This is a genomic window from Frondihabitans sucicola (assembly GCF_030296615.1).
GTDB lineage: Bacteria > Actinomycetota > Actinomycetes > Actinomycetales > Microbacteriaceae > Frondihabitans > Frondihabitans sucicola.
Window position 1 is genome coordinate 4077775 of record NZ_AP027732.1, and the last position, 56101, is coordinate 4133875.

General features: G+C 69.5%; 53 protein-coding genes and 9 pseudogenes (2 of these 62 running past the window's edge). 34 read left to right on the forward strand and 28 right to left on the reverse strand.

All coding sequences use genetic code 11. The features are described 5' to 3' along the window. The 5 genes from mftD to QUE79_RS21015 all read left to right on the forward strand — a co-directional run. On the forward strand, nucleotides 1-934 hold the 3' portion of the coding sequence (mftD, locus tag QUE79_RS20995) for a pre-mycofactocin synthase MftD (RefSeq protein WP_286344766.1). 320 nt of this gene lie to the left of the window's left edge; the window shows 934 of its 1254 coding nt (coding positions 321-1254); its start codon lies beyond the left edge, outside the window; the stop codon is at nucleotides 932-934. Nucleotides 935-944: 10 nt separating this feature from the next. Next, nucleotides 945-1661: a mycofactocin biosynthesis peptidyl-dipeptidase MftE gene (gene mftE, locus QUE79_RS21000; RefSeq protein WP_286344767.1), complete on the forward strand. Its 717-nt coding sequence runs from the start codon at nucleotides 945-947 to the stop codon at nucleotides 1659-1661. Nucleotides 1662-1670: 9 nt separating this feature from the next. Continuing rightward, nucleotides 1671-2456 (forward strand): mycofactocin-coupled SDR family oxidoreductase, encoded by a 786-nt coding sequence (locus QUE79_RS21005; RefSeq protein WP_286344768.1) that lies wholly within the window; start codon nucleotides 1671-1673, stop codon nucleotides 2454-2456. A 92-nt stretch (nucleotides 2457-2548) separates the two neighbouring features. After that, complete coding sequence (locus QUE79_RS21010; RefSeq protein WP_286344769.1) at nucleotides 2549-3382, forward strand: glycosyltransferase family 2 protein; 834 nt, start codon at nucleotides 2549-2551, stop codon at nucleotides 3380-3382. After that, nucleotides 3355-3918 (forward strand): hypothetical protein, encoded by a 564-nt coding sequence (locus QUE79_RS21015; RefSeq protein WP_286344770.1) that lies wholly within the window; start codon nucleotides 3355-3357, stop codon nucleotides 3916-3918. Before QUE79_RS21010 ends, QUE79_RS21015 begins: the two co-directional genes overlap by 28 nt. 40 nt (nucleotides 3919-3958) lie before the next feature. Here the strand turns inward: QUE79_RS21015 and QUE79_RS21020 are convergent, their stop codons facing one another. Continuing rightward, nucleotides 3959-4813: a mycofactocin-coupled SDR family oxidoreductase gene (locus QUE79_RS21020; protein ID WP_286344771.1), complete on the reverse strand. Its 855-nt coding sequence runs from the start codon at nucleotides 4811-4813 to the stop codon at nucleotides 3959-3961. A 94-nt stretch (nucleotides 4814-4907) separates the two neighbouring features. Continuing rightward, complete coding sequence (locus QUE79_RS21025; protein WP_286344772.1) at nucleotides 4908-6410, reverse strand: PucR family transcriptional regulator; 1503 nt, start codon at nucleotides 6408-6410, stop codon at nucleotides 4908-4910. Nucleotides 6411-6562: 152 nt separating this feature from the next. Here QUE79_RS21025 and gabT point away from each other — a divergent pair, with 152 nt between their 5' ends. From gabT to QUE79_RS21045, 4 genes and pseudogenes are all read left to right on the forward strand, one after another. Then, entirely contained in the window at nucleotides 6563-7939 is a 1377-nt protein-coding gene (gabT, locus tag QUE79_RS21030; RefSeq protein WP_286344773.1) for a 4-aminobutyrate--2-oxoglutarate transaminase, read from the forward strand. Further along, the gene (locus QUE79_RS21035) at nucleotides 7936-9408 is read left to right on the forward strand and encodes an NAD-dependent succinate-semialdehyde dehydrogenase (RefSeq protein WP_286344774.1); all 1473 of its coding nucleotides are present in this window, start codon (nucleotides 7936-7938) and stop codon (nucleotides 9406-9408) included. Before gabT ends, QUE79_RS21035 begins: the two co-directional genes overlap by 4 nt. A 12-nt stretch (nucleotides 9409-9420) precedes the next feature. Further along, the gene (locus QUE79_RS21040; protein ID WP_286344775.1) at nucleotides 9421-10842 is read left to right on the forward strand and encodes an aminobutyraldehyde dehydrogenase; all 1422 of its coding nucleotides are present in this window, start codon (nucleotides 9421-9423) and stop codon (nucleotides 10840-10842) included. Nucleotides 10843-10953: 111 nt separating this feature from the next. Continuing rightward, nucleotides 10954-12224: pseudogene (locus QUE79_RS21045) on the forward strand (flavin monoamine oxidase family protein); the annotation flags it as partial. A 182-nt stretch (nucleotides 12225-12406) separates the two neighbouring features. Here QUE79_RS21045 and QUE79_RS21050 read toward each other — a convergent pair. Together QUE79_RS21050 and QUE79_RS21055 are read right to left on the reverse strand one after the other, a co-directional pair. Further along, nucleotides 12407-13446 (reverse strand): annotated as a pseudogene (locus QUE79_RS21050) (agmatine deiminase family protein). Between the two features lie 11 nt (nucleotides 13447-13457). Then, a complete protein-coding gene (locus QUE79_RS21055; RefSeq protein ID WP_286344776.1) occupies nucleotides 13458-14489 on the reverse strand; it encodes a nitrilase-related carbon-nitrogen hydrolase in 1032 nt (343 codons plus the stop codon). 110 nt (nucleotides 14490-14599) lie between these two features. On the opposite strand from QUE79_RS21055, the gene QUE79_RS21060 reads away from it, so the two are divergent. Both QUE79_RS21060 and QUE79_RS21065 read left to right on the forward strand, forming a co-directional pair. Further along, a complete protein-coding gene (locus tag QUE79_RS21060; RefSeq protein WP_286344777.1) occupies nucleotides 14600-15229 on the forward strand; it encodes a TetR family transcriptional regulator C-terminal domain-containing protein in 630 nt (209 codons plus the stop codon). Between the two features lie 164 nt (nucleotides 15230-15393). Further along, nucleotides 15394-17154, forward strand: coding sequence for a GH25 family lysozyme (locus tag QUE79_RS21065; RefSeq protein WP_286344778.1), 1761 nt, complete (start codon nucleotides 15394-15396; stop codon nucleotides 17152-17154). Nucleotides 17155-17240: 86 nt separating this feature from the next. On the opposite strand, the gene QUE79_RS21070 is transcribed toward QUE79_RS21065, so the two are convergent. Together QUE79_RS21070 and QUE79_RS21075 are read right to left on the reverse strand one after the other, a co-directional pair. Further along, complete coding sequence (locus QUE79_RS21070; protein WP_286344779.1) at nucleotides 17241-17804, reverse strand: TetR/AcrR family transcriptional regulator; 564 nt, start codon at nucleotides 17802-17804, stop codon at nucleotides 17241-17243. A 31-nt stretch (nucleotides 17805-17835) separates the two neighbouring features. After that, nucleotides 17836-18708 (reverse strand): VOC family protein, encoded by an 873-nt coding sequence (locus tag QUE79_RS21075; protein WP_286344780.1) that lies wholly within the window; start codon nucleotides 18706-18708, stop codon nucleotides 17836-17838. 201 nt (nucleotides 18709-18909) lie between these two features. Here QUE79_RS21075 and QUE79_RS21080 point away from each other — a divergent pair, with 201 nt between their 5' ends. Further along, entirely contained in the window at nucleotides 18910-19959 is a 1050-nt protein-coding gene (locus QUE79_RS21080) for an NAD(P)-dependent alcohol dehydrogenase (RefSeq protein ID WP_286344781.1), read from the forward strand. Nucleotides 19960-19985: 26 nt separating this feature from the next. On the opposite strand, the gene QUE79_RS21085 is transcribed toward QUE79_RS21080, so the two are convergent. Then, nucleotides 19986-20771, reverse strand: a complete 786-nt coding sequence (locus QUE79_RS21085; RefSeq protein WP_286344782.1) for a hypothetical protein — start codon at nucleotides 20769-20771, stop codon at nucleotides 19986-19988. 48 nt (nucleotides 20772-20819) lie between these two features. After that, nucleotides 20820-21686 (reverse strand): aldo/keto reductase, encoded by an 867-nt coding sequence (locus tag QUE79_RS21090; protein ID WP_286344783.1) that lies wholly within the window; start codon nucleotides 21684-21686, stop codon nucleotides 20820-20822. A 147-nt stretch (nucleotides 21687-21833) separates the two neighbouring features. On the opposite strand from QUE79_RS21090, the gene QUE79_RS21095 reads away from it, so the two are divergent. The 10 genes and pseudogenes from QUE79_RS21095 to QUE79_RS21140 all read left to right on the forward strand — a co-directional run bounded on the left by QUE79_RS21095 (nucleotide 21834) and on the right by QUE79_RS21140 (nucleotide 32845). After that, a complete protein-coding gene (locus QUE79_RS21095) occupies nucleotides 21834-22727 on the forward strand; it encodes an ABC transporter ATP-binding protein (protein ID WP_286344784.1) in 894 nt (297 codons plus the stop codon). Beyond that, nucleotides 22724-23110 carry an ABC transporter permease family protein gene (locus tag QUE79_RS21100; protein WP_286344785.1) on the forward strand — a complete coding sequence of 129 codons (387 nt, stop codon included), beginning with the start codon at nucleotides 22724-22726 and terminating at the stop codon, nucleotides 23108-23110. Before QUE79_RS21095 ends, QUE79_RS21100 begins: the two co-directional genes overlap by 4 nt. Nucleotides 23111-23163: 53 nt before the next feature. Then, a complete protein-coding gene (locus QUE79_RS21105) occupies nucleotides 23164-23946 on the forward strand; it encodes an ABC transporter permease (protein WP_286344786.1) in 783 nt (260 codons plus the stop codon). A 630-nt stretch (nucleotides 23947-24576) separates the two neighbouring features. Further along, nucleotides 24577-25569: a helix-turn-helix transcriptional regulator gene (locus QUE79_RS21110; protein WP_286344787.1), complete on the forward strand. Its 993-nt coding sequence runs from the start codon at nucleotides 24577-24579 to the stop codon at nucleotides 25567-25569. 158 nt (nucleotides 25570-25727) lie between these two features. Beyond that, nucleotides 25728-26357: pseudogene (locus QUE79_RS21115) on the forward strand (HAD family hydrolase); the annotation flags it as partial. Between the two features lie 202 nt (nucleotides 26358-26559). After that, nucleotides 26560-29065 (forward strand): annotated as a pseudogene (locus tag QUE79_RS21120) (glycoside hydrolase family 65 protein). Between the two features lie 101 nt (nucleotides 29066-29166). Further along, on the forward strand, nucleotides 29167-30825 hold the full coding sequence (locus QUE79_RS21125; RefSeq protein WP_286344788.1) for an esterase-like activity of phytase family protein: 1659 nt from the start codon (nucleotides 29167-29169) through the stop codon (nucleotides 30823-30825). Between the two features lie 114 nt (nucleotides 30826-30939). Continuing rightward, entirely contained in the window at nucleotides 30940-31368 is a 429-nt protein-coding gene (locus tag QUE79_RS21130; protein WP_286344789.1) for a GntR family transcriptional regulator, read from the forward strand. 5 nt (nucleotides 31369-31373) lie between these two features. Continuing rightward, a complete protein-coding gene (locus tag QUE79_RS21135; RefSeq protein WP_286344790.1) occupies nucleotides 31374-31610 on the forward strand; it encodes an FCD domain-containing protein in 237 nt (78 codons plus the stop codon). After that, on the forward strand, nucleotides 31607-32845 hold the full coding sequence (locus QUE79_RS21140) for an alpha-hydroxy acid oxidase (protein WP_286344791.1): 1239 nt from the start codon (nucleotides 31607-31609) through the stop codon (nucleotides 32843-32845). The genes QUE79_RS21135 and QUE79_RS21140 overlap by 4 nt, the downstream gene beginning before the upstream one ends. A gap of 198 nt (nucleotides 32846-33043) precedes the next feature. Here the strand turns inward: QUE79_RS21140 and QUE79_RS25935 are convergent, their stop codons facing one another. From QUE79_RS25935 to rhaI, 4 genes and pseudogenes are all read right to left on the reverse strand, one after another. Next, nucleotides 33044-33400 (reverse strand): FGGY-family carbohydrate kinase, encoded by a 357-nt coding sequence (locus QUE79_RS25935; RefSeq protein ID WP_350271600.1) that lies wholly within the window; start codon nucleotides 33398-33400, stop codon nucleotides 33044-33046. 56 nt (nucleotides 33401-33456) lie between these two features. Beyond that, nucleotides 33457-34491: pseudogene (locus QUE79_RS21145) on the reverse strand (rhamnulokinase); the annotation flags it as partial. Nucleotides 34492-34496: 5 nt separating this feature from the next. Next, nucleotides 34497-36544 (reverse strand): annotated as a pseudogene (locus QUE79_RS21150) (bifunctional aldolase/short-chain dehydrogenase). 3 nt (nucleotides 36545-36547) lie between these two features. Beyond that, entirely contained in the window at nucleotides 36548-37714 is a 1167-nt protein-coding gene (gene rhaI, locus QUE79_RS21155; RefSeq protein WP_286344792.1) for an L-rhamnose isomerase, read from the reverse strand. 204 nt (nucleotides 37715-37918) lie between these two features. Between rhaI and QUE79_RS21160 the strand changes: the two genes are divergently transcribed. Continuing rightward, complete coding sequence (locus tag QUE79_RS21160) at nucleotides 37919-38929, forward strand: LacI family DNA-binding transcriptional regulator (RefSeq protein WP_286344793.1); 1011 nt, start codon at nucleotides 37919-37921, stop codon at nucleotides 38927-38929. A 110-nt stretch (nucleotides 38930-39039) separates the two neighbouring features. Here QUE79_RS21160 and QUE79_RS21165 read toward each other — a convergent pair whose 3' ends face one another. The 6 genes and pseudogenes from QUE79_RS21165 to QUE79_RS25940 form a co-directional block, all read right to left on the reverse strand. Next, the gene (locus tag QUE79_RS21165) at nucleotides 39040-39381 is read right to left on the reverse strand and encodes a YciI family protein (protein WP_286344794.1); all 342 of its coding nucleotides are present in this window, start codon (nucleotides 39379-39381) and stop codon (nucleotides 39040-39042) included. 37 nt (nucleotides 39382-39418) lie between these two features. Beyond that, on the reverse strand, nucleotides 39419-39763 hold the full coding sequence (locus QUE79_RS21170) for a YciI family protein (protein WP_286344795.1): 345 nt from the start codon (nucleotides 39761-39763) through the stop codon (nucleotides 39419-39421). Next, nucleotides 39760-40686, reverse strand: a complete 927-nt coding sequence (locus tag QUE79_RS21175; RefSeq protein WP_286344796.1) for an RNA polymerase sigma factor — start codon at nucleotides 40684-40686, stop codon at nucleotides 39760-39762. Before QUE79_RS21175 ends, QUE79_RS21170 begins: the two co-directional genes overlap by 4 nt. Next, entirely contained in the window at nucleotides 40635-41051 is a 417-nt protein-coding gene (locus tag QUE79_RS21180) for a sigma factor (RefSeq protein ID WP_286344797.1), read from the reverse strand. Before QUE79_RS21180 ends, QUE79_RS21175 begins: the two co-directional genes overlap by 52 nt. Before the next feature lie 168 nt (nucleotides 41052-41219). Beyond that, nucleotides 41220-42149 (reverse strand): alpha/beta hydrolase, encoded by a 930-nt coding sequence (locus QUE79_RS21185; RefSeq protein WP_350271730.1) that lies wholly within the window; start codon nucleotides 42147-42149, stop codon nucleotides 41220-41222. Between the two features lie 33 nt (nucleotides 42150-42182). Then, a pseudogene (locus QUE79_RS25940) lies at nucleotides 42183-43162 on the reverse strand (MFS transporter); the annotation flags it as partial. A 69-nt stretch (nucleotides 43163-43231) separates the two neighbouring features. Here QUE79_RS25940 and QUE79_RS21195 point away from each other — a divergent pair. Then, on the forward strand, nucleotides 43232-43531 hold the full coding sequence (locus QUE79_RS21195) for an ArsR/SmtB family transcription factor (RefSeq protein ID WP_286344799.1): 300 nt from the start codon (nucleotides 43232-43234) through the stop codon (nucleotides 43529-43531). A 74-nt stretch (nucleotides 43532-43605) separates the two neighbouring features. On the opposite strand, the gene QUE79_RS21200 is transcribed toward QUE79_RS21195, so the two are convergent. Continuing rightward, nucleotides 43606-43848 carry a putative quinol monooxygenase gene (locus tag QUE79_RS21200; protein WP_286344800.1) on the reverse strand — a complete coding sequence of 81 codons (243 nt, stop codon included), beginning with the start codon at nucleotides 43846-43848 and terminating at the stop codon, nucleotides 43606-43608. Next, nucleotides 43848-44810: an acetylxylan esterase gene (locus QUE79_RS21205; protein WP_286344801.1), complete on the reverse strand. Its 963-nt coding sequence runs from the start codon at nucleotides 44808-44810 to the stop codon at nucleotides 43848-43850. Before QUE79_RS21205 ends, QUE79_RS21200 begins: the two co-directional genes overlap by 1 nt. Before the next feature lie 90 nt (nucleotides 44811-44900). On the opposite strand from QUE79_RS21205, the gene QUE79_RS21210 reads away from it, so the two are divergent. The 6 genes from QUE79_RS21210 (at nucleotide 44901) to QUE79_RS21235 (ending at nucleotide 48101) form a co-directional block, all read left to right on the forward strand. Continuing rightward, nucleotides 44901-45335: a MarR family winged helix-turn-helix transcriptional regulator gene (locus tag QUE79_RS21210; RefSeq protein ID WP_286344802.1), complete on the forward strand. Its 435-nt coding sequence runs from the start codon at nucleotides 44901-44903 to the stop codon at nucleotides 45333-45335. 80 nt (nucleotides 45336-45415) lie between these two features. Beyond that, nucleotides 45416-45982, forward strand: a complete 567-nt coding sequence (locus QUE79_RS21215) for an isochorismatase family protein (protein ID WP_286344803.1) — start codon at nucleotides 45416-45418, stop codon at nucleotides 45980-45982. Further along, nucleotides 45979-46803 (forward strand): MFS transporter, encoded by an 825-nt coding sequence (locus QUE79_RS21220; protein WP_286344804.1) that lies wholly within the window; start codon nucleotides 45979-45981, stop codon nucleotides 46801-46803. The genes QUE79_RS21215 and QUE79_RS21220 overlap by 4 nt, the downstream gene beginning before the upstream one ends. Nucleotides 46804-46814: 11 nt before the next feature. Then, nucleotides 46815-47399, forward strand: coding sequence for an MFS transporter (locus tag QUE79_RS21225; RefSeq protein WP_286344805.1), 585 nt, complete (start codon nucleotides 46815-46817; stop codon nucleotides 47397-47399). A gap of 49 nt (nucleotides 47400-47448) precedes the next feature. Further along, nucleotides 47449-47718 (forward strand): hypothetical protein, encoded by a 270-nt coding sequence (locus tag QUE79_RS21230; protein ID WP_286344806.1) that lies wholly within the window; start codon nucleotides 47449-47451, stop codon nucleotides 47716-47718. Next, on the forward strand, nucleotides 47715-48101 hold the full coding sequence (locus tag QUE79_RS21235) for a type II toxin-antitoxin system VapC family toxin (protein ID WP_286344807.1): 387 nt from the start codon (nucleotides 47715-47717) through the stop codon (nucleotides 48099-48101). Before QUE79_RS21230 ends, QUE79_RS21235 begins: the two co-directional genes overlap by 4 nt. A 3-nt stretch (nucleotides 48102-48104) precedes the next feature. Here the strand turns inward: QUE79_RS21235 and QUE79_RS21240 are convergent, their stop codons facing one another. After that, a complete protein-coding gene (locus tag QUE79_RS21240; protein ID WP_286344808.1) occupies nucleotides 48105-48785 on the reverse strand; it encodes a hypothetical protein in 681 nt (226 codons plus the stop codon). A gap of 143 nt (nucleotides 48786-48928) precedes the next feature. On the opposite strand from QUE79_RS21240, the gene QUE79_RS21245 reads away from it, so the two are divergent. Continuing rightward, nucleotides 48929-49156 (forward strand): hypothetical protein, encoded by a 228-nt coding sequence (locus QUE79_RS21245; RefSeq protein WP_286344809.1) that lies wholly within the window; start codon nucleotides 48929-48931, stop codon nucleotides 49154-49156. A 262-nt stretch (nucleotides 49157-49418) separates the two neighbouring features. Here the strand turns inward: QUE79_RS21245 and QUE79_RS21250 are convergent, their stop codons facing one another. Further along, entirely contained in the window at nucleotides 49419-50063 is a 645-nt protein-coding gene (locus tag QUE79_RS21250; RefSeq protein WP_286344810.1) for a LysM peptidoglycan-binding domain-containing protein, read from the reverse strand. On the opposite strand from QUE79_RS21250, the gene QUE79_RS21255 reads away from it, so the two are divergent. After that, nucleotides 49975-50985 (forward strand): NADPH-dependent F420 reductase, encoded by a 1011-nt coding sequence (locus QUE79_RS21255; RefSeq protein WP_286344811.1) that lies wholly within the window; start codon nucleotides 49975-49977, stop codon nucleotides 50983-50985. The genes QUE79_RS21250 and QUE79_RS21255 overlap by 89 nt on opposite strands. A gap of 82 nt (nucleotides 50986-51067) precedes the next feature. On the opposite strand, the gene QUE79_RS21260 is transcribed toward QUE79_RS21255, so the two are convergent. From QUE79_RS21260 to QUE79_RS25945, 4 genes and pseudogenes are all read right to left on the reverse strand, one after another. Beyond that, nucleotides 51068-51208, reverse strand: coding sequence for a hypothetical protein (locus QUE79_RS21260; protein ID WP_286344812.1), 141 nt, complete (start codon nucleotides 51206-51208; stop codon nucleotides 51068-51070). A 72-nt stretch (nucleotides 51209-51280) separates the two neighbouring features. Continuing rightward, a complete protein-coding gene (locus tag QUE79_RS21265) occupies nucleotides 51281-51637 on the reverse strand; it encodes a hypothetical protein (protein ID WP_286344813.1) in 357 nt (118 codons plus the stop codon). 182 nt (nucleotides 51638-51819) lie between these two features. Then, entirely contained in the window at nucleotides 51820-52179 is a 360-nt protein-coding gene (locus QUE79_RS21270) for a hypothetical protein (RefSeq protein WP_286344814.1), read from the reverse strand. A gap of 86 nt (nucleotides 52180-52265) precedes the next feature. After that, a pseudogene (locus tag QUE79_RS25945) lies at nucleotides 52266-52418 on the reverse strand (TetR family transcriptional regulator); the annotation flags it as partial. A 291-nt stretch (nucleotides 52419-52709) separates the two neighbouring features. Here QUE79_RS25945 and QUE79_RS21275 point away from each other — a divergent pair. Together QUE79_RS21275 and QUE79_RS21280 are read left to right on the forward strand one after the other, a co-directional pair. Beyond that, nucleotides 52710-53363: a tyrosine-protein phosphatase gene (locus QUE79_RS21275; RefSeq protein WP_286344815.1), complete on the forward strand. Its 654-nt coding sequence runs from the start codon at nucleotides 52710-52712 to the stop codon at nucleotides 53361-53363. Between the two features lie 55 nt (nucleotides 53364-53418). Next, nucleotides 53419-54657 carry an MFS transporter gene (locus QUE79_RS21280; protein ID WP_286344816.1) on the forward strand — a complete coding sequence of 413 codons (1239 nt, stop codon included), beginning with the start codon at nucleotides 53419-53421 and terminating at the stop codon, nucleotides 54655-54657. A 32-nt stretch (nucleotides 54658-54689) separates the two neighbouring features. Here the strand turns inward: QUE79_RS21280 and QUE79_RS26255 are convergent. Further along, nucleotides 54690-55435, reverse strand: a pseudogene (locus QUE79_RS26255) (IclR family transcriptional regulator). A 10-nt stretch (nucleotides 55436-55445) separates the two neighbouring features. Further along, nucleotides 55446-56101 carry the 3' portion of a sugar kinase gene (locus QUE79_RS21295; RefSeq protein ID WP_286344819.1) on the reverse strand. The gene runs 298 nt beyond the window's last position, so only the last 656 of its 954 coding nucleotides appear in the window; the start codon falls outside the window, past its right edge — the gene reads right to left on this strand; it ends in the stop codon at nucleotides 55446-55448.

Here is a 56101-nt window from a genome sequence, read left to right on the forward strand (position 1 = left end):
CCTCAGCTCGTTCGCGAGCAAACCGATCGAAGAGGTCGCCAAGGCGAACCCCAACACCTTCTTCCAGATGTACTGGACGGGCACGCGAGACCAGATGATCCAGCGAATGGATCGCGCACGGGCCGCCGGTGCGAAGGCGCTCATCTCGACCCTCGACTGGTCGTTCTCGAACGGTCGCGACTGGGGCAGCCCGGCCATCCCCGACAAGCTCGACCTGAAGACGATGGTGAAGTTCGCGCCGAACGTCCTGCCTCACCCGTCGTGGCTGCTGCGCTACGCGAAGGAGCGCACCCTTCCCGACCTGACGACGCCCAACCTCCAGCCGCCGGACGGCCCGGCGCCGACGTTCTTCGGCGCGTACTACGAGTGGATGCAGACACCCCCGCCCACCTGGGAGGACGTCGCCTGGCTCGCCAAGGAGTGGGGCGGCCCGTTCATCCTCAAGGGCGTGAGCCGCGTCGACGATGCGCGAAGAGCCGTCGACGCCGGTGTGAACGCCATCTCCGTGTCGAACCACGGCGGCAACAACCTCGACTCGACGCCGGGCACGATCCGCATGCTGCCGTCGGTCGTCGAAGCGGTCGACGGCCAGATCGAGGTCCTCCTCGACGGCGGCATTCGCCGTGGCGGCGACGTCGCGAAGGCGCTGGCCCTGGGCGCACGCGCCGTCCTCATCGGGCGCGCGTACCTGTGGGGCCTCGCCGCGAACGGCCAGGCCGGTGTCGAGAACGTCCTCGACATCCTGAAGGGCGGTCTCGACTCCGCCGTGCTGGGCACCGGGCACGCTTCCGTCCACGAGCTCTCGGCCGACGACCTCGTCATCCCCGACGGCTTCACCCGCACGCTGGGAGGGTCGGCTCTCGCCGCCGCCACGGCCGGCGGGCGCCCCCGCGCGACGAAGACGACCCCGCGGACGAAGAACCCGATCGGGTAGCGTCACGTCCATGGCCGCCCCACTCACCGGCTGGACCGAACTGGCCTCGGCCACGTGGCCCGAGGTGCCCGAATCGCCGCTTGTCCTCGTCCCCACCGGGTCGACCGAGCAGCACGGGCCGCACCTGCCGTTCCACACCGACAGCGTCGTCGCGCGCGCCGTCGCCACGGGCGTCGCCGAGACGTTGCCCGGGCAGGTCGTGGTCGCGCCCACCATCGCGTTCGGGGCCAGCGGCGAGCACGCCGACTTCCCCGGGACGATCTCGATCGGCCACGACGCGCTCCACGCACTCCTCGTCGAGACGGTGCGCTCCCTCGACCTCTGGGCGGGGCGCGTCGTCTTCGTGAACGGCCACGGCGGCAACGTCGTAACGGTGCGCCGGGTCGTGGCCGAGATGCGAGCCGAAGGGCACGACGTCGACTGGGCTCCGTGCGTCCTGCCCGGCGGCGACGCCCACGCCGGCCTGACCGAGACCTCCCTCATGCTGCACCTCCGGCCGGGCGACGTCCGGATCGACCTCGCCGAGCCCGGCGAATCCGCGCCGCTCGAAGAGATCCTGCCGCTCATGACGCGTTCCGGTGTTCGGGCCGTCTCGCCGAACGGAATTTTGGGCGATCCGACCGGCGCCTCTGCCGCTCAGGGCCGCGAGTTCCTCGCAACCATGGTCGACGGCGTCGTCCGACGCCTGGCGACCACCGCACCACCACCCGTCACCACGATTCCCTAGGAGAACATCATGACCGGACGCCTCGAGGGCAAAGTCGCCTTCATCACCGGTGCTGCACGCGGCCAGGGCCGCGCCCACGCCGTCAAACTGGCCTCGGAGGGGGCCGACATCATCGCCGTCGACATCGCCGGACCGCTTCCGCTCGTCCCGTACGACTCGCCGACCATGGCCGACGTCGACGAGACGGTGAGACTCGTCGAAGAACTCGACCGGCGAATCCTGTTCGAGCAGTGCGACACCCGCGATCTCGAGAAGATGCGCGCTTTCGTCGATGCCTCGGTCGCCAACCTCGGCAGGCTCGACGTCGTCGTCGGCAACGCCGGCATCTGCATCCCCGCCACGTGGGACGAAACGACCCCCGACATGTTCCAGACCACGATGGACATCAACGTCGTCGGAACCTGGAACACGGTCATGGTCGGCGCGCCCCACCTCGTGACGGCGGGCGGCGGATCGATCATCCTGACGAGTTCGTACGCGGGCAAGAAGATGCAGCCGTTCATGGTTCACTACACGGCGAGCAAGCACGCCGTCACCGGAATGACTCGCGCCTTCGCCGCCGAACTGGGCAAGCACAACATCCGCGTCAACAGCGTCCACCCGGGAGCGGTCAACACGCCCATGGGATCCGGCGACATGATCGCAGCGATCACCCATACCAACGAGAGCAACCCCCGCTCGCCGGCATGGGAACCCCGTTCCTCCCCACCTACTCCGCCGAGGCCGAGGACATCGCGAACGCCGTGGCCTTCCTCGCCTCCGACGACGCGCGTCTCATCACGGCCGAACACCTGAGCATCGATCAGGGTGCGCAGTACTTCTGATCGGCCGGCGGCCGAAGCCCTGCCGGCACCTCCCCCGGGGGCGGGCTGCCGATCGGTTTCGCGGTGCGCCTCGGCCACGCGGTCCGGGTGGAGGACTCCGGTACGACCCTGATCGGCGGTTCGCCCACGCGGGTCCTCTACCTCAAGCCCGCGGCGGGGCGGCTGCTCGCCGATCGCACCCTCACCGTGCAGGATCCCGCGACCCGCGCCCTCGCCGACCGTCTCCTCGACGCCGCGATGGCCGAGCCGATCGTCTCCACGCTCACTCCCCCGCCGGTGCACGAGGTCACCTTCGTGATCCCTGTCTACGGCCGGCCGGATGCTCTCGACCGGCTCCTGGCGAGCCTGCCGACCGGCTCGCGCGCCCTCGTCGTCGACGACGTCTCGCCCGACCGCGAAGCCATCGTCGCGGTCGCCGAACGCCACGGCGCCGAGTTCCTCCCGCTCGATGTCAACGGGGGTCCGGCCCGTGCGCGCAACGTCGGTCTCGGCCACGTCACGACGGCATTCGCCGCCTTCGCCGACACCGACCTCGTGCTCGACGACCAGACGGTGCCGACGATGCTCGCGCATTTCGCCGATCCCCGCGTCGCCCTCGTGGCGCCGCGCGTGCACGGACTCCGCGACGACACCGGGCTGAACTGGGTCGGGCGGTACGAACAGGCGAGGTCCTCGCTCGATCTGGGCGAGCATCCGGCCCTCGTCCGCCAGCGGTCGCCCGTCTCCTGGGTTCCCGCGGCCTTCCTCATCGGCAGGACCACAGCCCTCGGCGCCGGGTTCAGTGCCGAGATGCGCGAGGGGAAGACGTCGACCTCATCTGGCGGCTCGCCGATGCCGGATGGCGCGTCCGCTACGAACCCGCGGCGGCCGTGTGGCACGAGCACCGGCAGCGCGTGATCGCCTGGCTCGGCCGGAAGGCCTTCTACGGCAGCTCCGCGCACCCGCTGGCCGTGCGGCACGGAGCCGACGTCGCTCCGGCGGTCCTCGCGCCCTGGAACGTCGGCGTCATCGCGGCCCTCCTCGCACAGCGCCGCTGGTCGCTGCCGGTGGCCCTGGGAATGACCCTCGTGACGGTCTGGCGCGTGTCGCGAAAACTCCGGCGCAGCGATCGACCCGTTCGGCAGGCCGCCCGCCTGACCGCGAACGGAGTCGGGTCGTCGCTGGTGCAGACGACGGCGCTCCTCGTCCGGCACTGGTGGCCGGTCGCAGTCGTCCTCAGCGTCTTCTCGGCGCGGATCCGGCGCGCTCTGCTCGTCTCGGCCGTCGTCGACGCCGGCATCGAGTGGGCGCGTCTCCGACCCGACCTCGACCCCGTCCGGTTCGGCCTGGCCAGGCGCCTCGACGACCTCGCCTACGGCGCGGGCGTGTGGTGGTCCGCCGCGAAGGGCCGATCCCTCCGGGCCGTGCTGCCGCACATCACCCGGCGCGACTGAGCGGGGCCGGCCGACCGGGCCGACCCCGCTCGATCGGCCCCTACTTGACCGGGTTGGCGTTGACCCCGGTCAGGATCATGTGCCCCGCGTCGACCGGGATCGTCACCCCGGTGACGTTCGACGCGAGCGCCGAGTTGAGGTAGACGGCCGTGTCGGCGATGGCTTCCGGAGGCAGGAACGTCGTTCCCTTGAGGGCGCCGAAGTGGTAGCCGCCCTCGATCATGTCCGCCTCGGTGCCGCCGGGGTGGCCGGCGAACATGTCCCAGGCGCCCTGGTGGTCGGTCATCGGCGTCTTGATGGCGCCGGGGTTGATCGAGTTGCAGCGGATGCCGTACGGAGCCAGTTCGAGCGCGACGTTCTTCATCAGTCCGATGACGCCGTGCTTGGCCGCCACGTAGTGGGCGTAGTTGATGCCGGGCTCGAGGCCGTTGATCGAACTCGTCATGACGATGGAGCCGCTCTGGCGCTCGATCATGTGGGGCGCGACCGCTTTCGCGGCCTTCCAGACGCCGGTGAGGTTGACGGCGATCATGTCGTCCCACGACTCCTCCGACAGTTCCCAGAACGGCGCCTGAGTCCAGATGCCGGCGTTGGCGATCAGGATGTCGATCTTGCCGAACTCCGCGACGCCTCGTTCGACGGCGCCGTCGAGGTCGGACTGCTTGCGTACATCGCCCTTGATGGCGATGATCCGCCGGTCGAGCGCCTCGACCTGACGCACGGTCTCATCGAGATCCTCCTGACGACCCATCGTGTAGTCGACGCTCGCGATCTGGTCGGCGATGTCGAGGATGACGATGTCGGCACCCTCCTGTGCGCTCCGCACGGCGTGCGCTCGGCCCTGACCCCTGGATCCGCCCGTGATGAGGGCGACTTTGCCTTCTAGCATTCCCATGATGACTCTCCGATTCTTCTGCCGGGAGTCGGCGCGATCGGCGACACCCGTGTCATATCCGACGATATGGCATTGAGTGCCGAAAGGGAATGGCTCAGGATCGAGAGGCCTCCAGAAGGGCCCAGAGCTCAGCGCGGCCGGAGAATTCGTCGAGGTCGAGCTGGAGCAGAGAGCCGACTCGCGCGATCCTGGCCTTGAGGGTGTGGCGGTGGAGTCCGGCCTCCCGGGCCGCCGACTCCCAGTGCCCGTTGTGCGCGAGCCACAGTCGCGAACAGACCACGAGGTCGCCCGTTTCGTCGGCCAGGACGGCGAGACGCTTCTTCGCGAGGTTCTCGGCCGCCGGCGACCAGAGGTCGTCGAGGAGACCGCCCGCGGACTCCCCGAAGACGTTGAGCCCCGGACCGGGATTCTGCGAGAGCACGCGCGCCGCCTGAGCGAGGCCGGCCGAGGCCTCGACGGGTGCCAGGACCGCTGACAGCCCGACGGCGAGTTCGCCGATTCCCGGCACCTGCGCGACCACGCCGAGGAACCGCTCCGTCGACGCCGCGTCGATCACGACGACGATCCGATCGCCACGGTCGTCGACGAACGCCAGCCGACCGCGAGTCACCGCGTCGATCAGGCGGCCACGGGCCGCGGCCGGAAGCTCGGCGGGAGGCGACAGGATCCCGACGCGGAGGGCCTCGGGGAGGTCGTCCTGGAACTCGGCCGAGACGGCGGCCGCGCCGCCCACTTGGCTGTCGAGGAGCAATCGCACGATCACGGAGCCGAGGCGCTGCTCGAGGTGGCGCTCGGAGTCTCCGTAGCGCAGGAGCACCTCCGCGATCGCGACCGCGCTCGTCACCACCGCCTGCATGGCGACGTCGTTGTGTCCCGCTCCGGCGACGCCCATCGCGCCGCGGAGCGCACCTCGGGGCCCAAGGGTCTGCGCGGTCGCGAACCCGGACCAGCCGGGGAGCGCGACGTCGACGCTGGCGCGCGAACCGCGGCCGAGGATCTTGCGGCCCTCCTCCTCGAGAGGCGCGAGGGCGATCTCGGACGTGCGCTCCTCGAGGAGGACGTCGCCCGTGGACGACAGGATCACGATGGCACCCTGGACCTGTTCGGCCAGAGCCCGCGCCACGGCGACGAGCGTGCCGGTCGTGAGTGCCGCGACCGAGACGGCGCGCTGCGCCCGCAGGGTCCAGGCGTCGCGTTCGCGCTCGAGGGCCGAGATGCGGTCGGCGACCCAGCGGATCAGTGCGATGAACGGGACCTCGAGGGGAACCTCGACCAGGGTGACCTCGCGTTCCTCGCAGGCTTGGACCAGGGACGCCGGGGTCCCCTCGCGGATGACCTCGAGGCCGAAGCCGACGGCCACGACGCCCGCCGCCACCAGCCGATCGACGTAGGCGCGGTAGTACTCGTCGTCGTCCTCCTGCGGGAACTGCGTGCCGGTGGTGAGCAGCATCGTGTCGCCACTGAGGAAGGGCGTGGGGTCGTTCAGATCGGAGCTGTGCACCCAGTCGATCGCCGTGTCCAGGCCTCGCCCCGTGAGTCGCGGGATCAAGCGGAGCACGGAGTCGCCGAGAAGGCCGCGGACCGTGGGGGACGTCATCGACTGCACCGTCGAAGGTTATCCCCAATTGCCGCTTGGGCCGCGATCTATCCACAGATTGCCAAAACGGCATACCTCGCGTGTCGTGCACTCCCTACATTGGCGTCTATCCGTTCTGCACCACCCTGATCAGCACCCCTGAGGAGGCCACCGTGACGATCGTCGATTCCAGCGACGCAGGGCCCTACGTTCCCGGCCAGACGACGGGCGGGCCCGGCCTGCCCCAGCGCCGACGCCTCGTCACCGAGATCCCCGGCCCCCGTTCCCGGGAGCTCCTCGCGCGCAAGTCGAGTGCCGTCGCCCGCGGTGTCGGAATCAGCCTGCCGGTCTTCACCGACGCGGCCGGCGGCGGCGTCCTCGTCGACGTCGACGGCAACAGCTTCATCGACTTCGGCACCGGCATCGCGGTCACCGGTGTCGGCAACGCCGCTCCCGGCGTCGTCACGGCGGTGCAGCAGCAGGTCGAGCGGTACACCCACACGTGCTTCATGATCACGGGCTACGACTCCTACGTCGACGTCGCCGAAGCCCTGAATCGTCTCACGCCCGGCGACCACGACAAGCGCACGGCTCTGTTCAACACGGGTGCGGAGGCCGTCGAGAACGCCGTCAAGATCGCCCGCTCCTACACCGGGCGGCCCGCCGTGATCGCGTTCGACCACGCATATCACGGCCGAACCAACCTCACGATGGCGCTCACGGCCAAGGCGATGCCCTACAAGTCGGGTTTCGGTCCGTTCGCGCCCGAGATCTACCGAGCACCGCTCTCCTACCCGTACCGCGACGGCCTGAGCGGCGACGAGGCCGCCCGCGAGGCCATCGCGATGATCGAGAAGCAGGTCGGTGCCGCTTCCGTGGCCGCCGTCATCATCGAGCCGATCCAGGGCGAGGGCGGCTTCATCGTGCCCGCACCCGGGTTCCTCAGCGCGCTCTCCGCGTGGGCGACCGAGAACGGGGTCGTCTTCATCGCCGACGAGGTCCAGACCGGCTTCGCCCGGACGGGCGCGATGTTCGCCAGCGAGCACGAGGGCATCGTCCCCGACCTCATCGCGACGGCCAAAGGCATCGCCGGCGGCCTTCCCCTGTCGGCGGTCACAGGGCGGGCAGAGATCATGGACGCCCCGCACGTGGGCGGCCTCGGCGGCACCTACGGCGGAAACCCGGTCGCCTGCGCTGCCGCGCTGGCGGCGATCGAGGCCTACGAGCACGACGGTCTCATCGAGCGCGCCGGCGAGATCGAGACACTCATGAAGGCGCGGCTCACCGACCTCCAGTCGCGCGACCCTCGCATCGGTGATGTCCGCGGTCGCGGCGCCATGATCGCCATCGAGCTCGTCGATCCGCTCACCGGCGAGCCCGACGCAGCCCTCACGGCGGCGGTCGCCAAGCACAGTCACGATAACGGCGTGGTGCTGCTGACCTGCGGTACGTTCGGCAACGTCATCCGATTCCTTCCGCCCCTGTCCATCAACGACGCCTTACTCCACGACGGCCTCGACGTCGTGGCGCACGCCCTGGAGGCAGCATGACCATCACCGCTTCTCGAGAGCAGCAGATCCTCACCTCGGTGCCGACCGACCTCCTCATCAACGGTGTCTGGCGTCCGGCTCAGAGCGGCAGCACCTTCGCCGTCATCGACCCCGCCACCGGCGACGAACTGGCCCAGGTCGCCGACGGCACCCCGGCCGACGGCATCGCCGCGCTCGACGCCGCCGACGCGGCCGCGGCCGACTGGGCCGCCACCGCGCCGCGCAAGCGGGGCGAGATCCTCCGTCGCGCCTTCGACCTCGCCATCGAGCACCAGGAGGACCTCGCCGTCCTCATGACGATCGAGATGGGCAAGTCCCTTCCCGAAGCTCGAGGCGAGGTCACCTACGGGGCCGAGTTCCTGCGCTGGTTCTCCGAAGAGGCGGTCCGCATCTCGGGCCGCTACGGCCGGAACCCCGAGGGCACGGGCACGGCCATCGTGTCGCACCGGCCCGTGGGGCCGTGCCTTCTCATCACGCCGTGGAACTTCCCGCTCGCCATGGCGACGCGCAAGATCGCACCAGCCTTGGCGGCCGGGTGCACCGTCGTCCTCAAGCCGGCCGAGCTCACCCCGCTCACGAGCCTCTTCCTCGGCTCGTTGCTGCTCGAGGCGGGCGTTCCCGACGGGGTCGTCAACATCGTCACGACCACCGATTCGTCGGGAGTCGGCTCGGCACTGATGGCCGACCCGAGGCTGCGCAAGGTGAGTTTCACCGGGTCGACGCCGGTGGGCAAGGTCCTGCTCAAGCAGGCGGCCGACAACGTGCTGCGCACGTCGATGGAGCTCGGCGGCAACGCCCCCTTCCTGGTCTTCGACGACGCCGACATCGAGGCTGCCGTCGCCGGCGCCATGCTCGCCAAATTCCGCAACATCGGTGAAGCCTGCACCGCGGCGAACCGCTTCTTCGTCCACGCGTCCGTCGCCAACGAGTTCGCCTCACGGCTCACCGCCAAGGTCCGCGAACTGGGCGTCGGGCGCGGCACCGACGACGGCGTGTCGATCGGCCCCCTCATCAATGCCGCCGCCGTGGAGAAGAACGCCGAGCTCGTCGACGACGCCACTTCCCGCGGGGCGACGATCGTCACCGGCGGAAGCGCGATCGACGGCCCCGGCACCTTCTTCGCGCCGACCGTGCTGACCGGCATCCAGCCCGGCACCCGCCTCCTGCGCGAAGAGATCTTCGGCCCCGTCGCAGCGATCACGACGTTCGAGACCGAAGACGAGGGAGTGCGGCTGGCCAACGACACCGAGTTCGGTCTCGTGTCCTACGCGTTCACTCGCGACCTGGCGCGCGGGCACCGACTCGTCGACAGCCTCCGCTCCGGCATGCTCGGTCTCAACACGGGCGTCGTCTCCAACGCCGCCGCCCCCTTCGGCGGCGTGAAGTCGTCCGGCCTCGGTCGAGAGGGCGGCCTCGAAGGCATCCACGAATACCTCGACACCACCTACACGCTGATTCCCGCGAGCTGAGAGAGCACGACCATGCCCCACGAGATCCTGCAGAACTTCATCGGCGGCCAGTTCGTCGCGGCCCACGGCGAGGCGACGCTCGACGTCGTCGACCCGCGCACCGAAGCGGTCGTCGCAACCTCGCCCGTGTCCGACGGCTCCGACGTCGACGCGGCCATGGCCGCAGCCGAGGCGGCGTTCCCGGCCTGGAAGCGCACGACGCCGAGCGGTCGCCAGAAGGCGCTCCTCGCGCTGGCCGACGCCCTCGAAGCAGGGTCCGACCGCCTGGTCGAAGCCCAGCACCGCAACACCGGGCAGCCGAAGGCCCTGATCGCGTCCGAAGAGGTCGCCGTCGGCGCCGATCAGCTGCGCTTCTTCGCCGGGGCCGCCCGGCAGGCGACAGGCCTCGCCTCCGGCGAGTTCCTCGAAGGTCTGACCTCGTCGGTTCGGCGCGAGCCCATCGGCGTCGTGGCGCAGGTGACGCCCTGGAACTACCCGCTGATGATGGCCCTCTGGAAAATCGGGCCGGCCCTCGCCGCCGGCAACACGATCGTGCTCAAGCCGAGCGACACCACTCCCGAGTCCACCCTGGTCCTGGCCGAGCTGACCCGCGGCGTCCTACCGGACGGAGTCTTCAACGTCGTCCTCGGCGACGCGTCGACAGGTGCCCTGCTGACGGAGCACCCGACTCCGGGCCTCGTGGCGATCACGGGCAGCGTTCGCGCGGGGCGAGCCGTGGCGACCTCCGGTGCCGAAGGGCTCAAGCGCGTCCACCTCGAGCTGGGCGGCAAGGCTCCCGTCGTCGTGTTCCCGGACGTCGACCTGACCGCGACCGCCGAGGCCGTCACGCAGGCCGCGTTCTTCAACGCCGGGCAAGACTGCACCGCCGCCACGCGCGTCATCGTGCACCGCGACGTCCACGACGCCTTCGTCGACGCGCTGGTCACGGCCGCCGAGAACACGATCACCGGCGATGTCGAAGATGCCTTCTACGGCCCTCTCAACAACGCCAGGCACTTCGCTCAGGTCGTCGCCGCCGTCGACGGTCTGCCCGAGCACGCCACGGTGCGCACCGGCGGATTCCGCGTCGGCGACACCGGCTTCTTCTACGCGCCGACGATCGTCGCCGACGTGCGTCAAGACGACCCGATCGTCCAAGACGAGACCTTCGGCCCGGTGCTCACGGTGCAGGCCTTCGACACCGACGACGAAGCGCTCGAGCTCGCGAACGGCGTCCGGTACGCCCTCGCCTCCAGCGTGTGGACCACCGACCACACGACGGCCGAGCGCTTCGCTCGCGATCTCGACTTCGGATGCGTCTGGATAAACACCCACATCCCGCTCGCGGCCGAGATGCCCCACGGCGGGTTCAAACAGTCCGGCTACGGGAAAGACCTGTCCGCCTATTCCGTCGACGACTACACCCGGATCAAGCACGTCATGAGCGCGCACTGACGACGCTTCGCTCCGCCCGCCCGCGCTCCCGCCACGTCAAGCGCGGTCTGTCCGACCAGCAACCAGCCCGCCCGTCATCATCCCCGAGCTCAACAAGTAAAGGTGTCCACAATGTCCGAGACCACGACACTCACCGCTGACGTCGTCATCATCGGAGCCGGAGCCACCGGCCTCACCGCGGCCAGCGATCTCGTGAAGGCCGGCCTGTCGGTCGTGGTTCTCGAGGCCCGCGACCGGGTCGGCGGCCGACTCTGGACCAATTCCATCGACGGCCAGATGTTCGAGATCGGCGGCCAGTGGGTCTCGCCCGACCAGACGGCCCTGTTGGCGACCCTCGACGAGCTCGGGCTGGCGACCTACGAGCGCTTCCGCACGGGTGACAGCGTCTACGTCGGCCGCGACGGTGCGGCCAAGCGATTCACCGGTGACATCTTCCCCGCGACACCGACCACGGAGAGCGAGATCGAGCGCCTCATCGGCGTGATGGACGAGCTCACCGCCCAGACCGATCCCGACGCCCCCTGGGAGCACCCGAGGGCCCGCGAACTCGACTCGGTCTCGTTCAAGGAGTGGCTGATCACGCAGTCCGACGACGAAGAGGCCCGCGACAACATCGCCCTCTTCATCGCCGATGCCATGCTCACCAAGCCCGCTCACGCGTTCTCGACCCTGCAGGCCCTTCTCATGGCGGCGAGCGCCGGCAGTTTCTCGAACCTCGTCGACGCCGACTTCATCCTCGACCGCCGAGTGGTCGGCGGGCTCCAGAGCGTGCCACTCGCCCTCTCGGAGAGTCTCGGCGACCGGGTCACGCTCGAGCAGGCGGTCCGCACCCTCGAATGGAACGAGAGCGGCGTCGTCGCGATCACCGACACCCTGCGCGTCGAGGCCAAGCGCGCACTGGTCGCCGTCCCGCCGAACCTCTACGGGCGCATCTCCTACGATCCCCGCTGCCGCGCCGGCGCCACCAGCTTCACCAACACCTGTCGCTCGGCCTCGTGATCAAGGTCCACGCCACCTACGAGACACCGTTCTGGCGCGAAGCCGGGCTCTCCGGCACGGCGTTCAGCCCGTACCAGCTGGTGCACGAGGCGTACGACAACAGCAACCACGGCGAGTCCCGCGGCACCCTCGTCGGATTCGTGAGCGACGAGAAGGCCGACAGGGTGCTCGCGCTCGACGCCGACGAGCGCCGCGCGAAGATCCTGGCGTCCCTTGCCACCTACTACGGGCCACAGGCGGAGAATCCCGCCGTCTACTACGAGAGCGACTGGGCGGCCGAGGAGTGGACCCAGGGCGCCTACGCGGCCAGCTACGACCTCGGCGGCCTCACCCGCTACGGGGCCGACCAGCACCTGCCCGTCGGCCCGATCCGCTTCGGTTCCAGCGACGTCGCCGGCCTGGGCTACCAGCACGTCGACGGCGCGATCCGAATGGGGCACCGGCTCGGCAGCGAGATCTTCGCCGACGTGGTCGCCGCCGCTCACTGACGACTCGCGGGCCGTCGATCCGCCGACTCGACCTCGATCCACGATCTCGCGTGGATCCACGTCGAATCAGCGGATCGTCAGGCCCCGACGGCCGGCTGCTGCTGCGTGATGCAGTGAATACCGCCACCCCGCGCGAAGATCGGTCGGGCATCCACCGTGACGACACGTCGGCCCGGGTACACCGACGCCAGGATGGCGGCCGCCCGCTCATCGGAGGCGGGCTGACCGAAACCGCAGGCGATCACACCGCCGTTGACGACGAGGTGGTTGACGTAGCTGTGATCGACGAACCCGCGCTCGTCGCGGAGCTCCGCGGGCGCCGGGAGCTCCACGATCTCGAACGCCCGCCCCGTGGCATCCTGCTGTCGCTCGAAGAAGGCGCGGAGCGAAGCGGTCACGGCGTGGTCGGGGTGCGCAGGGTCCTCCTGGGAGTGCAGCAGCAGCACACCGGGCGACGCGATCGTCGCCACCATGTCGACATGGCCCCGCGTGCCGAACTCGTCGTAGTCACGAGTGAGGCCGCGAGGCAGCCAGATGACGTGCGTCGCCCCGATCGTGCGGGCCAGCTCGACCTCCACCCGAGCCCTGTCGGCGTGCGGATTCCGGCCCGGGTCGAGTTGCACGGTCTCGGTGACGAGCACCGTCCCGAGTCCGTCGACGTGGATGGCGCCGCCCTCGTTGACCAGCAGGGAGGGCAGGATGCTCGCTCCGGCGCGCGAGGCGACGAACGCCCCGATCTCCCGGTCGGCGCCCCAGGACGCCCAGCTCTGGGCGCCCCAGCCGTTGAAGATCCAGTCCACCGCACCGAGCCCCGGGCGTGAAGCGCCGGTGGCGCCCCTGGCGAGGGCAGGACGAACGTCGGGCCGGAGTCGCGGATCCAGAAGTCGTCGAGGGGAGCCTCGACCACCTCGATCGCGGCCGACAGGTGTCGTCGGGCGTCGTCGCGGGCCGAGGGGTCGACGACCATCGTGACGGGTTCGAACTCGGCGACGGCGTGGGCCACGGCCGCCCACGCGGCGCGGGCCTCCTCGGCGGAGGCGTGATCGTCGCCGAGGGTGTAGCCGTCGCGCGGGAAGGCCATCCACGTGCGCTCGTGCGGGGCCGTCTCGGCGGGCATGCGCCACGCGGTCATGCGACACCCCCGCCGAGTCCGGCTGCGGCAGCGGCAGCCGCCGCCACGGCTCCGTAGCCGTCGCGCTCCTCGTCGACGGGCGCCACGAGGGCCTGGTACTGGTCGGGTCGCCTGGTCACGTAGAACGGGAACAGCTTCAGCCACTCGTCGCGCTGCGCGATGTCGAGCGACGCCACGAGAACGGCCGAGGCGTCGCGGGGAGCCTCCACGAGGATCCTGCCGAACGGGTCGGAGATGAACGACGACCCGTAGAAGGTGATGTCGCCTTCGTCGCCCCAGCGATTGGGCACGACCATGAAGAGACCGCTGGTGATGCCGTTCGCCGTGATGACGTGGCGCCAGATGTCGCGGGTGTCGAAGTCGGGGAAGGTCGGCTCGGAGCCGATCGCCGTCGGGTACGCCAGCAGCTCGGCGCCGGCCAGCCCGTAGGCCCTCGACAGCTCGGGGAACCACTCGTCCCAGCAGGTGGGCAGCCCGACGCGCGCGCCGAGCCCCGGAGCGGAGTACACGGGGTGCGGGTCGGCGTCGCCGCCCGGCCGGAAGAAGGTGTCTTCGTAGTAGCCGGCGCTGATCGGGATGTGGGTCTTTCGCGTGCGCCCCACGAGGTGGCCCTCCGGGTCGAGCAGGATCGCCGTGTTGTAGCCACGCGGATCGTCCGGATCGTCGTCGTGGGCCGGACGCTCGTACAGCGAAGCGTGCACGAACACCCCGAAGTCGCGCGCGGCCTCGGCGGCGAAGGTGAACGTCGGGCCGGACTCCAGCTCTTCGGCGTCGTCCTTCGGCACTCCGGCTGCCGGCTGATCTCCCGGGTAGCGACGCAGCGTCAGCTCCGGAAGGAAGACGGCGGCGGCGCCCGCGGACGCGGCGAGACGGATGCCCTCGCGGAGTTCCGCCACGTGCTCCCGCGGGTCGGGCAGCCAGCTCATCTGAACGAGGCCGATGCGAAGGGGCTCGCGGACACCGGGATCGTTCACTCCGGTCGGGACCCGGAGCGGAGCGGACGGGACGGGAGCGGTGATGAGTTGCACGGCGAGCCTCCTCGGTCGTGACGCGGACGCGTCGTCATTTATTGATCATACGATCAACTATTCGCCCACGCCAGCCCTCGGGAAGACCGGATCCGGCTAGCATTCCTACCGTGACGACCAGCACCGGAGAGCCCCGCCGACGCCGACGCCCCGATGAACGGCGCGAGGAGGTCGCGCAGACCGCCCGCGACCTGGCCCTCGGTGACGGACTCGCCGCACTCAGCCTCCGCTCCATCGCCTCCTCCATGAACGTCGCTTCCGGGCTCGTCGCCCACTACGAGCCCTCGATGGAAGAGCTCACCGCCTCGACCTTCCGTCACGTGGTGGCGGTCGAGCTCACCGAGGTCCGCGCTCTCGTCGATGACGCGCCGACCGGCCTCGACCGGCTCGACCGGCTCGTCACGACCCTTCTCGACCCGGAGCGCGACGCGCTGTCGACGATCTGGGCCGACGCCTGGAGCCTCGGGCGCCGCATGCCCCTGCTCGCTCGCGCCGCCCGCGAATCGATGGATTCGTGGCATTCGTACGCTCGCGAGATCCTGCTCGCCGCCGTTGCCGAGGGGAGCGTCCGCACGACCGAGCCCGACCTGGTCGCCCTCGAACTCTTCGCTCTCGTGGACAGCACGACCGCCTACGCCCTCGTGTCGTATCGCACCCCGAAAGAGCGGAACCAGCTCGTCAGACGCGCTCTGGAGCAGGCTCTCGGGCTCGAGTCCGGAATTCTTGCGCGACGCGCCTGAGCCAGGAAAAGCCCCGGTCAGGGCTTATTCAGTCGTGTGACGAATGGGACTCGTGTGACCCATGGGACTCGTTCGGGGGTGTACATCGTGTCCCCCACTGGTTAGCCTCGGTGAGTCCGGCCGGGTCGCACTAGGGGTGTGCCCACGCCGGCTCAGGGAGACCCATGACTTCGATCATCCGTTCCGCTGTGACCGCAGGGGCGGCCTTGGCGATCGCCACGGCTCTTGCGGTCGGCACGACGCACCTGGCCTCGCCGGCGTCCGCGGCGACGGCCGCGCCGACGCCGACCGTCAGCGCCTCGCCGACCGTCAGCGCCTCGCCCGGTGCCACAGCCTCGCCCAGCGCCTCCGCGTCTGCCACGCCGAGCGCGTCGCCGAGCGCAGCCGCCACTCCCACCCCCGCTCCCAGCGCGAGCACCGGCGTCGACACGTCCGCCGACGACCCGTCCCTCGCGGCCCAGAACGCGGCCGGCAACCACTCGATGGGGTCGACGATCCCGTCCTCCGACCCTGCCGCTGCGGCCGTGCCCAAGCTGAAGTCGCTCGCACAGGCCAAGGTCGCAGCCACCAAGACGTGGCCGGCGGGTCTCAAGGGCCTCGATGTGAGCGCGTACCAGACGGGCATCAACTGGAAGACCCTGTACAGTCAGGGCGCCCGGTTCGCCTACGTGAAGGCCACCGAAGGTACGGGCTACCAGAGCAGCCAGTTCGCCTCGCAGTACAACGGCTCTTACGCCGCCGGCATGGTCCGCGGCGCCTACCACTTCGCGACGCCCAACACCTCGACCGGCACCGCGCAGGCCACCTACTTCGTCGCCCACGGCGGCGGCTGGTCACCGGACGGTCGCACGCTGCCGCCGCTGCTCGACGTCGAGTACGGCTACAACGGCACCTGCTGGGGGCTCAGCCAGTCGGCCATGGTGAAGTGGATCAGCGACTTCTCCAACACGGTCCTCGCCAAGGTCGGCACGCGTCCTGCCATCTACGCGACGGCGAACTGGTGGAACACCTGCACCGGCAGCAGCAAGGCCTTCTCCGCCAACCCGTTCTTCGTCGCGCAGTATCCGACGACGACGACCTCCTCGTCCAAGCCGGCCACCCTGGGCGCCAGCTGGTCGAAGTGGAACTTCTGGCAGTGGTCCTCGACCGGTCCGTTCCCGGGCGACTCCGACGTGTTCAACGGAACCGCCGCGTCCCTGACGCTGCTGGCGCGCGGCGGCGGCACTCCGATCTCGACCGCCGGCCCCGACGCCGGATCCACCCTGCAAGGTGCCAAGAGTCTCCAGCCGGGCAAGTCGATCGAGTCGTCCAACGGCCAGTACCAGCTCATCATGCAGACCGACGGCAACCTCGTCGTCTACGGCAACGGCCGCTGGATCTGGCAGACCGCCACGCAACACAATCCCGGTGCTCGACTCGAGATGCAGGCCGACGGCAACTTCGTCGTGTACTCGAAGGCCAACAAGGCCCTCTGGAACACCGGGACGAACGGTGCGGGCTCCAGCCCGAAAGCCGTCCTCCAGTCGAACGGCGACCTCCAGGTCGTCACGTCGCGCGGTGTCGTCTGGCACAACGGCGCCTCGGGGTCGTCGACCCTGCTGTCGAACACCACGCTGAAGGGCGGGCAGTTCTTGCACGACCCCACCGGGCTCCTGCAGGCCATCATGCAGACGGACGGCAACTTCGTCGTCTACATCGGCGGCAAGGCGAAGTTCAACACCCACACGAACGGCCTCAAGGGTGCGACGCTCATCCTGCAGACCGACGGCAACCTCGTGCTGTACGACTCGGCCCATAAAGCCCGCTGGAACACGAACACCTACCACGCCGGCGCGGGCTGCTACCTGACGATGCAGTCGGACGGCACCCTCGTCCTCCGCAACAAGGGCGGCACGGCGATCTGGACGAGCAACACGCACGTCTAGGCTCGGGCCGGCCCGCTGATCGAGGCCGGCTCAGCCCCCGAGCTCGGCCAGGCGAGGCAGCGCTGCCTCGTCGGCGCCCAGGAAGATCAGCCGCTGCCGGAGCGACAGGACGGCGAGCTCCCAGAAGAGGTCGCGTTCGTCCATCGTGTCGGTGACGTAGCGCAGACCGACGAAGGTTCCGACCAGGACGAGCGCCTCGCGATGCGTGTCGATGCCGAGCGGGACGAGGCCCTGGCCGGCAGCACGACGGAGGTCGTCGGCGAGACGGGCGACCCAGCCGACGTAGGCCCGAGGTGCGGCAGGATCGTCCAGCTTGTGTTCGTTGACCAGCCGAAGTGCCGCTCGCGCGAGGGGTTCGTGCTGAACGCCCGGGCGACGACGGCGGTCGACTCGAGGATGTCGGCGAGCGGCCCGCCCGGGGACGGCTCGGTCGAGAGGAAGGTCCCTCCCGGGAAGGCCTCGGCCACGACCTGCGCGGCGATGTCGGCCTTCGTGGCGAAGTGGTAGCTCACCAGACTCTTGGCGACACCGGCGCGTGCCGCGATCGAACCGTACGACGACGACTCGTACCCCTTGATCTCGAACTCGAGGCCGGCCGCCTCCAAGATCGTGCGCACCGTCCGGCGACGCTGTTCTTCGCGGATGCCCATGGCGGCATATTAGCGGCCCGACCTCTGCACGTCAGGGCTTGACCGAGACCTCGATCCGGTTCGACCACGGGTCGTCGAACGAGGCGATGCGGCCGTCGTCGCGCGTCGCGATCCGGTGGTGCGTCAGGCGCTCTTCGAGGGCACCGAGGTCGTCGGGCGTCGGCACCTCGATGCGGACGAGCCCCAGGCCGAGGGCGAGCTGACGTCGACCGGCGCCAGCACTGTTCCAGGTGTTCATCGCCATGTGGTGGTGATAGCCGCCGGCGCTGACGAAGAGAGCCTGGGTGCCGAACATCGTGGTCGTCTCGAAGCCGAGCTGCTCCACGTAGAACCGCCGCGCGCTGGGCACGTCGCCGACGCTGAGGTGCACGTGACCGACGCTGGCCGGTCGTCCGTTCGCGCCCGCGAGGGCGGCCTCGGAGAGGTTCTCCTGCAGGAACGCGTTCGGATCGAGAGCCAGCGTCGCCATGTCGATCTGCCCGTGGGTCCAGCTCCACTCGGTTCGCGAGCGATCCCAGTAGAGCTCGATGCCGTTGCCCTCGGGGTCGGTGAAGTAGAAGGCCTTGCTGACGAGGTGATCGGCACTGCCGGTGAACGACTGCGGGTAGCGGGCGGCGACGCCGTACACGGCCGTCGCGAGGTCGGCCTCGGTCTCGAACAGGATCGCCGTGTGGAACAACCCCGCTTCGCGCGGCCCGGCGTGCTTGAGCTCGGGCGCGTGCTCCAGGATCACGATCGGTACGGCCCCGCGCCCCAGGATGGTGCGCTCGGGCTCTTGCGCCAGCAGCGTGAGCGTCACCGCGTCGCGATAGTAGGCGGTCATGGCCTCGAGGTCGGCGACCCGAAGGGTGACCGCGCCCATGGAGGTGTCGGCGGCGAGCAGGTCGGCAGCGTTCGTGGACATGTCACCGAGGCTACCATCAATTAGTTGTCGCTACAACTATTTCCGAGTCGCCGACACTCCGTCGATCACACGGCCGATGGGCAAGCCGCGCATCCCCGACACGGGCACGCGGCGCATAATGGGCCTATCGGAACTGTGCGACATGTGTCGGTTATATGAATGTGGCCGACCGCCGGTTCCGCGGACAGACAAGGAAGAACAATGAAAGCTCTGCGCTACGTGGCCGTCGGTGAAGCACCCGAGGTCGTCGACATCCCGATCCCGAAACCTGGGCCCGGCCAGATCCTCCTGAAGGTCACAGCGGGAGGCGTCTGCCACTCGGACGACTACGTCATGGGCCTGTCCGAGGAGGAGTACACCGCCGCCGGCTACCCGCTCCCGATGACCCTCGGGCACGAGGGCGCGGGCATCATCCACGAGCTCGGCGAAGGCGCGGGCGCCGGCGGGCTGAAAGTCGGAGACGCCGTCGCCGTCTACGGACCGTGGGGCTGCGGCTACTGCCACAACTGCTCGCAGGGCCATGAGAACTACTGCACCAACGCTCAGGCGCTCGGCATCACCCCTCCCGGCCTCGGGACCGACGGCTCGATGGCCGAGTACATGATCGTCGACGACGCTCGCCACCTCGTTCCGCTCGGAGACCTCGATCCGATCAAGAACGTCTCCCTCACCGACGCCGGCCTCACCCCGTACCACGCCATCAAGCGCTCGCTCCCGAAGCTCGGTGCCGGAACCTACGCCGTCGTGATCGGTTCCGGCGGTCTCGGACACGTGGGGATCCAGATCCTGAAGGCCCTGTCCGGTGCCACCGTGATCGTGCTCGACGTGAACGACGAGAAGCTCGAGCTCGCGAAGCACGTCGGCGCCGACATCACCCTCCTCAGCGACGAGGACGCCGCCGGGAAGATCCTGGAGATCACGGGCGGCCTCGGCGCGAACGCCGTCTTCGACTTCGTCGGCGCCGCGCCGACGATTCCGCTGGCCGTCTCGGTCGCCGGCATCGAGGCCGACGTCACGGTCGTCGGAATCGGCGGCGGAGACGTCGCCTTCGGCTTCGGCTCGATCAACTACGACGTGGCCGTCCGGATTCCGTACTGGGGATACCGCAACGAGCTCATCGAGATCCTCGATCTGGCTCGCGCGGGCAAGGTCGACGTGGAGATCCAGCAGTACTCGCTCGACGAGGGGCCTCGGGCCTACGCCGATCTGGCGAGCGGCTCCATCCGCGGACGGGCCGTGATCGTTCCGTAGGCGAACCGGGGCGTCGCGCGCGAGAGCTACAGGGTCTGGTGCGCGACGCCCGCAACGCCGCCCATCCGTTCGAGCGCGGCGCTCAGGAGGGTTCCGACGGCGTCGGGCAGCACGTGGTGATTGAGGTAGATTCCCTCGAGCCACGAGAGGACCTCGTCGGCGGGCATGCCGACCTCGTCCCAGTCGATGCCCGGGCGGGCGCTGGTGACGGGAAGCTCGGTCGCAGGATCCAGGCGCGCCTCGGCGATGGCGAGGTCGGGGGCGCCCTCCGCAGCCGTCCAGAGCAGCGCGATCGGGTGGTTGTCGCCGTCGATGTGCTCGTGATCGACGTGGCCGGAGCCGAGCCACGGAAGCGTCAGCAGCTCCCCCTCGATGTCGACCGTGATGAGGTCGAGATGCGTGGGCTCCTCGACCTCGCAGACGTACAACTCGTACCCCTCGTCATGCCACGCGGCGGCCTCTTCGAGGTCTTCGAGGAGGTCGGGCATGCGGAGGTGGAAGTCGGCCAACAGCAACGACGCCCAGGTGAGCACCGGCTCGGTGACGCTCTTCGGCCACGGGCTGCGATCCGTGTCGTCACCGGTGCCCCGGTGGAAGTGGTAGTCGATGCCGCCGTCGACGGTCTCGAGATGGAGCTGGCCACTGGCGAACTCCACGGCGAGGCTCGACTGACCGGTCTCGTCGTCCCAGTCGCCGAACAGATCGGGTTTGCCCAGTGACACGGGCGGCGGAACCTGCGCGGCCGCCTTCGGCCCCAGGTTCAGGACCGCCTGGAATCGCCTGGTGGGCAGCCTCAAACTCATATCCGTCACGGCCGCAAGACTACCGCGCGCGAACGCGGCAGCCTCGCGGGTGACGGGTCAGGCGATGGCCGACAGTTCGGTGAACTCGTCGTCGGTCAGCTCGATCTGAGCCCCGCGCATGTTGTCTTCCAGGTGCTCCACGGTCGAGGTTCCGGGAATCGGCAGCATGACCGGCGACCGCTTCAGCAGCCACGCCAGCGCGAGCTGAGCGGGGGTCGCGTTCTTCTTCTGAGCCAGCTCGGTCAAGGGGCTGCCCTCACGCGTCAGCTTGCCGGTGGCGAGCGGGAACCACGGGATGAACGCGATGCCGTTCTCGGTCGAGTAGTCGAGGAGCTCCTCGGAGGCCCGGTTGGTCAGGTTGTAGAGGTTCTGCACCGACACGATCGTGGCCACCTTCTGTGCGGCCTGAAGCTGCTCGACCGAGACCTCGCTCAGGCCGATGTGCCGGATCTTGCCCTCGTCCTGCAGCTTCTTGAGCTCGCCGACCTGGTCGTCGAGCGGCACCGCGGGGTCGACGCGGTGGAGCTGGTAGAGGTCGATCCGGTCGACGCCGAGCCACCGCAGGCTCATCTCGGTCTGCTGGCGGAGATACTCGGGGCGCCCGACCGGCGGCCACTCGTTCGGCCCGGATCGCGTCAGCCCGCCCTTGGTGGCGATCACGAGGTCGTCGGCGTACGGCTTGAGAGCCTTGGCGATCAGCGGTTCGGCGACAGCGGGGCCGTACGAGTCGGCGGTGTCGATGAAGTTGACGCCCAGCTCGAGCGCACGGCGGAGCACGCGCACCGCCTCGGCGGGATCCTTGGGGTCGCCCCAGACACCGGCACCGGTCAGCTGCATGGTTCCGTAGCCCAGGCGGTTGACCGTCAGGTCGCCGCCCAGGTCGAAGGTGCCGGCGTCCTGTGCGGGAAGAAGTTCGGTCGTCATCGGGTGTTCCCTCTCTGCTGCGTCACCCGGTTGGGGCGACCTCCTGAGTTAACGCCTCGGCGGTCGAACCCTTCCCAGGACCCGGGTGGCGTTGCGGATCACATCCGAAACCGACTAGTCTGTTTGGATATTACACTTGAGGATAATATGCTGGTTCATGTAGGGGATCTCGAAGTGATGGTCGGCCCGAAACGGATCATCGACAATCTGTCCTTCGCCGTCGACGCCGGCGAAACGCTGGCCCTGGCCGGTAGCAACGGCTCCGGTAAAACGACGACACTTCGGTGCCTGCTCGGGACCATGAGACCCACATCCGGAAGGGCGTTGATAGCCGGCTCGCCGTTCTCTCCGCGGAATTCCACACGCGTCGGCTACCTGCCCGAAGAGAGGGGTCTGTACCGCAAAGAACGAGTACTCGACGTCATGAGCTACTTCGGTCATCTCAAGGGCCTCGATCGCGTCCGAGCACGGAAGGAGGCCGTGTCCTACCTGGAGCGCGTCGGGCTGGGCGACAAGCAGCGCTCCCGGCTCGACAAACTCTCAGGCGGACAGCATCAGAAGGTTCAGCTCGGTATCGCCATCATGAATGAGCCCCACCTCCTCGTGCTCGACGAACCGACGAAGGGGCTCGACCCCATCAACAGGCAACTCCTGATGGACCTCGTCGTGGAGTGCCAGGCGCGCGGATCGGGCGTGATCCTCGTGACGCATCACATGGAAGAAATCGAGCGCCTCTGCCAGCGAGCACTCGTTCTTCGCGACGGTGTGGCGAAGGCGCATGGCACCATCGCCGAAATCCAAGCAGCCTTCGGTTCACGCCGAATACTCGTACGCTCGGCCGATGTCATCAGCGAGTCGACGACTTTCTCGGTGGAATCCAGGCAAGGAGACCTCTATCGATTGATTCCTCGATCCGGCGCACCCGATCGAGACATCCTGAGCGAACTCGTCGCCACGGGTAGCCGTGTCGCGCGTTTCGAACCACAGAAGACGAGCATGCAAGAAATCTTCGTTCGCCTGTACTCGGAGGATGCCGCGTGACGCGAACAGGTTTTGGTGCCGTTGTCCAATTCGAAATCGTCAGGACGTTCCGAAAACCGCAGTTCTGGATCGCTGCGATCCTCTTGCCTGTTCTGTTCGGCGTGATAGGCCTCGTCGTGGCGTGGTCGTCCGCCGCTTCCAGCGAAGCGTCTTCATCCCAGTCACTCGACTTCGACTACGTCGCGCCACCAGGTCTCATTTCGGAGCAGGTCGCGGCAGCGCACCACGGTTCGTTGATGAGCGACGAAGCAGCAGGTATCGAGCGGGTGAAAGACGGCCTCCTCGATGCCTTCTTCGTCTACAGCGGCAAGAGTCCCGGCTACGAGGTGGCGATCTACGCTCAAGACAGGGGGTCTTCCTCAATGGCTCCTACCAGAAGCTAGCTCGGGCCGTATTCGACGACAGCATCGACCTCCGGGTGGGGTCGCCCGAGGTTGTGCGCGAGATCCGCTCGGGTGTCGCGACCCACCTTTTCGCTTATGACGACGGCCGACTCGCCTCGGGTATCGGCTCGATGCTGCCACCCGCCTTCCTGGTCCTCGTGCTCGTCCTGGTCGTCGCACTGCTCGGTAATCAGATCCTCTACACGACCGTCGAGGAGAAAGAGACCAGGATCTCGGAGATCCTCCTGGTGAGCATCACGGCCAAAACTCTCATCCGGGCGAAACTTGCGGCCCTCGCCATCGTCGGCCTCGTTCAGATCTGCGTAATCGCCATACCTTCTCTGGCTCTACTCGCAGTCAGCGATGTCGGCGAGACCTTCGCTGGACTCGAACTCGGCCCCCTGGTATTCGATCCAACGCGAATGGTGCTCGGCATCATGATCCTTCTCGGAGGCCTCCTGCTCATGACCAGCGCCCTCGTCACGATCGGAGCCATGATGCCTTCGGCAAAGGATGCGGCTCCGTTCTGCAGCGTGGTCATGATCGCCACGATCGCGCCGCTCTATCTCGTGACGAGCATCATCGTCGATCCTCTGAGCCCCGTCGCGAGTGTGATGACTTACCTTCCATTCTTCGCAGCCGCTACCGCGCTGCTCCGAAACGCCGCTGGCGGTCTCACCTGGTGGGAGGCCGTTCTCGTGGCGGTGGAACTCTTCGTCCTGAGCGCGTTGCTCTTACGCTTCGCCATTGCCGCCTTTCAGCACGGCGTTATCCAGTACGGAAAGCGGGTCCCGATTACCACGACCCTCCGCGCGCGCGCTCGCTCCCGAGCGTGACACCGACGATCGAGGTGGCCCGTTCTGTCGGCGGAGCTCGCGCAACGCGACAGAACAGGCCATCTCGGCGGGGCGGGTGAGGCGGCGGCAATCAGGGGGCAACGAGTCAGGCAGTGGGCTCGGCGACGACGTCGAGCACCCACACGACGCCGAAGCGGTCGCGCAGTTTGCCGTAGAGCGACGACCAGCCCGACGGACCGAGATCCTGCTCGATCTCGGCACCGACCGAGAGCCCCTGCCAGAAGGTGGTGATCTCGTCGGCGGTCTCGCAGCGGACCGACAGGTAGAGGAGTTGACGCCCTGGTCGTAGGGCAGGGCGCTCTGCACGTCGTAGGCCATGACGCGGACGCCGCTCGGAGCCTCGACCTGGCCGAACATGACCTGGTCGGCCTGGGCGGGATCCTGCACCGCCTGGGCATCGGCGTAGGTCACGATGACCACGTCCCCGCCGAACACGGAGCGGTAGAAGTCGAGCGCCGCACGGGCGTCGCCACGGAAGTTGAGGTGCGGGGTCAGGGATGCAGACATGGGAGGTTCTCCTTCGGACGGTCACGCCCGGTTTCGGGCACCTGACAACGATCGCAAGAGAAGCGGTCAGATAACGTCCGCTTCTTCGGCGACACTGGAGTCATGGCGAAATCGTCCCGAATGCTCGTAGTGCTGTCCCTCCTCCAGGCCCGCCGCGACTGGCCGGCGCGCGCCCTCGCCGAACGCCTCGCCATCTCCGAGCGCACGGTGAGACGCGACGTCGACCGACTGCGCGAGCTCGGCTACCGCATCCGCGCGATCAAGGGCCCTGACGGCGGCTACCGGCTCGATGCGGGCGCCGAGCTTCCGCCGCTCCTCTTCGACGACGACCAGGCGATCGCTCTGGCCGTTGCGCTCCAGGCCGCGAGTGGCGCAGGATCCGGCCTCGAGGAGCCCGCCCTCCGTGCTCTCGCCGCCGTCCGCCAGGTCCTGCCGGCGCGTCTGCGGCAGCGGGTCGACGCCCTCCGGTTCACCGCCGTGACGGACTCGTCGCGCCCGCCCCTGCCGATCGACCCCGACGTCCTCCTGGCCGTCAGCTCGGCCGTCCGGGCGGAGGTGATCCTTCGCTTCGACTACGCGTCGCCCGAGCCGAGCGAGAGCCCCGACGCCCGCGCTCCCTTGCCGCCGCGCCAGACCGAACCGCATCATCTCGTCGCGCGAGGCGGGCGCTGGTACCTCGTCGCCTGGGATCTCGACCGCTCCGACTGGCGCATCTTCCGCGTGGACCGGATGACGCCCCGCACGCCGACCGGGAGGCGGTTCTCCCCGCGCGACCTGCCCGGCGGCGATGTGCGCACGTTCGTGGCCGCCCGGTTCAAGGGCAGCGAGTCGGAGGATGCCTGGCCGTGCCGGGGCGACGTGATCCTGCATCTGCCCGCTCGCGAGGTGGCCGAGTACCTGCCCACGGCCACCCTCGAGGAGCTCGGTCCGGAGCGCTGTCGGCTCCGCGTCGGCGCCTGGTCGTGGGCGGGCCTGGCCGCCACGATCGGGCGGTTCGACGCCGACGTCGAGGTCGTCGGGCCGCCCGAGCTGGCGGCGGCGTTCACCGACCTGGCGGGCCGATTCGCGCGGGCCGGTGCCGGCTACCGCCCCTGACCGACCGGTGCACTAGTGAGCGGCCACGGAGCGTGCCAGACTTGACGCAGGCGTTGCCCGGCGAAGCCGAGACCACGCTGCGGGCCACAGCCGTTCCGCGCGAAAGCACACACCGCTCGGTATCGAGCACATCGCTCTCGAAGGGATTCCCCGGCTTCGTGACCACCACTGTCCTCCGCGATCCTTCGCGCCTTCCCGCCCTTTCCGGGCTGCTGTTCGACCTCGACGGCGTGCTCACACCGACAGCCGAGGTGCACATGCGCGCCTGGGCGCGATTGTTCTCCGACTACCTGCGCTCCCGCGGCGACGACCGCCCGTACACCGAAGACGACTACTTCGAGCACATCGACGGCAAGCCCCGCTACGACGGAGTCCGCGACATGCTCGCCTCGCGGGGCATCGCCCTGCCCGAGGGGACGCCCGACGACCCGCCCGACCTCGAGACCGTCTGCGGTCTCGGCAACCGCAAGAACAGCGTCTTCGCCGCCGAGCTCCACGAGAATGGCGTTACGCCGTACCCCGGGTCGGTGGCCTTCCTCGACCGCGCCATCGACGAGGGCTACCGGGTGGCCGTCGTGTCGAGCTCGCGAAACGCCGTCGCCGTGCTCGCAGCAGCCGGGCTGAGCGACCGCTTCGAGCACGTGGTCGACGGCCTCGTGGCGGCCGCCGCGCACCTGCCCGGCAAGCCGGCACCCGACACCTACCTCGCCGGCGCAGAGCGCCTGGGGCTGACGGCGCAGCAGTGCATCGTCGTCGAAGACGCCCAATCCGGCGTCGAGGCCGGTCGGCGCGGAGACTTCGGGCTCGTGATCGGCGTGGACCGCGGAGTGGGGGCTGCCGCTCTCCTCGACAACGGGGCAGACTTCGTGGTCGGCGACCTCGGCGAGATCGTCGACGCGCTCGACAGACAGCCGGGCGCAGGCGGCGTCACCCCCGAACCGTCGCCGACTCCCCCACAGCACAGACCGCCACAGCACCGGAGCACTCCGCATGACCGTCATCACCGAAGATCCCCTCGACCGCAACCGGTTCCCCGTCGACGAGTGGTCGCTGGTCGAGACCGAGTTCGCGCCCGACGACCAGGGCGTCGCCGAGACGGTGTTCGCCGTCGGCAACGGCTACCTCGGCTTCCGTGGCAACCTCGACGAGGGCCGCGGGGGCACTCGTACGGCACCTTCATCAACGGCTTCCACGAGACCTGGCAGATCCGTCACGCCGAAGAGGCGTTCGGCTTCGCGCGCGTCGGGCAGACCATCGTCAACGTGCCCGACGCCAAGGTGATCCGGCTCTACGTCGACGACGAGCCCTTCGTCCTCGCCGAGGCCGACATCCTCGCCTACACGCGCCGCCTCGACTTCCGCGACGGCTACCTCCTCCGCGAGATCGAGTGGCGCACGCCGTCCGGCAAGCGGGTCCTCGTGAAGAGCCGCCGCCTGGTCTCGTTCACCGATCGCCACCTCGCCGTGATCGACTACGAAGTGACCGTGCTCGACGCCGACGCCTCGGTGCTCATCTCGTCGCAGATCCTCAACCGCCAAGACCTCGGCGACGAGTACCACGCGGGAATGCGCGCCGCCGCGACGTTCGACCCTCGCAAGGCCGAGTCGTTCTCCGAGCGCGTGCTGCAGCCGAAGATCAAGAAGGTGCTCGGCACCCGCTACGTGCTGGGCTACCAGGCGACGAACTCGGGCATGACGGTCGCCGTCGGGGCCGAGCACGCCCTCGAGACGGAGAACGAGTGGCAGCAGTCGTCGCAGATCGACGACGACATCGCCAAGCACGTCTACCGCATCAAGGCGAAGGCCGGTCAGTCGGTCCGCTTCGTGAAGACGATCACGTACCACTCCTCGCGCGGCGTCCCCCGCGCGAACTCGCCGACCGCTGCGATCGAACCCTCGACCGCGCGCGCGAGACCCCGGTCGAAGAGATCTTCGACGACCAGCGGGCCTGGCTCGACGACTTCTGGGTCCGCAGCGACGTCGAGCTCGCCGGGCACCCGATCCTGCAGCAGGCGATCCGCTGGAACCTCTTCCAGCTGGCGCAGTCGACGGCGCGGACCGACGGCTCCGGTGTCGCCGCGAAGGGGGTCACCGGCTCCGGCTACGGCGGCCACTACTTCTGGGACACCGAGATCTACGTCCTGCCGTTCCTCAGCTACACGGCGCCGAACGTGGCCCGGAACGCCCTGCGCTTCCGCCACGGCATGCTCGACGCCGCTCGCGACCGCGCCACCGAGCTGAACCAGCGCGGAGCCCTCTTCCCCTGGCGCACGATCAACGGACTCGAGTCGAGCGCGTACTACGCGGCCGGCACCGCCCAGTACCACATCGACGCCGACATCGTGCACGCGCTGATGCAGTACGTGGCCGCCACCGGAGACGAAGACTTCCTCGCCCGAGGCGCCGTCGACATCCTGGTCGAGACCGCGCGCCTCTGGGCCGACCTCGGCTTCTGGCGGTCGAACGGCGACCAGAAGTTCCACATCGACGGTGTGACCGGCCCCGACGAATACACGACGGTCGTCGACGACAACCTCTACACGAACGTGATGGCGAGGGCCAACCTCTGGAGCGCCGTCCGCATCTGCGAAGAGCTCTTCGCGAACGACCCGGTGGCCTACGAGCGCATGGTGCAGCGGGTCGGCCTGCAGGAGCACGAGATCCGCGGCTGGCGCGCAGCAGCGGACGCGATGGAGATCCCCTTCGATCCTCACCGCGGCATCCACCCGCAAGACGCGCAGTTCCTCGACAAAGAGCTCTGGGACCTCGACTCGACCCCGGCGTCGAAGCGCCCTCTGCTCCTGCACTACCACCCCCTGGTCATCTACCGCTTCCAGGTTCTGAAGCAGGCCGATGTCGTGCTGGCGCTGTTCCTCCAGGGCGACGAGTTCACGCCGGCCGAGAAGCGCCGCGACTTCGAGTACTACGACGCGCTGACGACGGGCGACTCCACGCTGTCGGCCGTCGTGCAGTCGATCATCGCCGCCGAGGTGGGGCACCACAAGCTCGCCCGCGACTACTTCCTGTCGTCGCTGTTCGTCGACCTGGCCGATCTGCACCACAACACCTCCGACGGCGTCCACGTGGCGTCGACCGGCGGCATCTGGAGCGCTCTGGCCTTCGGCTTCGGCGGCATGCGCGACCACTCCGGCCGGATCACGTTCAACCCGCGCCTCCCCGAAGACTGGGAGCGCCTGAGCTACCGGATGACCATCAAGGGCAGCCGCCTGCGGGTCGACGTCACCCAGCACGACATCACTTTCACCATCGAGGAGGGCACGTCGGTCACGGTGCACGTCCACCACGAGAAGGTCGAGATCGCCTTCGGCACCCCGGTCACCGTGGCCCTGAGCAACCAGGGTCCCCGCCTCGAGTCCGCTCCGCCGACGACGAGTGACCTGCGCGGCATGCTCCGCGCCGACGGTTCGGTCGTCACCGCGTCGATCCCCACCATCTCCGTCGACCGCACGGAGGTCGACGCCGACGCGACGACCTAGGGCGGATCGGCACTGGGCCAGTGGATCGCTGCCGTTAACGATCCATTCACCGGGGCCGGGCACACTCACGGCGGTCGCACACACCGCTCGAAGGGGATCTCATGCCACGTCGCCACGTCCTAGCCGTCTCGATCGTCGCGGGAGGCCTGGCCCTGACGCTGGGCACCGCCGGGACCGCCTTCGCCCACCCGGGTTCGGGCCACGGAGGCCCCGCCGTGGCGAAGGGGGACTCCTACCTGGTCACGGCCGGCACGAGGCTCTCGTCGCGCGGAAGCGTGCTCGACAACGACTCGGGCTCCGCGACCATCGTGTCGCACACGACCACCAAGCACGGCACCCTGTCGTTCCGGCAGGACGGCTCATTCACCTACGTGCCGGACCCCGGCTTCACGGGCGTCGACTCGTTCGACTACACGACGAACGACGCCGTGAAGCTCTACAGCACCGAGCTGAAACCGCTGGCCACCATCGGTGGAGTGAAGATCACCGGCGGCGCGTACGGCTCGTCGTTCACGCCTGTGCCCGGCTCGACCACGGAGTTCTACGGTCTGACCGACCGCGGGCCGAACGTCACGGCCCCGGACGGAACGACCAAGGTCGAACCGTTGCCCTCCTTCGATCCTGCGATCGGAAAGTTCAGGCTGGTCGGCACGAAGGCCGTCCTGGAGAGGAAGATTCCGCTGCGGGCGGCGAACGGCCACGGGTACAACGGCCTCGTCAGCACGGAGGCATCGACGGGCGAGACGATCGAAGACCTGAACGGTACGGTCCAGCCGAAGAGCCCCTACGGCTACGACTCCGAGGGCCTCGTGGCTCTGAAGGACGGCACCTTCTGGGTCTCCGACGAGTACGGCCCGTACATCACCCACTTCGACCACACCGGCCGGCAGATCGGCCGCCTGTCGCCGTTCGACGGAACGCTGCCCAAAGAGCTGGCCCAGCGCGTGCCGAACAAGGGCATGGAAGGCCTGACCGTCACGCCGGACGGCAAGACACTGGTCGGCATCATGCAGTCGGCGCTTCAGACACCCGACCTCACGGCGAAGCCCGCCAAGGTCGCCCCGCTGCGGATCGTGACCTACGACCTGCGCACCCGCGCGACGCACGAGTACCTCTACCTGCTCACGGATCCTGCGAAGAACTCCGGCGCGGTCAGCGAGATCACGGCGCTGTCGAGCACGAGGTTCGTCGTCGACGAGCGCGACGGGGCCTTCGAGCCGGACGCGTTCAAGAACCTCTACGAGATCGACCTCGCCAAGGCCACCGACGTCGGGCCGTCGTCTCGCGTCGCCGGTACGACCTACGACGCCGCGAAGGGCGGGCTCCTCGTCGGGTCCGAGCACCAGTCGATCGAGGCGTTCGCCGGCGACAGCGACACCGCGACGGCGACCGCCGCCCTCGCCGGCGTCGGCATCACCCCCACCACGAAGAAGCTCGACGTCGACCTCGGCGGCCTCCTCACGAAACTCGACCCGACCGGCGGATTCTTCGGCCACGACAAGGTCGAGGGCGTCGCGACGACCGACGGCGGCAAGACGCTGATCGTCTCGAACGACAACGACTTCGGGATCGACGGCGTGGCCAACGCGGCCGCCCCGTACACGCTGCACGCGAAGATCCTGCCGGATGGCACGCAGGACGACGGTCAGTACCTCGCGATCGACACCACCAAGCTGAACGACGCTTCGAGTTCGACCACCGTGCAGCTCTTCGTCACCCCGAAGGACGTGCACGGGTTCCACGAGGGAGACACGCCTTAGACCTCGCCCGGATGGCCCGTTCTGTCGCGTCCCTCGCGGGCGGGCGACAGAAGGGGCCATTTCGCGGTGCCCATCAGTCGCCGATTGTCTAGCAATGCGCTAGATTGTCAGACAATGGACGACAACGAGGTTGCACGGGTGCCGGCGGCTGTCGCCGAGGCACTTCGTTCCGACGTCCTGGCCGTGCACATCCACCCCGGCGACGCCGTCACCGAAGCAGCCGTCGCCGCGCGCTTCGGCATCTCCCGCCCCACGGCCCGCATCGCCATTGACCAGCTCGTGCGGGCCGGCCTGCTCCGGCGAGAGGCGAACCGCGGTGCGCGCGTGCCGACCCTGAGTCGGCCCGACATCGTCGACCTCTACGACAACCGCGCACTGGTCGAGGGGGCCGCCCTCTCGGCGCTGGCCACCCGCGGTTCCGTGCCGCCCGACGCGATCCTGCACAACCGCGCCCTCGCGACCGCCCCCGACGACGCGCCGTTCGCCGCCGACGACATCGCGTTCCACCGCGCTCTCGTCACGGCGCAGTCGAGCCCCGCCTGACCCGGATGCACGAGAGCCTCATGGGCGAGATCGAGCTCTGCATCGGCCAGGTGCAGGCGAACGCCCTCTGGCCTCCGGCCGACATCGCGGCCCAGCACGCGCACATCCTCGAGGCGGTGGTCGCCGGTGATCCTGCCGTCGCCTCCCGGCTCGTCCGCGAGCACATCCAGACCTCCCGCGATCGACTGCTCGCGCACGTCGATGCGGCCACGCTCCACCACGACCGGAAGGCACCGCAATGACGCAGCGACAGTTCCCGAAGCCCCAAGAGCTTCTCGAGTACATGCAGTTCAAGAAGCCCGACCTCGACTTCAAGCGCAACCGCCTGCAATCCGCCCTCACGATCGCCGACCTGCGCTCGATCGCCAAGCGCCGCACGCCGAAGGCTGCGTTCGACTACACCGACGGATCCGCCGAGGGCGAGATCTCGATCACGCGGGCGCGCCAGGCGTTCGAAGACGTGGAGTTCCACCCGCAGGTGCTGCGCGACGTGGCCGAGGTCGACACGACTGCGACCGTCTTCGGCGAGACGTCGAAGCAGCCGTTCGGGATCGCGCCGACCGGTTTCACGCGACTGATGCAGACCGAGGGCGAGACGGCCGGCGCCGGCGCCGCCAACGCCGCCGGGATCCCCTTCTCGCTCTCCACCCTCGGAACCACCTCGATCGAGGCGGTGAAGGCCACGAATCCCGACGGCCGCAACTGGTTCCAGCTCTACGTCATGCGGGAGCGCGAGATCTCCTACGGGCTCGTCGAGCGCGCCGCCGCGGCAGGATTCGAGACGCTCTTCTTCACCGTCGACACACCGGTGGCGGGCGCTCGCCTCCGCGACAAGCGCAACGGGTTCTCGATACCGCCGCAGCTCACCCCCGGCACCGTCCTGAACGCGATCCCGCGCCCGTGGTGGTGGATCGACTTCCTGACCACTCCCAAACTCGAATTCGCCTCGCTGTCGTCGACCGGCGGAACGGTCGGCGAGCTGCTCGACGCCGCGATGGACCCGACGATCAGCTTCGACGACCTCAAGGTGATCCGCGAGCTCTGGCCAGGAAAACTCGCGATCAAGGGCGTGCAGAGCGTGGAAGACGCGAAGAAGTTCGCCGACTTCGGCGTCGACGGCATCGTGCTGTCGAACCACGGCGGGCGCCAGCTCGACCGGGCGCCGATCCCGTTCCACCTGCTGCCGTCGGTGGTTCGCGAAGTGGGGCAGGATCTCGACGTCATCGTCGACACCGGAATCATGAACGGCGCCGACATCGTCGCCTCGATCGCGCTCGGCGCCTCGTTCACCCTGGTCGGCCGCGCCTACCTGTACGGCCTGATGGCCGGCGGTCGAGCCGGTGTCGACCGGATGATCGCGATCCTGTCGGATGAGATCACGCGCACCATGAAGCTGCTCGGGGCCCACTCGCTCGAGGAGCTCACCCCGAGCCACGTCACCCAGCTGGAGCGCCTGGCGCCCCGGGCACGGAGCTAGCGCCGCGCGCGCCTCCGTCCCGCCCGCCCCTCCGTCCCGCCACCCTCCGCCCGCCCTCCAGAAATCGAAGGGGATTTTCGGCGGCGGCCCGTCGCCATGCGGCGAAACGGGCCGTCGGGCGAAAATCCCCTTCGATTTCTGCAGGGGTAGGGCAGAAGAGAGGGACGGACGGCGGGCAGCTCCGAGCGGAGCGACCGCTCAGCGCAGGGACGGCTCGTACCGCACGGGCGGGTAGGCCGCCCGCACGAGGGCGCGCAGCGACTCGAGGCTGCCGGTCACGAGGCCGGCGGCCCGCGCCTGCACCAGCACGTTGCCGATGGCGGTGGCCTCGACGGGCCCGGCGAGGACGGTGCGCCCGGTGCGGTCGGCGGTGAGCCGGCAGAGCAGTTCGTTCTGCGAGCCTCCCCCGACGACGTGCACCGTCGTGATCCTGCGACCCGACAGCGTCTCCGCCTCGTCGAGGGTGCGCGCGTACGCCGCGGCGAGCGATTCGAGGATGCTGCGGACGATCTCGGCCCGGGTCGAGGGGGTTCCACGTCGTGTTCGACGCACCACTCGTGGATCCTGAGCGGCATGTCTCCCGGGGGTGTGAACCGCTCGTCGGCCGCATCGAAGACGGCCACTTCACCGGAGACCGATGCGGCGGCGGCCAGCAGTGACGCGAGATCGCTGGAGCGCGATGCGTCGGAGGCTGCTGCGTCCCAGGTGCGCATCGACTCGCTCAGCAGCCACAGCCCCGAGATGTTCTTGAGGAATCGGACCCTCCCGTCGACGCCGCCCTCGTTGGTGAAGTTCGCCTGTCTCGCCGGCGGGGTCACGATCGGCTTCGCGACCTCGAGCCCGACCAGCGACCAGGTCCCGCTCGAGATGTAGGCGGAGTGCTCGTCGTCGAGGGGCACGCCGACCACGGCCGAGGCCGTGTCGTGCGAGCCGACAGTCGTCACGGGGATGGCGCGGCCGCCGCCGAGCGCCGGGGCGAGCGACGGGAGGAGTGCGCCGATCGTGGTGCCGGGGTCGACGAGAGGTGCGAAGAGGCCGGGTGGGACGCCGACGGCGGAGAGGATCGCAGGATCCCACCCGCCGCTCACCGGCGACAGCATCCCCGTGGTCGACGCGTTCGTCCGCTCGGTGACCTCGACGCCGGTCAGCCAGCGCCCGATCAGGTCGGGCACGAGCAGAGCGCGGTCGGCGAGGCCCAGCGTGCCGGCGTCTCGGTCGGCGGCGAGCTGGAACACGGTGTTGAACGGCAGGTGCGCCAGCCCGGTCCGCCGGTAGAGCTCGTCCGCCGGGAGTGCAGCGTGCACGGCGGGCACGGCAGCCGCGTTCCGGTCGTCGCGGTAGTGGTACGGCAGCCCGATCAGCCTGCCCTGTCGCAGCAGCCCGTAGTCGACCGCCCAGGAGTCGACTCCGATGGAGGCGATTTCAGGATCGATCCGGCTCGCCTGGGCGAGCCCCTCGCCGATGGCGGCCCACAACCCGAGGATGTCCCAGTGCAAGCCGGTGCTGCCCGAGCCCTCGGGCACGGTCACCGGCCGGTTCGGGAACCGCGCCACGTGCTGCAGACGCACGTCGTTCGGGGAGACGACGCCGAGGATGACCCGGCCGCTCGTCGCTCCGAGGTCGACGGCGGCGACGGAGGTGGTCACGACGCCTACCGCAGGAACGCGGCGGCGACGCCCGCGTCGACGGGGATGTGCAGCCCGGTCGTGTGCGACAGGTCGCCCGCCGTCAGCACGAACACGGCGTTCGCCACGTTCTCGGGCAGCACCTCGCGCTTGAGCAGGGTGCGCTGCGCGTAGTACGCGCCGAGCTCCTCCTCCGGCACCCCGTAGACCGCGGCGCGCTTGGCACCCCAGCCCCCGGCGAAGATGCCGGAGCCGCGCACCACCCCGTCGGGGTTGATGCCGTTGACCTTGACGCCGTACTCGCCGAGTTCGGCTGCGAGCAGCCGCACCTGGTGCGCCTGGTCGGCCTTCGTGGCCGAGTAGGCGATGTTGTTCGGTCCGGCGAAGACGGAGTTCTTCGACGAGATGTAGATGATGTCTCCGCCCAGTTGCTGGTCGATCAGCACCTTCGCCGCGGCTCGGGAGACGAGGAACGACCCCTTGGCCATCACGTTGTGCTGGAGGTCCCAGTCGGCGACGGTCGTCTCGAGCAGGCTCTTGGACAGCGACAGTCCGGCGTTGTTGACGACGAGGTCGAGACCGCCGAACGCGAGCAGGACCTCCTGGATGCCGGCGGCGATCTCGTCCTCGCTGGTGACGTTCGCCTGCACGCCGATCGCCACGTCGGTCGAGCCCAACTCGGCGGCGGCGGCTTGTGCCTTCTCCAGGTCGAGGTCGGCGATGGCGACGACCGCCCCTCCCCGGCGAGCCGCGTGGCGATGGCTTTGCCGATGCCGCTGGCGGCGCCGGTGACGAGGGCGATGCGACCGGCGAGGGGCTTCGGCTTCGGGCGGCGCTGCAGTTTGGCTTCTTCGAGCGCCCAGTACTCGATCCGGAACTTCTCCGACTCGTCGATCGGCGCGTAGGTCGAGATGGCCTCGGCACCGCGCATCACGTTGATCGCGTTGACGTAGAACTCACCCGCGACCCGGGCGGTCTGCTTGTCGGCCCCGTACGAGAACATGCCGACGCCCGGAATGAGGACGATCGCAGGATCCTGCCCGCGGATCGCCGGCGAATCGCTCGTCGCGTAGCGGTCGTAGTACGCCTTGTAGTCGGCGCGGTACTCCTCGTGCAGCACTTTGAGTCGCTCCAGGGACTCCTCGACGGAGGCCGTCGCCGGCAGGTCGAGCACGAGAGGCTTGACCTTGGTGCGCAGGAAGTGGTCGGGGCACGACGTGCCGAGGGCCGCGAGCCGCCGGTGCTCGGTGCTCCCGAGGAAGTCCAGGACGCGCTGGTCGTCGGTGAAGTGCCCGACCTGTGCGCGGTCGGTCGAGACCAGCCCGCGGAGGACGGGAGCCAGGGCGGCGGCCTTCTCGCGCCGTTCCCCGGAGGACAGGCGCTCGTAGCCCGGCAGGTCGGGGCCGAACGGTTCGGGACTCCCGTGCTCGGCGATGTACGCCGCGGCGGTCTCGATGATCCAGAGGGAGTTCGCCTCGGCCTGCTCGGACGTGTCGCCCCAGGCCGTGATGCCGTGGCCGCCGAGAATCGTGCCGATGGCGTCGGGGTGAGCCGCCCTGATGTCGGCGATGTCCTGACCGAGCTGCCAGCCCGGTCGACGCCACGGCACCCACACGACCTTGTCACCGAAGATCGTGCTCGTGAGGGCCTCGCCGTCCGCCGACGTGGCGATGGCGATTCCCGAGTCGGGGTGGAGGTGGTCGACGTGCGCGGCGTCGACCAGCCCGTGCATCGCGGTGTCGATCGAGGGCGCGGCGCCGCCCTTTCCGTGCAGGGTGTAGTCGAAGGCCGCGACCATCTCGTCTTCGCGGTCGACCCCCGGATAGACGTTCGCGAGGGCGCGGAGGCGGTCGAGGCGGAGCACGGCCAGGCCGCTCTCGGTCAGCGTGCCCAGGTCGCCGCCGGAGCCCTTCACCCAGAGGAGCTCGACGGGCTCGCCGGTCACCGGATCGATCCCCGTGCCCTTGGCCGACGTGTTGCCGCCCGCGTAGTTGGTGTTCGCCGGGTCGGCGCCGAGACGGTTCGAGCGGGCGATCAGGTCGTGCGCCGTGTTCGTGTGCGTGGAGGTGGTCATCGGTCAGGCGCTCCAGCTCAGCTGCTTGCCGCCCACGCGCTCGGCGGCGAGCTTCTCCTGATGCCCCGACTCGGCGTACGCCTTCATCGGGTCGGCCGGGAGTCCGCGCCCCTCGCGCCAGTCGGCCAGAGCGGGGCGGACATCGGTGTAGAAGGCGTCCATCAGCACGCCGTTGGCGCCGAGGACGTCGTGAGCGGCCTGCGCCGCAGCCAGAGCAGGACGGTCGACGAGCAGGGCGCGCGCGGTCATCTCCTGGACGTTCAACACCGAGCGGATCTGACCCGGGATCTTGTCTTCGACGTTGTGGCACTGGTCGAGCATGAACTGCACCGGCGAGTCGACATCGAGGCCGCCGCCGTTGATCACCTCGAACAGGATGCGGAACAGCTGGAACGGGTCGGCCGCCCCCACGATCAGGTCGTCGTCGGCGTAGAAGCGCGAGTTGAAGTCGAAGGAGCCGAGCTTGCCGAGACGCAGCAGCTGCATGACGATGAACTCGATGTTCGTGCCCGGCGCGTGGTGGCCGGTGTCGAGGCACGTGTACGCCTTCGGCCCCAGCGCCGAGACCTGGGCGAAGCTGGTGCCCCAGTCGGGGACGTCCGTGTGATAAAACGCCGGCTCGAAGAACTTGTACTCGAGTACGAGGCGCTGGTCGTCGCCGAGCTGTGCGTAGATCTCCTGCAGCGACGTGGCGAGGTTGTCCTGGCGGGCGCGCAGGCTGTCCTGACCGGGGTAGTTGGTGCCGTCGGCCAACCAGATCTTGAGGTCGCGGGACCCGGTCGCCGTCATGATCTCGAGACAGCGGAGGTGGTGGTCGATCGCCTTGCGGCGGACGGCGGCGTCCGAGTGGGCGAGGCTTCCGAACTTGTACTCGTCGTCTTGGAACGTGTTCGAGTTGACCGTGCCGAGCTCGACGCCGAGCCCGTTCGCGTAGGCGCGCAGCGCCGCCCAGTCGTCGACGAGATCCCACGGGATGTGGAGCGCGACGGCGGGGGCGAGCCCGGTGAGCTCGTGGACCTTGGCGGCGTCGGCGATCTTCTCCTCGGGGCTGCGCGGTGTGCCCGGCGTGCCGAAGACCTTGAAGCGCGTGCCGGAGTTACCGAAGGCCCAGCTCGGAAGCTCGATGGCCTGCCGCTCGAGGGCGGGCGCGATGTCGGCGAAGGAAGTCATTTCCATTTCCTGTCTCGTTGTCAATGAATCGTTTCATGCTAGTCCGCTCCGACAGCGCCGTCCAGAGAAATCTCCGACCTCTGATGAATCGTTACACGGTGTCCGGGCGATGAGTACTGCGGCAGAGGCCGAACCGGGCATAATCAGCGAAGGTCCGCGCATCAGCGCCCCCACCCGAACATCGCCGACCTGAGAGGACCCACCGTGGCAACCGTCAGCGTCCGCGACGTCGCCGCCCTCGCCGGGGTGTCCGTCGGCACGGTCTCCAACGTCCTCAATCGCCCCGAGAAGGTCTCGCCGAGCTCGGTCCAGCGCGTCCACGACGCCATCGACAAACTAGGCTTCGTGCGCAACGACGCGGCCAGGCAGCTCCGGGCCGGCCGCAGCCACAGCTTCGGCCTCATCGTCCTCGACGCGGGCAACCCGTTCTTCACCGACCTCGCCCGAGGAGCCGAAGACCGCGCGGCCGCCGACGGCCTCTCGATCCTGCTCGGCAATTCGGGCAACGACCTCCGTCGCGAGGCGGCCTACCTCGACCTCTTCGAGACGCAGCGGGTGAGCGGTGTCCTGATCTCGCCCTTCGGCGAGCAGGTCGCCCGACTCGAGCGCCTCCGCGATCGGGGCATCCCCGCCGTCCTCGTCGACCGGGCGGCGCGGGGCACGTCGTTCTCGTCGGTATCGGTCGACGACGTCTCCGGGGGCAGGATCGCGGCCCAGCACCTGCTCGACATCGGCCGTCGCCGGCTCGCCTTCGTCGGCGGCCCCCGCTCGATCCGCCAGGTGTCCGATCGACTCTTCGGCGCGCACAGCGCCGTCGAGGCCACGGCCGGCGGCTCCATCGAGGTGGTCGCCACCAGCGACCTCACCGTGCTCGAGGGCCGTCGGGCCGGAGCCGAGCTCGCGGCGCGGACTCCGGGCGATCGACCCGACGGCATCTTCTGCGCCAACGACCTCGTGGCGGTGGGCGTCCTGCAGGGGCTCGGGATCCTGGGCGGCATCCGCGTGCCCGACGAGATCGCCCTCATCGGTTACGACGACATCGCGTTCGCCCAGGCGACCGTCGTGCCGCTGTCGTCGGTGCGGCAGCCGTCGGGCCTCATCGGCCGCACCGGCCTGGAGCTCCTTCTCGCCGAGTCGTCCGACGGCCCGCCCGACGAGCCGCAGCACATCGTGTATCAGCCCGAGCTCGTCGTGCGCGCCTCGACCGCCGTCTGAGCCCGTCCGCGCGCGGTGGCCGACGGAGTCGCTCCGGCGCGGGCGGTTTCACGCAGTCGCAGGCGGGTCGGCGCCGCCCCGCCCGCTCCTGCTCCCGCCCGCCCACGCCATCAGGGTGCGGCCTCGAAGGGCCACTCGGCGCGAACCTCGACACGCCCGTAGCGCGCCATCGGGTGGCGCGACGCGATCTCCAGCGCCTCCTCGAGCGACTCGCACTCGAGCAGGTCGTAGCCGGCCACCCACTCCTTGGTCTCCGCGAACGGGCCGTCGGTGACGATCACCTCGCCGTCCCGCTTGCGGACGGTCTTCGCCGTCTCCGGTGGCCGCAGGCGATTTCCGCCTCGCGAGATCCCGCGCCGGTCGTTGTCGGCGACCCAGACCTCGATGTCGTCGTCGGCGGGATCGTAGGCGGGTGCCTCGGGGTCGGTGCAGATGAAGAACAGGTAGCGCACGGTGGATCCTCTCGTGGTTTCGGTGGAGTGTTCGATCTCAGGCCAGAGCCCTGATCTCGACGGGAGCGAACCGGCTCTCGACGAAGCGGCCGGCGATCTCGACGGCGCGGTCGAGGCTCGCGACGTCGACGAGGTAATACCCGCCGACGATCTCGCGCGCCTCGGTGAACGGGCCGTCGGTGACGGCTCGTGGTCCGTCGGCGCCTCCGCGGACGAGCGTCCGGTCGTACTCGAGGGCCGAGGTGTCGAGCAACTCGCCGGAGGCACTGAGCTCGGCGCACAGCCGGGCATGGGCCTGGTCTCGATCTCCGGGTTCGCCCAGGTGAGACTCGAGCGACGCGTCTCCGGCGGCGGTGTTGTGGATCAGCAGCAGGTACTTCATCGGGGGTCCTTTCGTGCGGGCGGGGCGACGTCGGCGCGGGCGAGCAGCGCGTCGCGCTCCCGCCCGTTGGCGGTCAGGTCGGCTGCCGCCAGGAAGGCGGTGCGCGCGGCATCGGGACGCCCGAGCCGCGCCAGCAGATCGCCGCGGACGGCGAAGAAGGGCGCGTAGCCTGTCAGCGCGGCGCTCTCGGCCAGCCCGTCGACCAGCCGGAGAGCGGTCGCCGGGCCCGTCGCCATCGACACGGCGACGGCGCGATTGAGTTCGACGACGGGCGACCCGGTGAGTGCCGCGAGGGCGTCGTACAGCACGACGATGTCGTCCCACCGGGTGGCCTCGGCGGTCGTCGCGGTCGCGTGGACCTCGGCGATGGCAGCCTGGAGGGCGTACGGTCCGCGACCTTCGCCGAGGTCGTCCGATCGCGCGAGCGCCGCCCTCCCTCGGGTGATCGCCTCGGCGTCCCAGCGGGTGCGGTCCTGGTCCGCGAGCAGGATCACCGCCCCGTCGTCCGAGACTCGAGCGGCGAACCGGGAGGCCTGGAGTTCCATGAGGGCGACGAGCGCGTGCGCCTCCGGCTCGCGGGGGACGAGGTGCTGCAGGATCCTGCCCAGGCGTCTCGCCTCGTCGGCCAGGTCGGCTCGGTACCAGGCGTCACCGGAGGTGGCGACGTAGCCCTCGTTGAAGAGGAGGTAGACGACTCCGAGCGCCGAAGCCAGGCGAGCCGGGTACTCGTCGCGCGACGGCACCTCGAAGGGGACGCGTGCCGCGCGGAGGGTCTTCTTCGCCCGGACGATGCGCTGCTGCACGGTTGCCACGGGCGCGAGGACGGCTCGGGCGATCTCGATGGTGGAGAGCCCGGCGACGACCCGGAGGGTCAGGACGATCTGCGCCTCGCGCGACAGCACCGGGTGGCAGGCCACGAACACGAGGCGCAGGATGTCGTCGTCGATGAGATCGGGATCGGCGAGGGGGTCGCTCGGCTCCCCGACGTCGAGCCCAGCCGCTGCTCGGTCTCGAGCTCGTGGGCGAGAACTGCGTGGCGCTCGTCGAGGCGCGCCTGCCTCCGCCAGTGGTCGATCGCCCGGCGCTTGGCGACCGTCGTCAGCCACGCGGCGGGGTTGTGCGGCGCCCCGGTGTCGGGCCAGCGCTCCAGAGCCTCGGCGACCGCCTCCTGCGCCAGGTCTTCCGCCAGCCCGACGTCGCGAACCGAACGAGCGAGCGCGCCGACGATGCGGGCGGCGTCCGAGCGCCACACCTCGTCGATCAGTCGCTGCACGTCGTCTCGCTGCACGGTCGGCCCCTTCGTCGCGGCGTCGCGGTGACGCCTTCACTCCAGCGTCGAACGGAATCGTCTCAGATCGACACCGCGCCCGAAAGACGTGCCGGCCGAGCGGTCAGAGAACTCCCGCGGCGATCACCACGGCCAGGACGTCCTGTCCGCCGGCGGCGCGGGCGGCAATCACCCGAGCGAAGCCACCCAGCGCGACACCTGGGCGGTGATGATCCGGTCGGTGTGCGCCGGGGAGACGGTGGCCGGGTTGTCGCCCGGCTGCTTGCCGTAGGCGCCGAACTGGGCGTGGTCCGCGCCGCGAATGGCCACCATCGTGGCCGAGGACGGCAGCAGGTGTCTCGCCGCGGCGATCTTCGCCGGGGTCGAGAGGCCGTCACGCGTGCCCGAGAGGCTGAGGACGTCGAGCTTCGACGTCGACAGGTCGTTGGCGCAGTAGCTGCCGAGCAGCAGAAGCCCCGCCGTTCCCGGCGTCGTCGCGAGCTGGCAGGCCCGCACGCCGCCGAGGGAGTGCCCGCCGACGGCCCAGGTCGTCACCCCGGGCGCATGCTTCTCGAAACGACTGAGCGGCCTCGTGTCGAAGAACGCCAGGTTGAGGGTCGGCTTCGTGATGACCACCGTGGTCCCCGCCGCCGCCACCCCGTCGAACGTCGCCAGGTAGGCGTACGGATCGACCTTCGCCCCCGGGATGAAGACGATGCCCGCGCCGTTCGAGGCGCCGGTCGGTCGCAGGATCACGCTGTCTCCGACATCACGCACGCTGACCCGGTCGTCGCGCCAGACCTTGAGCGCCGCCGTCCGGTCGCCCTGCAGGACGATGTGCGCCCAGACCAGGAAGCCGGCGACGAGCACCAGGAGGACGACGACGACCCAGGCGACGATCCGCAGGGCCAGACGGCCACGTCGGCGAATGCGGGGGATTCGAGCTCGCTCACGCCTCGAGCGTACGCGGCCGGTTCCGGTACCCGAGGAGGAACACGACGAGGGCGACGACGGCGAGCGCCGCCCCGACGAGGGCACCGCAGCTCGGCCCGGGAGTCCGGCGGCCCCGCCGAGGACGACGGACCCGATCACGGGCGCGAGGGCGATACCGACGTACATGGCGGTCGAATACCAGGAGAGCGCGATCCCGGCGTTCGCCGGATCGATGCCCACGAGTCGGTGCTGCACCGGGACCACCACCGCGAAGGCGACGACGCCCCAGACGAAGAACACGACTGCCAGGATCACGAACGACCATTCCACGAGCGGCATGATCGCCAGGACGACGACCTCCGCTCCAAGACCGAGCCCCACGATGGCGCGACTCCCGAGTCGATCCGTGAGCCGCCCGGACAGGTTCGTGCCGACGATGCCGCCGACGCCGTAGAGGAGCAGCAGGATCGCGAGGAGCCCGCTCGAACCACCGGTCGCCCGCGCGGTCACCGGCGCCGAGAAGATGTAGACGACGTTGAACGCCGCCGTGAGGAAGAGCGCCGCGCCGAGGGTGGCCAGGGCCCGCCCGTCTCGCAGGGCGCCGAGGCGGGCGCGGAGCCCGGAGACCGGCCCGAGCGGGACGCCGCGGACCACGGCGGCGATGACCACGGCGAGGACCGCGCCGAGAGCGGCGAGAACCCCCAGCGGGAGCCGCCAGCCGCCGACCCCGGCGAGCGCGGTGCCGAGGGCGATCCGATCGCGGTGGCCAGGGTGAAGCCGAGGCCCGCGATCGCGAGGGCCCGCCCGCGCTGCGCGGGCGGCAGCATCGACGGCGCTGCGGCCGTGGCCGCGGGAACGAGAGCCGCACCGCCGAGTGCCGCGAGGACACGGCCGACGTCGAAGACGTCGATGGTCGTGGCGAAGACCGTCACGCCGGTGCCGACGGCGATGGTCGCCAGCCCCGCGGCCATGAGAAGAGTGCGGTCGAGACGCGCCAGCAGGATCGAGAGCACCGGAGACGCGACCGCGACGATGATCGCGTAGAGGGTGATGGAGTAGCCGACCCGCGACACCGTCGTATTCAGCCCCTCGGCGATCTGGGGCAGGAGCCCCGCGATGACGAAGGCGTTGGTGCCGACGACGAAGAGACCCCCGCCAGGAGCCCGAGTCGCACGGTGACCACGCGCGACGAGTATGATTGTTCGATAACCGTCATACGGTTAAGTTAGCCGATAGTTCGATGATTGTCGAACAATTTGTGGAGGATCGTGACCGACTACCCGATTCCCGCCATGGACGACGTCGAACTCGTCGAGGTCCTGCGCGCCGTCGCCGATCCGATCCGGCTCCACATCGTCGGAGTCCTGGCCGACGGCGAAGCCCACCCCAAGACGGTCGACGACTGGGGGGTCGACGTCACCAAGTCGACGATGTCGCACCACTTCAAGATCTTGCGGGAGTCGGGCCTGACCCGCACGCTCGTCGAAGGGCGGACGCACTGCATCCAGCTGCGCCGAGTCGAGCTCGACGAGAAGTTCCCGGGCCTCGTCGACGCGCTCACCCGGTGACCGCGCTCGGCGCTCGCTGAGTCAGCTCAGCGGGATAGTCTCGGCGAAGGTGCGGAACGTCGGAGCGGCGGCCATCAGCTCGCCGAGACGGTTCGCCCCTCCGGAGTGGCCCGCCAGGCGACGTACGCGTTGCGCGCGTCGACCGACGCCCACTTCTCGACGACGATCAGCTTCGACGCGTCGTCGTCGTCGATCAAGACCTCGAGCCCCTCGTTCCCCGCGAACGCCCCCGTCTGGGCGAGCACCTCGCGAAGGATCTCGGGGGCGTTCTCGACGCCGTCCTTGAGCTGGAATTCGAGCAGGACCGTGAACGACATCAGTTATCCATTCCGTTGAGGATGGCGAGGGTCGCCTCGTCGTCGTAGACACCGCCGCCTTCGTGACCGTTGTACGGCCAGACGGTGATCTCCTTCTCGCCACGGTACTCGTTGAACGCGCCGAAGACCGTCGATGGCGGACAGGTGTTGTCCATCAACGCGGTCGTGAACCAGGCGGGAGCGGTCGCGCGCCGGGAGAAGTTGACGCCGTCGAAGTAGGGCAGGACCTCGTGCACGGCCACCGCCTTCTCCCGGTGCACGGCGAGGTAGTTGCCGATCTCCTTGTAGGGCGAGCTGTCGGTGAACACCGTCGACCGCGGGAAGTCGCAGAGGAACGGCACGCGCGGGAACACCCCGACGAGCCCCTCGACGAGGCCGGCCACGGCGAGCGTGATGCCGCCGCCCTGGCTCCCGCCGAGCACCGAGACACGGTTCTCGTCGACGACGTCGAGCGACCGCGCCGCTTCGACGGCTCGAACGGCGTCGGTGAACACTCGGCGGTAGTAATAGGTCTCTCGACTGTCGATTCCGCGCGTCATGAACCCCGGATACGCCGGCCCGGAGCCGTCGGGGTCGGGGGTTCCGCCTCCGCCCCAGGCCGACCCTTGACCACGGGTGTCGACCAGCAGGTGGGCGTAGCCGGCGGACGCCCAGAGGAGGTCGTCGAGCGGACGCGCGCGGCCTCCGCCGTAGCCCTGGAACTGCACGATCGTCGCAAGGGGCCCGGTCGCGTCGTGGGGAACCCGCAGCCACGCCTTGACGCGCTGGCCCTCGTAACCCGAAAAGGTCACGTCGAACACGTCGAGGGTCTTCAGCCCCGTGTCGACCGGGATTACTTCGACGGCGAGGTCGAAGCGTCGGGTACTCGCGAGAGTCTCCGCCCAGAAGGAGTCGAAATCGGAAGGATCGGACTGGCTGCTGCGGTACTGACGCAGGTCGGCCTCTGGCATGTCGACGAACATCCCTTCACCCTATCGGCGCGCGGCGAGCATCGCTGACGCCAGATATTAAGACAACTGTTCAGTTGCCTTAATAAGTGATACGGTGAAGTCATGGCTCACGACGACACCGCTCAGCTCGCAACCGACCTCCGCGTCGCCGTGGGCAAGGTCACGAGGCGACTCCGCGAGCAGACACCCGGCAGCGATCTGACGCACTCGCAACTCGCCGTGGTCTCCCTCCTCGAAAGCGGCGGGCCGGCGACGAGCACCGAGCTGGCCAAGGCGCGCGGAATGACGCCGCAGTCGATGGGAACCATCGTCGCCGTCCTCCTCGATTCCGGTTACGTCGAGAAGTCGTCCGACCCCCGCGACGGCCGCAAGAGCGTCCTCTCCCTCAGCGACGAGGCCCGCCGTCAGATCGCGTCCGGTCGTCTCGCGAAAGAAGACTTCCTGGCGCACCTCATCGAGACCACCTTCGACGCGGGCGATCGGCGCCGGCTCGCCGACGCCATCGCCCTCCTCCGGCGAGTCGCCGAAGCCCCCTGACCGCTCTCCCTCCCCGCCTCGCCCCGACCTCGACCGAGGTCTCCTCACCGCGCCTCGGCGCTCCCGAAAGGAACCCTCCCATGCCCATCACCACCCTCGACCCGCGCACCGCCCTCCTCGTCATCGACCTCCAGGCGGGAATCGTCCGCCTCCCGCTGGCCCACCCCGCCGATCGCCTCCTCGAACGCACCAGAACCCTCGCCGACGCCTTCCGCGAGCGCGGCCTTCCCGTCGCCCTGGTGAACGTCGCCGGCGCTCCGGCGGGCCGCACCGACCGGGGCTCCTTCGACTCCGCGGGCCTGCCCGACGACTTCGCCGAGCTCGTGCCCGAGCTCGGAGCGCAGGACGACGACATCCGGGTGACCAAGGTCACGGCCGGTGCGTTCTCGAGCACCGACCTCGACGCGATCCTGCGGGCCGCCGGTGTCACGCAGGTCGTCATCACGGGCATCGCGACCGGCAGCGGAGTCGAGTCCACCGCTCGTCACGCCCACGAACTCGGCTACAACGTCGTCGTCGTGACCGACGCGATCACCGACCGCGATCTCGCGACGCACGACCACAGCGTTCAGAACGTGTTCCCCCGAATGGCCGAGACCGGCACCACGGCCGACGTCCTCGCGCTCCTGGCGACGAGCCACCGGTGACGGCCGACACTGCGGCGCCCGACACGACCCTCGACGAGCCCGCGACCGCGCCCGCGACCGACAGGCCGTTCGGCTGGCGGTTCACCGCTCCGCTGCTGCTCGGGTCGACCCTGAACCCGATCAACAGCTCCATGCTGGCCACGGGCCTGGTCGGCATCGGCGTCGACTTCCACACCGGCCCCGGCAAGACGGCGACGCTCATCTCGGTGCTCTACCTCTGCAGCGCCGTCATGCAGCCCACGATGGGCAAACTGTCCACGCTGTTCGGGCCGCGACGGGTATTCCTGTCGGGCGCGGTGATCCTGGTCGTCGCCGGGGCGATCGGTGCCTTCGCGCCCAGCTTCGGGTTCCTGCTGCTCTCGAGGGCTCTGATCGGCGTCGGCACCTCGGCCGCGTACCCGACCGCCATGGCCCTGGTGCGCAAGCGGGCGGACGCCTCGGGCACCGGCGTGCCGAGCCGTGTCCTCGGCAACTTCTCGATCGCCAGCCAGGTGACCACCGTCGTCGGCCTTCCGCTCGGCGGGGTGCTGGCCGGCGCCTTCGGCTGGCGAGCCCTGTTCTTCGTCAACGTCCCCCTGGCGATCATCACGTTCACCTCGACCTGGATCGGCGTGGCCAAGGACCAGCCGCTCGAACGCGGAGGGGCGGGCAGAATCGTGCGGGCCATCGACATCCCCGGGATCCTGCTGTTCGCGGGCACCATCGTCAGCCTGCTCGTCTTCTTCACCGATCTCGCATCGCCGATCTGGTGGCTCCTGGCCGTGGTCGTCGGGTTGGGCGCCGCGCTGGTCCTCTGGGAGCTGCGCGCCGCCAGCCCCTGATCGCGGTACGCATGCTCGCGGGCAATTTCCCGCTGCAGCGCACCTATCTCCGCCAGACGCTGGTCGGCCTCGGCATCTACGTCTCGCTCTACGGCACCAGTCAGTGGATGGAACAGGGGCGCGGCCTCAGCGCCACGCAGGTCGGGCTGATCCTGCTGCCCCTCTCGGGCCTGAGCCTCGTCCTCGCGCGCATCGTCTCGGGGCGCGGCTGGGTGCGTACGCCGCTGGTGCTCGCCGGTGTGGCGCTGGTCCTGACGGCCGTGGTCGCCCTTTTCGTGACCGGCTCCTCGAGCGTGCTGGTGCTGGTCGGGATGTCGCTTCTGCTCGGCTTCGCCAACGGCTTCAGCGGGTTCGCCAACCAGGCGGCCCTGTACGTCCAGACCTCGGCGGAGGACATCGCGGTGGCGGCCGGCCTGTACCGCACGTTCGCCTACCTCGGCGCGATCTTCTCGTCCAGCCTCATCGGCCTGACGTTCGGCTCGAGGGCCACCGACGCGGGTCTGCACTCGCTCGCCTGGGTGCTCGGCGCCCTCGGACTCGCCGTGGTGCTGCTGGTGGTCGCCGATCGCCGAATCCCCCGGGTGGCCGGCAAATGACAGCACCCGGGTCAGGTGCTGCACCTGACGCAAGTGCTACACTCGCTCGATGGCCACCACCCTGCATCGCTTCACCGTGACCGAGACGGCAGCTGTCGCGCACGCCATCGACCTCGCCCGGTTCACCTGGCCCGAGCTTCAGAACGACCGCGCCGCGCTCCTGCGCCGCATCATCGAGTGGAGCGGCGGGGAGCTCGAAGAGCGTCGCGCGAGCGTCCTCGCCTCACGCCGAGAGGCGATCCGCGCGAACGCCGGAGCTGCGACAGGCGCCTTTCCGCCCGATGCCGCCGACAGCCTGAAGGGCGAGTGGGCCGAGTGATCGTCCTCGACGCGAACGTCCTCATCGCGTACCTCGATCAGCGCGACGACTCCCACCGCTCCGCTCTCGACCTGCTCGAGTCGCAGGTCGCCGAGGAGCTGCGAGCCAGTGTCCTGACGGTCGCCGAAGCCCTCGTCCACCCGACACGCCACGGTCGAGACGGCGCATCGCTCGACTCCCTCTCGGCGATCGGCGTCGAGGTCGTCGGGGTCTCGGCCGACGAGGCGCGCGACATCGCCCGGCTCCGGGCCGAGAGCCGGCTCAGAATGCCCGACGCCGTCGTCCTCCACCTTGCCGTGAAAACCAGCGGGGCAGTGGCGACGTTCGACACGACGCTCGCGCGGGTGGCGCGCGACGCCGGCGTCGAGGTCGTCGGAGCCTGATGGTCAGGCGTGCTCGAGGCGCGTCTCGAACGCGAGCGTGACCCGCGGAAGGAATTCGCGCGCCACGACTGCCGTCGCGATCCTGCCCTCGAGCGCCACGCCGAGTCCGAAGACGTCGGGATCGGTGTCGATGCGAACCCCGGGTACCTCCATGCCGTCGACCACGACCGGCACGCGCTCGATGTGCTTCTCGGTGACCGGAGAGTCGAGCTCTCCCGGAAAATCACCGCGAACCCGTTCGTCGCGAAACGAGTTCGTCACGATGTGATTGACGTGGCCGACGAGCACGGCCTCGACGGTCTCTCGGCCTTCGCCGCTCTCGCGCGTGGTCTGCACGGCCTCCCACAACATCGGGTACCTCATCAGTCGGAGACGCTCGACCATCCACGCCGGAAGCGGCGTCGTCGGCACCAGGTCGACCGCCCGTTGCTGTTCCTCGCTCAACTCGGCCAGGTTCGCAGGATCCTCCGGGTCGGCCGGGTTCCGCCACAGCGTGAACGAGATGCTCACGACCTCGAGGACGGCGGCCTCGCCGTTGCTCGATCCGCTCATCGTGCCGACACCGAGTTCTGTGAGCGCCGACTGCGCGGCCAGCGTCATCAGCGGCACCGTGAAGACCCGACTCACCTCGTCGACCGACGGCGGCGCCGGATGGTCCGGCGAGATGCTCCCCGAGAACTCCATGCCTTCACCCTAGAGCGCGTGCCGCCGGCTCGGATGTTCCCGCAGAACACGAGCGAGATTCACACAACAGGTGTAGATTTGGCGTGGTTGCCGACAGTGGTGTCGGCGCTCAGGGAAGCGGCGCAGAGAGGCGACGAAGACCAATGGATCACGACACACGACGGTTCGTCCGCGAGGCACGACGGGAGACGAGGCTGCTCATCGAGCAGTGTTCCTCCCTGCCGGAGACCACGGAGAACGCGGAGCGACCGGAGGACCCCGAAGCCGCTGAGGCGTTCGATCGCGAGACCGAGGTGATCATGCGCTCGTCGATCGGGGGCAGCGCCAACCTCGCCTTCTTCCTCCCGTACCTCTGGAAGCACCGGCACTAGGGTCTGTCTCTCACTTCACCGCGGGCCGTGTGTGCCCTGGATCGCGCAATCTGCGGCGGCGGGTTCCTTGAAGGCCGCGGGCGGCCTCCTGCGTCACCCGCCTTGCAGCTCACGAGACCAGACCACACACGACCTCCGGCCACGTGAGAGACACACCCTAGGCGCGTCTCTCACGTGGTCGACCGCTCCGTGAACGCGGACTGGCCCGCCCCGTCGGGACTCCGTTGACGGAGCCGACAGAACGGGCCAGGGCGTGGGGGTTCTACGCAGGCAGCTGCAGCTTCTGACCGGGGAAGATCAGGTTCGGGTTGCTGACCGTCGTCGTGTTCGCGGCGGCGAGCTTCTCCCAGCCACCGCTCACGCGCAGCTTCGATGCGATCGTCGCCAGGGTGTCGCCGGAAGCGATCGTGTACGTCTTACCGCTGGTCGCGACGGGTGCCGGGCGGCTCGTGGCCGTGGGCGCCGCGGGTGCCGCCGGGGCCGCAGCAGGAGCGGCAGGCGCCGCCGGAGCTGCGGGCGCCGCCGGGGCGGCAGCGGCGGAGGACGTCCCCGAGAGGCCGAGCTTCGCCGAGCAGGCCGGCCAGGCGCCCCAGCCCTGCGAAGCGAGGACGCGCTCGGCGACCGAGATCTGCGTGGCCTTGCTGGCTGCAGCCGGCGAGCCGGTGCCGCCATTGGCGGCCCAGGTGCTCTGGCTGAACTGCAGTCCGCCGGAGTAGCCATTACCGGTGTTGATGGCCCAGTTACCGCCGGATTCACACGATGCCAGGGCGTCCCAGGTCGACTCGGGAGCCGCATTGGCCGGAGCCGCGGCGAGGCCGATGCCTCCTGCCGTGAGGGCGACGAGGGCCGCACCTCCGACGAGGGCACGGGGGTGGCGGATCCTGCGGTTGCTTTGGGTATTGCTCATTGTGGTCACTGCTCCACGGGGTCGCCGATGCGGCCCGGTGTCGGGTCGCGAGTCGCTGCCCACCCCTGCCGATAGAGGTCAGGTCGGCGCTGCAGGCTGGGCAGCCGGGGGCGAAGTGCAGCGCCGTGCATGTCGTCCTCCCGAGGGAGGCACGGTCGTCCAACATAGGCGGCCCCTCGGCGGTTCTCAAATTCTGCGCCTGGGAATCCCCTCCGTGCCGGGCACTCAGGCACCTCTCACTCGAACCTGGAAATGCCACGCGGCCCCGGCTGTTGAATCAGGTATGACAACACTAGGAATCATCGGAGCAGGACACATCGGCAGCCAAGTCGCTCGGGCAGCCATCACCGCTGGCTATGACGTCGTGATCAGCAATTCTCGTGGCCCCGAGACACTTCAGGACCTCGTCGCCGACCTCGGTCCGAAGGCTGTGGCGGCGACCTCTGCGGAGGCGGGTACGGCGGGTGACGTCGTCGTCGTGACCGTGCCCCTGAAGGCCGTGAACGATCTCCCGGTCGAGCCTCTCGCCGGCAAGATCGTCATCGACACGAACAACTACTACTTCGAGCGCGACGGGCACATCGATGCGCTCGACGCGGGCGAGGACACCGTTTCGGAGATGCTTCAGCGCCACCTGCCCACGAGTCGCGTGGCGAAGGGTTTCAACCACATCAAGTCGGACGACATCACGACGGACGGCAAGCCCGCGGGTGCCGACGACCGCCGGGCGCTCGCGACATCGAGTGACTTCGCCGACGCCGCCGACTTCGTCACGAAGCTCTACGACGAGTTCGGCTTCGACACCGTCAACGTCGGCCCGCTGGCCGACAGCTGGCGCGTGGAGCGCGACCGCCCCGCCTACGTGGTCCGGCAGAACAAGCAGGAACTCGTCGAGAACCTCGCCAAGGCGAACCGCATCTGAGTCGGCGGTCGATCAACGGCGTGCGTCGTCCGCCTGCGGATGGGCGGCGCGCGCCGAACGGGCCGAGGAAGCCCGTCGGCGGTCAGTCGTTGCGGTAGAGCATCGCGCGCGGCGCCCGATTGCGGGAGCGGATGGCGAGCACGACGAGCGTCACGAAGAGGGCGATCAGCGCCAGAGCCATGAGCCCGGCGACGATGGCGAGGAAGACCGCGAAGACCGACATGCGTCAAGACTAGCCGGGGCGGGCCGGATCTCGCACCGTCGACGGGCGGGCGCCCGACGACCGGGAGACCGGCTACGCCGCGAGGTAGGCCTTGGCCCGCCCCATCAGACGGGCGATCCATTCGCCGCGGTGGGCGCTGTCGCGGTGGACGACCCCGCGGACGTCGATGCGTTTGAGCCCTCGGGCGAGGTCGTGCAGGTTGTTGCGCCGCGTGCCGTCCCAGTTGGCGTAGAGGTACGGGCCGCCGAGGGCCGGGATCGAGCGCACCCGGGCGCGCACGTAGGAGTCGGGACCGGCGAAGTAGAGCGCTTCACCGCGGGCGATCTGTTCGGAGGCGAACTCGGCGTCGATGACACCGCCGGAGGTGACGACGGCCGCGACGGCGCCCGTGCGATCTCGAACGACGAATTCGATGGTGAGTTCGCTCATGGGCCGGCCTTTCTCGTGCGGACCGTTCGGACTTCGGACGGCGGCGGGAAACGAGAGTGGCTGATGACTCCGGGACGGTCGATCGAGGGGATCCCGGCAGGAACCCTCGATGCTTCCACAGCGATTCTAAGAGCCCGAGTCCAGGAATTCCAGTGGCGGCGGCAAGGTTGCGCATGGTGGCCTCACGCCATCCGGCCGGTGGCGCGCGCCCACCAGGTGGGAGCACCGGCTGCGACGATCCTGCTGGCCTGCCCGACGTCGCCGAGATCGCCGGCGGCGAGCCACGCCTCGATGGCTCCGACGGTGCCCGAGGCCGCATAGGCCGCGATCATCGACACCGCCCGGTCGTCGAGCTCCTCGGCCGGGAGGGGCGCGATCTCCGGATACTCCCGCAGGGCCGTCTCGAGGTTGGCCTGCAGGAACGAGACGAGGGCTCGACGCACCGGCGCGGCGTTCTGCCCGGACAGGGCGGTGCGATAGACGACGCCGAGGCTCTTGATGTGCCGCAGCAGATCGACCTCTGCGCGCGCCAGGGTCTGCACCAGTTGGGAGCGAGGGGGAAGGTGGAGACATACATCTCGAAGTCTGCCGCCAGCCGCTCCTGCAGGGCGATGGCCAGGAGGTCGGTGACGGAGGACGCGTGACGGTAGAAGGTGTCACGCGTGACGCCGGCGGCTCGGGCGAGCTCGGAGACGCTGACGTCGTCGAGGCGGCCGGACGCCGCGAACTCTACGACTGCGGACGTGAGTCGGTCGCGACTCCGCCGCGACCGTGGATCCATGCGCACCACCGTAGGCCCGACCGGAAACGGCCGGCTCAGAAAAGCCGGACGGGGGAGGTGCGGTGGGGCGGCCGCGCTGACGGCCGCCCCACCGCGACGGCCCGAAGGACGTCAGCCCACGGCCCTGATCCGCGTCGTGGGCACGGCCACAAAGTATCAAACAATTGTCAGTAAGACCACGGGTTGACAGCCATTCACCTTTGTCGTCTTCGGACCGCTCCGGCCGGAGACACGTCATCCTCGTCGGGTGCCCGACCTCGCCACTCGCGAGCCATCTGCTTAGCTTGGACGATGACGACGACGTCCACACTCACCAACCTGCGGGAGGTCGGCGGCGCCGGGTTCCAGCGGGGCCGAACCCGCACCGTCCTGCGCGCGAACACCGAGGCGCTGCCGGCCTCTGTCTACCCGGCGTCGCTCGCGACCGTGGTCGACCTGCGGCGCGACGACGAGATCGCAGCCGTGGAGCATCCCTTGCGCTCGCTGCCCGGCTATCGCCGCGTGCCGCTGTTCGACCCCTCGGTCTCCGAGGCGGCCGCCGACGCGATCAGCCTCGAAGACCAGTACACCGACTGGCTCTGGCGCCACCGTGCCACGATCGCCGAGGTGTTCCGTGCGATCGCGGCCGCCGCGCCCGGCGACGTCCTCGTGTGCTGCTCGGCAGGCAAAGACCGCACGGGGGTCGTGAGCATGCTCCTCGCGCGGCTCTGGGGCGCCGACCTCGATCGGATCGGAGCCGACTACGCCGAGACCGGCCCGCGGCTGGCCGACCGGTTCGCCCGCGAGCGAGAGGAGTCGCAGGATCTCGAGCGGACCACGACCATGCAGCGGTGCGTCCCCGAGACGGCTGTGCACGTGGTGCGGCACGTCGAGTCCGAGTTCGGCTCCGTGACCGACTACCTGCGTGCCATCGGCCTGACCGACGACGAGATCGACGGGCTCTGAGCCCTCTCCCGGCGAGCCGGGAATGGAAACGACCCGACGCCGCTTGGGTCACTTCATGACACAGACCTCTGAACGTCGCGGTTGGCTCGGCGTGCTCTCGGTGGCGCTCGGCTCCTTCGTGCTGGTGCTCTCCGAATTCCTGCCCATCGGGCTTCTGCCGTCGATCGCCGCCGACCTTCACGTCACCATCGGGACGGCCGGGCTGATGGTGGTCGCCACGGGCCTCGCCGGTGCCGTCGCCGCACCGGTGGTGACGGTTCTCACCTCGCGCCTGGACCGGCGCATCGTCCTCTGGTCGCTCACGATCCTGCTCATCGTCGCGGACGTCATCGGGGCCTTCGCGCCGACCTTCGAGGTGCTGGTCGCCGCCCGGATCCTCCTGGGGATCGGCATCGGCGGCTTCTGGGCCATCGGGGCCGGACTCGCCGGTCGCCTGGTCGCCGAGCCCGCCGTGATCCGAGCGACCTCGTTCATCACCGCCGGCGTCTCGGTGGCGACCGTCGTCAGCCTGCCGCTCGGCGCATTCGTCGCTTCGGTGTCGACCTGGCGGGTGGCCTTCCTGATCGGGGCCGTCCTGGGCGTGATCGCCCTGGTCGGCCAGATCGCGATGCTCCCGCGGATCCCGTCGCTCGCGCGCGTCCGGTTCGCCACCCTCGGCGCCCTGCTCACGATCTCGCGCGCGCGCGTCGGACTCATCGGCACGGCGTTCGTCTTCCTCGCGCAGTTCGCCGCCTACACCTACGTCGCTCCGTATCTGGAGGACGTCGTCCGCGTCGACGGGTCGACGATCACGCTCGCGCTGCTGGTCTTCGGTGTCGCCGGCATAGCCGGCAACTTCCTCGCCGGCGTGACCCTCAGCCGCAATCTGCTCGGCACGCTCGGCGTCGCGAAGTTCGTGCTCGCCGGCGCGGTCATCGCGCTGCCCTTCCTGGCCTGGTCGGTGCCGGGCGTCTTCGTCCTGCTCGTCGTCTGGGGATTCGTGTGGGGTGCTCTGCCGCTCGGCATGCAGACCTGGATGGCGAAGGCTTCGCCGTCCGCGTCCGAGAGCAGCCTTGCGCTTTTCGTCACGACGATCCAGCTGTCGATCGCCGCCGGATCGATCGTCGGCGGCGTCGCCGTCTCGAGCTTCGGCCTCGGCTTCGACTTCGCGATGGCCGGAGTCATCGCCGCCGCCGGCGCGATCCTGCTGATCACCCTCGGCGTGCGTCGACCGCGCGGGGTCGGCGCCGGAGCTCCGACGCTCGCACCCGTGGCCGTCTCCACCGGCACCGGCGCCATCAAGGTCCCCTGCTGAGGCGGACGGCCACCGCCCCGTAACGCGCGGACCTACGTCGGTGCCCAGCCGAGGTCACGCGAGACGGCTGCGGCGGCCGACCGGACCTGGGGCAGCAGCGCGAGGACACCCGCGTGGTCGAGCGACAGGGTGGGGACCGACACCGAGAGCGCTGCGACCGCGCGGCCCGTGCCGTCGCGAATCGGCGCACCGACGCAGTTGATGAACGACTCGTGCTCCTCGTGATCTTCCGCGTGGCCCTGCGTCGCGACGAGCTCGAGCTCTGAAGCGAGGGCCGAGGCGGAAACGAGGGTTCGGTCGGTGAAGCGCTGGTAGTCGAGGCGTGAGAGCAGGCGTTCCTGCGCCGGCGACGGCAGGTCGGCGGCGAGCACCTTGCCCACGGCCGTGCAGTGGATCGGCGCCCGGAGCCCTACGCGCGAGTACATCCGCACCCCTGCGGAGCGTCGAGCTTGTCGATGTAGACCACCTCGTCGCCCTCGCGAGTGGCGAGATGGACGGTCTGCCCCGTCGCCTCGTTGAGGAGTTCCAGGTGGCGGCGCGCGATCTGGCGCACGTCGCGCTGGGAGAGCGCCGCGTTGGCGAGCTCGAACACGCGGCTCCCGAGCTGGTACCGGTGGGCCTCGTCGTGCACGACGAACCGGTCGGCTTCGAGGGTTCGCAGCAGCCGGAGCACGGTCGTCTTGTGAACCTCCGCTCCGGCCGCCAACTCGTCGAGCGACCGCGGGCCGTCCTCGAGCGCCTGCAGCAGCTGGAGGGCGCGGGCGAGGCTCTGGCTCATGGGGTCAAGGCTACGGCGCGGTCGGCGCAGCGCCGACGTGATCACCGTGCGACGACAGCGCGACGACCGCGAGCCGATGAGCCTCCTCGACCGCCGTGCGGACGTCCCGACCCGACACGAGCGCGCCGAGGAACCCCGCGGCGAACGCGTCACCGGCGCCGATCGCCTCCACCACGTCGACCGTCAGTGCCGGCACGTCGAACCGAGTCTCGCCGTCGAACGCGGTGGCCGCGTTCTCGTCGTTCTTGAGCACCAGGATCCGAGGCTCCCGCAGCTCCGCGCGGAGCTCGGCCGGATCGTCCGTCCCGAACACGGTCCGCGCCTCCGAGACGCCGAGCAGCACGACGTCGGCCGCTCTCGAGAGGGTGTCGAGCGCCCGCACCCCTTCGGCCTCTCGGCCCGCCCAGAGCGCCGGCCGCCAGTTCAGGTCGAAACTCACCCGTCGTCCGCCGACGCGCGGCTCGGCCATCACGGCGAGGCAGAGCTCGTACGCGCTCGCGGACAGCGCGGGCGTGATGCCCGTCAGGTGCACCAGCTCGACCGCGTCGAGCACGGCGCGGACCTCGGGCCGCCGGAGGTAGGCGGGCGACAGGGCACTGCCCGCCGATCCGGCCCGGTAGTAGTGCATGCGGCTTCGCGCGGCGCCGAGGTCGAACGGGTGCGGGG

Bases quoted from the DNA above. Each gene is read 5' to 3' on its own strand.
- QUE79_RS21230 (WP_286344806.1), top strand. From the start codon at position 47,449: ATGGCCACCACCCTGCATCGCTTCACCGTGACCGAGACGGCAGCTGTC.
- QUE79_RS21200 (WP_286344800.1), bottom strand. From the start codon at position 43,848: ATGTCGTTCACGGTCCTGCTCGAATTCCAGCTCAAGGACGGCGTCGAG.
- QUE79_RS21215 (WP_286344803.1), top strand. From the start codon at position 45,416: ATGCCCATCACCACCCTCGACCCGCGCACCGCCCTCCTCGTCATCGAC.
- QUE79_RS21025 (WP_286344772.1), bottom strand. From the start codon at position 6,410: ATGACGTCCCCCACGGTCCGCGGCCTTCTCGGCGACTCCGTGCTCCGC.
- QUE79_RS21110 (WP_286344787.1), top strand. From the start codon at position 24,577: ATGGCGAAATCGTCCCGAATGCTCGTAGTGCTGTCCCTCCTCCAGGCC.
- QUE79_RS21090 (WP_286344783.1), bottom strand. From the start codon at position 21,686: ATGACGACCGAACTTCTTCCCGCACAGGACGCCGGCACCTTCGACCTG.
- QUE79_RS21245 (WP_286344809.1), top strand. From the start codon at position 48,929: ATGGATCACGACACACGACGGTTCGTCCGCGAGGCACGACGGGAGACG.
- QUE79_RS21080 (WP_286344781.1), top strand. From the start codon at position 18,910: ATGAAAGCTCTGCGCTACGTGGCCGTCGGTGAAGCACCCGAGGTCGTC.
- QUE79_RS21065 (WP_286344778.1), top strand. From the start codon at position 15,394: ATGACTTCGATCATCCGTTCCGCTGTGACCGCAGGGGCGGCCTTGGCG.
- QUE79_RS21265 (WP_286344813.1), bottom strand. From the start codon at position 51,637: ATGAGCGAACTCACCATCGAATTCGTCGTTCGAGATCGCACGGGCGCC.
- QUE79_RS21020 (WP_286344771.1), bottom strand. From the start codon at position 4,813: ATGGGAATGCTAGAAGGCAAAGTCGCCCTCATCACGGGCGGATCCAGG.
- mftE (WP_286344767.1), top strand. From the start codon at position 945: ATGGCCGCCCCACTCACCGGCTGGACCGAACTGGCCTCGGCCACGTGG.
- QUE79_RS21095 (WP_286344784.1), top strand. From the start codon at position 21,834: ATGCTGGTTCATGTAGGGGATCTCGAAGTGATGGTCGGCCCGAAACGG.
- rhaI (WP_286344792.1), bottom strand. From the start codon at position 37,714: ATGACTTCCTTCGCCGACATCGCGCCCGCCCTCGAGCGGCAGGCCATC.
- QUE79_RS21140 (WP_286344791.1), top strand. From the start codon at position 31,607: ATGACGCAGCGACAGTTCCCGAAGCCCCAAGAGCTTCTCGAGTACATG.
- QUE79_RS21225 (WP_286344805.1), top strand. From the start codon at position 46,815: ATGCTCGCGGGCAATTTCCCGCTGCAGCGCACCTATCTCCGCCAGACG.
- QUE79_RS21040 (WP_286344775.1), top strand. From the start codon at position 9,421: ATGCCCCACGAGATCCTGCAGAACTTCATCGGCGGCCAGTTCGTCGCG.
- QUE79_RS21170 (WP_286344795.1), bottom strand. From the start codon at position 39,763: ATGAAGTACCTGCTGCTGATCCACAACACCGCCGCCGGAGACGCGTCG.
- QUE79_RS21130 (WP_286344789.1), top strand. From the start codon at position 30,940: ATGGACGACAACGAGGTTGCACGGGTGCCGGCGGCTGTCGCCGAGGCA.
- QUE79_RS21255 (WP_286344811.1), top strand. From the start codon at position 49,975: ATGCCTCCTGCCGTGAGGGCGACGAGGGCCGCACCTCCGACGAGGGCA.
- QUE79_RS21280 (WP_286344816.1), top strand. From the start codon at position 53,419: ATGACACAGACCTCTGAACGTCGCGGTTGGCTCGGCGTGCTCTCGGTG.
- QUE79_RS21075 (WP_286344780.1), bottom strand. From the start codon at position 18,708: ATGTCCACGAACGCTGCCGACCTGCTCGCCGCCGACACCTCCATGGGC.
- QUE79_RS21185 (WP_350271730.1), bottom strand. From the start codon at position 42,149: ATGTACGTCGGTATCGCCCTCGCGCCCGTGATCGGGTCCGTCGTCCTC.
- QUE79_RS21205 (WP_286344801.1), bottom strand. From the start codon at position 44,810: ATGTTCGTCGACATGCCAGAGGCCGACCTGCGTCAGTACCGCAGCAGC.
- QUE79_RS21240 (WP_286344808.1), bottom strand. From the start codon at position 48,785: ATGGAGTTCTCGGGGAGCATCTCGCCGGACCATCCGGCGCCGCCGTCG.
- QUE79_RS21260 (WP_286344812.1), bottom strand. From the start codon at position 51,208: ATGTCGGTCTTCGCGGTCTTCCTCGCCATCGTCGCCGGGCTCATGGCT.
- QUE79_RS21210 (WP_286344802.1), top strand. From the start codon at position 44,901: ATGGCTCACGACGACACCGCTCAGCTCGCAACCGACCTCCGCGTCGCC.
- QUE79_RS21275 (WP_286344815.1), top strand. From the start codon at position 52,710: ATGACGACGACGTCCACACTCACCAACCTGCGGGAGGTCGGCGGCGCC.
- QUE79_RS21035 (WP_286344774.1), top strand. From the start codon at position 7,936: ATGACCATCACCGCTTCTCGAGAGCAGCAGATCCTCACCTCGGTGCCG.
- QUE79_RS21070 (WP_286344779.1), bottom strand. From the start codon at position 17,804: ATGGGCATCCGCGAAGAACAGCGTCGCCGGACGGTGCGCACGATCTTG.
- QUE79_RS21135 (WP_286344790.1), top strand. From the start codon at position 31,374: ATGCACGAGAGCCTCATGGGCGAGATCGAGCTCTGCATCGGCCAGGTG.
- QUE79_RS21005 (WP_286344768.1), top strand. From the start codon at position 1,671: ATGACCGGACGCCTCGAGGGCAAAGTCGCCTTCATCACCGGTGCTGCA.
- QUE79_RS21250 (WP_286344810.1), bottom strand. From the start codon at position 50,063: ATGAGCAATACCCAAAGCAACCGCAGGATCCGCCACCCCCGTGCCCTC.
- QUE79_RS21125 (WP_286344788.1), top strand. From the start codon at position 29,167: ATGCCACGTCGCCACGTCCTAGCCGTCTCGATCGTCGCGGGAGGCCTG.